Here is a 55607-nt window from a genome sequence, read left to right on the forward strand (position 1 = left end):
TTTGCCTGATGCACTCCAGCCTGGACGGCCGCACGCATCCCAGCCGCTGGCGGCCGAAGGGGGCGGGTACAGACTGGTTCGAGAAGATCCATGACGAACTCGGCGGCGACGCCTGGGTGATCGGCCGCGTCACCGGCTCCGAGTTCGCCAAGGGCAAGCCCTATCCCGAAACGGCGGGCGAGACGTTTCCCCGCCAAAGCTGGTTCGCGCGGCGCGATGCGAAAACCTACGGCGTCGTGCTCGACGCGCAGGGCAAGATCGGCTGGGGCCGGTCGGACATCGGGGGTGACCCGATCGTGGTGGTGCTGACCGAGGGCGTGCCGGATTCGCACCTGGCCGGGCTGCGCGGCGAGGGTGTGTCCTACATCTTCGCCGGCAAATCCGAGATCGACCTGGCGTTGACGCTGGACATCCTCAATCGGGAGTTAGGGGTGAAGCGCCTGCTGGTGGAGGGCGGCGGCGTCGCTAACGGCGCCTTCCTGCGCGCCGGCCTGATCGACGAATTCAACCTGATCCTCAGCCCCGCGATCGATGGCGCCAGGGGCGCACCCTTCGTGTTCGATTCGACGGATGCGGACAGCGACAAGCGCGCGCCGCTCGCCGCGATGACGCTGGAGAGCACGCGCGACCTCGGCGGCGGCGTTCTGCTGCTGCGGTATCTGATCAAGAACGACCCGCAAGCGATGCCCAAGTAAGGCATCGGCATGGGACAATTGGAGCACATCGTCATCGTCGGTGCCGGCGCGGCCGGGCTGATGGCGGCGCGCGAGCTGGCACGTGCGGGCAGGACGGTCACGATCCTGGAGGCGCGCGAGCGCTGCGGCGGGCGTATCGATCCGCTGCCGGCGTCGGAGTTCGGCTACCCCGCCGACGGCGGCGCCGAATTCGTCCATGGCGAGGCGCCGGTCACGCGCAAGCTCGTGTGCGAGGCGGGACTGTCGCTGCAGAAGATCGAAGGCACCCAGTGGAGCTTTGACGGCACGGGGCTCTCGCACGAAGACCGTCACGATCCGCACGAGGCAGAGCTTCACGCGGCGCTGGGGGCGTTGAAGGATGATCTCACGGTTGCCGATTTCCTGCGCCGTCATTTCGCCGAGCCCGAGTATGTGCAGCTGCGCTATTCGATCGAGCGCATGGTCGAGGGCTATGACGCCGCCGACCCCGAGCGCGCCTCGACGCTGGCGCTGCGCGAGGAATGGATGGACGGCGGGCATCACACCCAGGCACGCATCGTCGGCGGCTACGGCGCGCTGATCGATTTTCTGGCGAGCGCGTGCCGCGGGCTTGGCGTGACGTTTCGCTTCGGCTGCGCGGTGTCGGCGATCGAGGAGACGGGCGGCGCGCTGGCCGTCCGCTGTGCCGGCGGCGACGCGCACGGCTGCGATCGCGTGGTCCTCACCGTGCCGCTGCCGTTATTGCGCGAGATCGCGCTTCCGGAGCCCGCACGGGCGAAGGCTGCGGCAGCCGGCGATATCGGCTTCGGCAGCGTGATAAAAATCCTGCTGCGGTTCGCGCGGCCGTGGTGGCGCGAGCGAAGCGAAGACCTCGCGGACATGACCTTCCTGCTGTCGGACCAGTCGATCCCGGTGTGGTGGACGCGGCATCCGGACCAGCATCCCGTGCTCACCGGCTGGTTCGGCGGGCCGCGGACGGCCGAGCTTGCGAAGCTCGATCGGCAAGGGCTGATCGATGCAGGGGTCGATTCGCTTGCGGCCATCTTCGGCGTGTCGCGCGACGACATCGCGCGCGATCTCGTGGCGGCTGCGGCGACCAACTGGCTGCACGATCCCTTCGCCCGAGGCGCCTATTCCTGGGCGACGCCGCGGACGCGCGAGGCCCAGGCGATCCTCGCGCGCGCCGACGGCCCGGTGCTGTTCTCCGGCGAAGCGCTGTATCGCGGCCGCGACATGGGAACGGTCGAGGCGGCGCTGGCGAGCGGGCTGGAGACCGCGGAGATGATTTTGCGGGGATGAAAAAAAGGCCCGCACCAGGCGGGCCTTGTCTCTCACCAGCGGCCGCCGCCGAAGCTGAACGTCACGCCGGGACCTCCGCCGCCATAATAGCCGTACGGTCCGCCGCCGTAATAGCCGTGGTGGCGCGGGTAATAGCCATAGTTCCGGTAGTGCGGACGATAGTAGCCGTGGTGGTGATGGCGCCATTGGTGATGGCGATGGCCGTGGTGGTGGTGGTGCCTGTGCTGCGCGCTGATGTCGGTGGACTGGCCGGCTGGCGCGTTCTGCTTCGCGCTGGCCTTGCCCGCCGCGTTGGCCGTGGATCCGCCGGCGAGCGCCGCTGCACCCACAGCCATCGCGACAAAGAGATACTTCATGTCATCACTCCAGTTGAGAAGTCGCGTGATAACAGATGGCTGCCCGCTGCGTTCCGGCCAGTGCGGGCGTCGAAACGACGCAGACGGAGTTCCGATCGACGTGTGAATGATGTCGCGCGATCTATTGTCGCATCGGTTCGAGCGAAACGATCACGTCGGCGGCGACGACGATGCGCGCGAATTCGCCGTTGAGATTCGACAGCGTCATCGCATGAATCTCTTCAGCCGAATGCTTGTCGCCATCTGGTCCGATCCGGTCGAAGGTCCAGGTCGCATCGCGCACGAGGCTCGCGTCGAAACCGAGATTGCCGGCCATCCGCGTCGTCGTCTCGACGCAATGATTGGTGGTGGCGCCGCAGATCACGAGCGTCGTGATGTTGCCTGCGCGCAGGCGTGTCTCGAGATCGGTGCCGATGAAGGCGCTGTTGACGCGCTTGACGATCACTGCCTCGCCCGGCGCCTCGCGCGCCTCGTCCTTGACCGCGTACCCGGAGTTTTGCGGCAGGAACGACGAGGTCGGCTTGGTGCCCTCGTGGCGGATGTGGAAGATCGGCGCGCCGCGCTTCCTGAATGCCTGGAGCAGATCGGCGATGCGCGCCACCGCGTCCGGATTGTTGCGTCGCTTGCCCGCCGCCTCCCATTCATCGAATGCGCGCTGGACGTCGACGATGACGAGGGCGGGGAGGGAGTAGGACATAGGGGGCGGCTTCCGGACTTGCTTGCTGCGCGAACTATGCGGGGCGATCGACGTGGCAGGCAATGTCGATTTTCCCTCGTTTCGCGACAGCTCTCGTGCCCCGGACGCAGAGAGCTGCGAGTGCTCGGCCCTCACGGATGCGGATCGGGAAACCCGTGACGTTCGGAGAGCGCGGCGAGGATCGCGTCCTTGTCGGCGATGAAGGCGTGGCCGTGGTGACTGCCGGTCTGGTGCGGCGACGTCGTCCCGTCGGCCAGCACGAGCAGCGGCAGCGACTGGCTCTCCTCGCCGACCAGCGCGATCACCGGCAGCCTTGGCCGCGGCCATGCGATGCGCTCAACCTCGATCTTTTCAGCGAGCTGCGGAAACGAGGCGAGCACGCCCTCGATCAGCGCGCAATGCCAGCAATAGAAGCGCTGGTCCGGAAAGGCGGGATCCTCGAAACCAGGGCGCAGCAGAAACAGGTGGTCGCGGGTCATGAATCGCTCCAAAGCATGGCGCGATCATACATGCCGGCAGCAGCGGACGATGCCGTTACTTGAACGGATCCTGGATCGATGGCGATGATTGCCGGATGCGGCGCACGCTCACCGGTTTGCCGTCGGAGACGAACAGCAGTTCGTATCGGCGGCCCTCGCTGTCGGTCGCCGTGCAGGTGACGTCCGTGACCTTCTTTGCGGCGAAATTGCCGGTCTGGCGGCAGACGCCGGTCGAGGTCTGCTCGGCCGGCACCGGCAGGCCGTCGACCTTGGGCCGGTCCTTGGAATTGAGCAGCATGCGGTCGATTCGCAGCTCGTAGGAATTGTCGTCCGCGCGCTGGCCGTTCTCGCCGGAGAACGACACGACATGGTTGGCGTCGGAGGGATCGTCGACGGCGACCGCGAAATTGACCCGGCCCTTGTCGCCATGGGCGTAAGCCACCGTCTTGCAAGCGAAGGTGCGCCCCGCGACCTTCAGCGTCTTGCAGTGGCCCGACATCAGCGCCAGCAGGTCGATGAAGGCGTTTTGCGCCGGCGGGTTGTTGACGGGGATGGGCGCGGAAGACTCGGCAAAACAAGGGCTTGCGAGAGTCGCGAGGGCCGCGGCGAAGACCGGTCGGCGGAGGCGCATCATCAGGCTCGTATGCCAGGGGGCCACGGCGGCGGAAAAGTTCCGCTCAACAACGAGCGAACCACAAATTGGTTGCGATCCCGTTTGTTCAGCTAAGCCCGACTGGAATACCACCGCGCCACCCATCGGCGATTCACCCGATCGCCCCCATCCCGTCCTAGCAGGCACTTGCTGCCAGACCGATGTTTTTTTCGTGGCAGAGCTAGAACCCCGTTCCGATGGAATCGGAACGGAGTTCTAGCTTCCTGATTTGACGCGTTTTCCAGACGCGAACCGGTACCCACTTCGCTCGAAAACGCTTTAGCCCGTCGCCGCCCGCCAGCGCGCGTCGCGAAGCGAGGGCCGGCGGTGCAGGCGGGCGTCGAGCAGCGAGTGGGCGCGGGGCAGCTCGCCGCTGCGCATGAGCGCGACGATGTAGGTATCCTCGATCAGTTCACGCTGCGCATGGCTGCCGCCGATGCGCACGATCTCGCCGAGGACGGGCGCGAGCGTTTGCACGCATGAGGCGTAATCCTCGCGGGCAAAGGCCACGAGCGCACGGCAGATCGCCGGCACCACGGGACCGGCCGGCAGCTTGCCGTCGCCGAGCCGCTGCTCGATCGCCGCAAGGCGCGCGGCGAGCGCCTCCTGGTTCTGCGTCGCCGCAGCGAACAGCGCCATGTGGACGTCGGCAAAGGGCAGGCTCGATTTCGGAAACAGTTTTTGCGCGGTGACATCGGCCTCGAGCCAGAGCGCTTCCGGCACGGTGTGGCCGTAAGCCGACAGACGCCAGAGCAGCGAGGCGCCGTCGGTGACGACGTTGAGCGGGGGCGCCTGGGTGGCGGAGGGTTGAAGCACGTCGGCATAGATCGCAAGCGCGCGCGCCGCATCGCCGTGCTCGAGCGCGCCGAGCGCCTGGTGCCAGCGGATATGGCCGTGCAGGATGCCGATGCGGTCGTAACAGGGGATCCAATCGTCGACGAGACGATCAGCCGCGTCGATCGAGCCGTCCTCGAACATCGCATGCAGCACGGCGTGGGCGGCGTGGGCGTTCTGGCGGCGCAGGTCGAAGCCACGCTCGGTGACGCCGCGGCCGCGCGCGACGTCGCCATTCTCGGTCATGGCCCATCCGGACATGGTGAGAAACCACCAGTCCTCGCCATAATGCCGCGCGACGCGCTCGCACAGCTCGTGCCGGGCGCGGTCGTGATCGGGCATGCCGGAGAACGCGAACAGGCCGAACGCGCCGAGCGGCAGCGACAGCACCACGGCGTCGCGCGGCCATGCGTCGACGTGCTTCAGCGTCGATGCGATGGCCTCGGGCAACCGGCCCTCGATCGCAAGCGCCAGCGTCTCGACATGCGAGCGCTCGCGCTCCGTGCCGCGCTTGGCGACGCGTTCGCGTGCCACAGCCGCCTTCTGCCGGGCAAGGTCGCCCTGCTGATAGAAGGCATGCACGCGGGCGCGGGCGATATGGGGAAGCGCGAAATCCGGATCGGCCGCAATCGCGCGTTCCAGCGCCTCCGCCGTGCCGGTCCAGCCGGCCAGCATGAGATCGACGCCTTCGCGATAGGCGCTTGCTGCCTCGTGCGAAGACGTCGAGAGCGAAAGGCCGTAGCGGTCTTCGTGCGCGGTCATCGTCTTCAGCTCTCAAGCCGTCCGCGCGCGGCGTCCCTCGATCGGATAGGCGGGGTCGTTGTAGCCCGGCGTCGAGGGATGGCCCGGCACGACCAGTTTGTCGATCAGCGCCTCGTCATCCGCCGTGAAGCGGTAGTCGAGCGCGCGGATGTAGCCGTCCCACTGCTCCTCGGTGCGTGGGCCCGCGACGATCGAGCTGACGAAGGCGGAGTTCAGCACCCAGGCGACCGCGAACTGGCCGGCGGTGATGCCTTTCTTCTCGGCGTGGGTCTTGATCTCCTGCGCGAGCTGGAGCGATTCCGGCCGCCATTCCGTCTGCATCATGCGGGTGTCGTTGCGGCCGGCGCGTGTCTCCTTGTCCGGCGCGGTGTCGGGCTTGTACTTGCCGGTGAGCACGCCGCGCGCCAGCGGGCTGTAGGGCACGATGCCGAGGCCGTAGTAGGAACAGGCCGGGAAGTGCTCGACCTCCGGCATGCGGTTCATCGCGTTGTAATAGGGCTGGCTCACCGCGGGCCGGTCGATGCCGAGCCGGTCGCAGATGTTGCAGATCTCGGCGACGCGCCAGGCGCGGTAGTTCGAGACGCCGAAATAGCGCACCTTGCCGGCGCGGATCAGATCGCCCATCGCGCGCACCGTCTCCTCCAGCGGCGTCGCATGGTCTTCCTTGTGTAGATAGTAGATGTCGATGTGATCGGTGCCGAGCCGCTTCAGGCTCTCATCGGCGGCCTGCAACACCCAGCGCCGCGACAGGCCGACACGGTTGGGATCGTCGCGCATACCAGTGTTCATGGGGTTGGCGAGTTTTGTGGCGAGCACCCAGGCGTGCCGGTTGTTGCCGATGGCGCGGCCGACGACCTCCTCGGATGCGCCCTTCGAATAGGCATCCGCCGTGTCGATGAAATTGATCCCGGCCTCATGCGCCTTGGCGATGATCCGATTTGATGCGGCTTCATCGGTAGGCCCGCCGAACATCATGGTGCCCAGACAGATCGGCGAAACTTTCAGGCCGGTGCGGCCGAGCTGGCGGTATTGCATGGGCGGGTCCTCGATATTTTGATGGAGAACACCATAGCTAGCTACCGCCGTCATTGCGAGCGCAGCATCGCCCGCGAAGGCGGGCGATCCAGTATTCCGAGGCGGATGTGATTGAGCCGAGAGGCTGCGGTGTACTGGGTCGCCCGGTCAAGCCGGGCGACGACAGCGGTGGGTATGGCACGTAGCAGCGGCAGGCCGACCGCGCCGCTACGCCGGCCCCTTCAAGATCTTGAACACGCCGTTCGCCATCACGATGCAGCGACCATCCACCGTCACTTCCGTGCTCATGAAGATAAGGCTGCGCGTCGAGCGCACCACGCGCGGGCAGGAGATCAGGATGTCGCCGATCTGGCCGGCCTCGACGAAATGGGTGTCGAGCTGTACCGTCGCCATGAACTCCTTGCCGGAAACGTAGCGGGCGGTCATGCCGCAGGTGCGGTCCGCGAACGTCATCATCACGCCGCCCTGGACCATGCCGCGGCGATTGTGGTGCTTGTCCTCGGTGGCGAGCGCGAATTCGTAATGGCCGTCGACCTTGCGCTCCCACAACGGGCCGATCAGGTGCATGAAGCCCGTGGTCTCCAGGATGCTCCAGCCGTCCGATTTGAGCCTTGCGGCGGCCTTGTTGGTCATGTCGTCGTCCATTGCTGCGCGGGCTTTGCGAGCTCATTTCATCGGGGCCGGACGTGGTGTAGTCAAGCACCATGAGACCGTTCGACGATGCCACACGGCGGAATATCACGGCTGCCTGCGCGGCCTTCACGCGCCTGCCCGAGGACGATGCTCCGGCCGCATTGAAGCGCGCCGCGGTGGCGGTCGCGCTGACCGCGGCGAGCGATGGCGACGACACCGCATTCCTGCTCACGTTGCGCGCGTCACATCTGCGCGCCCATCGCGGCCAATGGGCCTTGCCGGGCGGTCGCTGCGATGCCGGCGAGACGCCGGTCGAGGCGGCGCTGCGCGAGCTGGATGAGGAGCTTGGTCTTCGCCTCACGCACGCGGAGGTGCTCGGCACGCTCGACGATTATCCGACCCGCTCCGGCTATCTGATCACGCCGGTGGTGGTCTGGACGGCCGACAGTGCCGCGATCCGGCCGAACCCGGATGAGGTCGCCTCGGTCCACCGCATCGCGCTCGCCACGATCGAGCGCGAAGACGCGTTCGACTTCATCGCGATTCCCGAAAGCTCCCGGCGCGTGATCCGCTTCCATCACGAAACGAGCCTGATTCACGCGCCGACCGCGGCGCTGATCTACCAGTTCCGTGAGGTGCTGGCGGGACGTCACACCCGCGTCACCGAGCTGGAACAGCCGGTGTTCGCCTGGAAGTGACGATGGTAAACGGCGCGTTAACGTGACGGTTACCGGATGCCTGCTAAGAGGGCAGCATGCTTCATTCGATTCGAAAACATCTCGCGCTGGTTCCATTCGCGCTCGTCCTGCTCGCGCCCACTGCGCGCGGCGGCGAGGCCGACGCGCTGCCGCCGGCCGTCCGCGATGCCAAGGCCCAGTTGCTGTCGCAGTTCTTTGCGCAAGGTGGCGCCTCGCCCGCGGTGCTCGAATATCGGCGCAAGCTGCAGGAATATCAGGCGGCGCGCGCGGCCTTCGACGAGGAGGCGGGTGCCTATTGGAGCCAGATCTCCGAGAAGCGGAAAGGCCGCAATGCCAAGCGGCGCAGCGGACAGCAGGTCACGCTTGACGATTATGTGCTGCTGCATCCGCCGCTCTATAACGGGCCGAAGCGGCCGGTGAATCCGGAGCCGGAGGAAACGCCGGATCGTCCGACCAGAAAGCCGATACCGGTGGTCGCCGATCTCCTGCAGGCGGCGCGGGAGCTCTATCAGTTCACGCCGCAGCGGCCGTCCAGCGAGGTCGAGTTCAAGCGCGCCTATGCGCGCTACGCGCTCGCCTCGGGGCTGACGCGCGAGCAGGCGGTGCGGGTCTATTCGTTCGAGACCGGCGGCACCGGCAGCTACGACGTGCAGGCGGGAATCGAACACGGCGGCCGGCGCGCGATCTCGACCGCGATGGGCTACAACCAGCTCCTGACCACCAACAGCGTCGAGCTGCTGGCCGAGCAGGGCCACGAATTCATCCGTGCGCTCTCCGACAAGGTGGCGCGGACGTCGGGGCCGGCGCGCCAGCCGCTCGAGCACAAGCTTGCGGTGCTGAAGAAGATGGTGGCGCAGGCGAAATCGGTGCCGGACACCTGGTCGGAGCACGAGAAGATCGGCAACACCGCGCAGGGCTGGGCCATGCATGCCATGGTGCTGGACATCGACATCGGCCCGATGCTGCAAACCCACAAGCTTTTGACTTCGGTGCTGTTCGCGCGCGCCAAGGGCTACACGCGGCCGCTCACCGCCGCCGAGCTCGAGATGATGAACCTCACCGGCGACGGCACCGGCCTCGACATGGTGACGATGCCGCAGGCGATGCGCGAGCAGGTGCCGACCTCGAATTTCTTCCAGCGCGGCGGCTACGAGCGCAACCCGGTCGCGATCCGCCACAACACGGTGGCCAAGCTGCTGGCGGTGACGGACACGCGGATGGACAGTAACAGCAACAATGCCGGCGCGCGGGAGCTGGCAGGGGCGTTTTAGATATTCGGTGTCGTCCCGGACAAGCGCGCCTACGGCGCGCGCAGATCCGGGACCCATAACCACAGGAAAAAGTTTGGCGAAGACTCGCGGTTACCGGCTTCGCGCCGCTACTGCTCCCTGGGGGCATGGGTCCCGGGTTCGCGCTTCGCGCGCCCCGGGACGACAAAGAGGGATTACTGATTCGACCCGAACTTGAACTTGCCGTCGCCTTCGAGATACGGGCCGCTGCGCATGTAGAGCTGGCCGTTGTGGCCGATGAAGAACAGCGTGCCTTTCGGCACCTTCTTGGCGCCCTTCAGGAGTTCACCGGCATTGCTGGTGCCCATCTTGTAGGAGAAGGTCTTGCCGTCCTTGTCATAGGCATAGCCCGTGTCGGGCTTGAGCTCCCAGGGCGTTGCCGCGGTCTGCGCCAATGCGGGTGCGCTGAATGCGCCGAGCGTTGCCGTGAGTGCAAGTGCAAATGTCTTCGTTGAAAATGCCATCATCCCATCCTCCCCATCATTGGGGTTGCCATCTTGAACAAATCACGAACGACGTTTACAGGTCAATTTGCGAAAGCGCCGCAGCGCATCACGTCCTGGCCAGCAGTTTGTGATTTTCCCTTCGTCCCCGCGCGACTATGTTCCGCTTTCAGTCTAGAACGCAATTCGACAAAAATATTGGTAGGGGGATGATTCGGATGAACCATGTCGTGAAAGCCTGCTCAGCCGCCGCGTTGTTGGTGACGGCGCTGGCGCCCGCGGCCCGGGCGGATGACTACCAGCTCAGCCACAACCAGCGGATTTCGTGCAGCCGTGGCCTCGCCCCGGGCAAGCTGAATACCGCGACCTGCAAGTCCTACACCTACCTGTTCAATACCAAGACCTCGGAATATTTCCGCTGCCAGGTCTCGCTGGCGCTGACCCGCGACAACAAGGAAGTCATCAACGTCCAGACCGACGGCGGTTGCACCAAGAAGCCGCGTATCTTCGAGACTGACGGCCACTACGATTTTGATGCGACCGAGACCGAACCGCCGAACACCAACTCGTTCTTCGGCCCCGGCGGCTATTCGGTATGGGCCGCCGACGTCACCGCACAGAAGGTGCGCGGCTGCATCATCATCTCCTCCGGCCTCGGCTCCGACATCTCCAAGTGCCTGGACATGACCTTCCAGTAAGGGCTTGCCCGTGACGGTGCGCTCCCTCCCCCGCCTGCGGGGGAGGGTCGGGGAGAGGGTGTCTCCGCAACGGGACACTCCCCTAGAGGAGAAAGCCCTCACCCGGCGCGGAGCGCCGACCTCTCCCGCAAGCGGGAGAGGTGACCGAGCCTGACGCGCGAGTGATCGAACCTCACGTAAGTCCCCCGCTGCGCCACCTCGCCGCACCCGCGGGTTCCCCAAAAATCGAGCCGGGTCAGCCGTTTACCGCAGTCCTGTTGTGACTTTTGGATGGGTTGACCCGCTTCCCCCATCCGGCCAATTTCCCGGCCGGTTTGGGGAGTACAACAACCATGAAACGGACGATTTTCGGCGCGGCCGCGGCTCTTGCCCTGGCGGCGTCGGCACCTTGCGCGCATGCGCAATCCTTCATCAACGTGCTGACCGGCGGCACCTCCGGCGTCTACTATCCGCTCGGGGTCGCGATCGGGAAGATCTACGGCGAAAAGATTCCGAACGTGAAGACGCAGGTGCAGGCCACCAAGGCGTCGGTCGAGAACCTGATCCTGCTCCAGCAGGGCCGCGGTGAAATCGCGTTCACGCTGGGTGACTCGCTCAAGGCCGCCTGGGACGGCGAGGAGGAAGCCGGCTTCAAGACCAAGCTCGACAAGCTCAGGACCATCGGCGCGATCTATCCGAACTACATCCAGATCGTCGCGACCGCCGAGAGCGGCATCAAGACGCTCGCGGACCTCAAGGGCAAGAGCCTGTCGGTGGGCGCACCGAAGTCGGGCACCGAGCTCAACTCGCGCGCCATCCTCGGCGCCGCCGGCATGAGCTACAAGGATCTCGGCAAGGTCGAATATCTGCCGTTCGCCGAATCCGTCGACCTCATGAAGAACCGCCAGCTTGGTGCGACCCTCCAGTCGGCCGGCCTTGGCGTTGCCTCGCTGAAGGATCTCTCGACCTCGAGCCCGATCACGGTGGTGTCGGTGCCGAAGGAGACCGTCGACAAGATCGGCCCGCCCTTCATCTCGGCGATCATTCCGGCCAACACCTACACCGGTCAGGACAAGGACGTTCCGACGGCGGCGGTGGTGAACTATCTCGTGACCAGCTCCGCGGTGTCGGATGATCTCGCCTATCAGATGACCAAGCTGATCTACGAGTCGCTGCCGGAATTGCAGAATGCCCATGCCGCCGGCAAGGAGATCAAGCTCGAGACGGCCGCTACCGGCAGCCCGGTTCCGCTGCACCCCGGCGCGATCCGCTATTACAAGGAAAAAGGGCTGATCAAGTAGTCAGCTTTCGTTGTCGGACGTCATGGCCGGGCAAAAACGCGAAGCGCGTCTTCGCGCAGATGTCCCGGCCATCCACGTTCTAAGGCTGGGCGAGAAAGTCCGTGGATGCCCGGGATAAGCTCGGGCATGACGGTCCGGAGTCGCTGTGCGATGTTAAAAGCGCTGGACGGTTGGGGACATATCGATGTTGCAGGCAGAGGGCTCCGCAGAGCCCATCAAGGTTGAGTTCGACAATTTCGAGCATGGCTTTCCGGAAGGATTCGGCCCGGGCCGGTGGGGCACGCTCGCCTACTGGATCGGCATCGCGTTTGCGACCTTCCAGCTCTATGTCGCCGCCTTCAACTATCTGCCGAGCCAGGTGGTGCGCGGCGTCCATGTCGGCTTCCTCGTTCTCCTCACCTTCGGCCTGATCGCCAACTTCACCGCGAAGAGCGATTTCGGGCGTACGCTCGGCTGGGTGATCGGCGCCGCCGGCTTCTTCTGCGGCCTCTATCAATGGATCTTCTATGCCGACCTGATCGCGCGCGACGGCGATCCGACGCGGCTCGATCTCGCGGTCGGCACGCTGCTCGCGGTGCTGATCTTCGAGGGCACGCGGCGGCTGATGGGCGCGGCGCTGCCGCTGATGTGCGGCGCGTGTCTTCTCTACTGGTTCTTCGGGCAGTACCTTCCGTCGCCGCTCAACCATCGCGGCTACGATTTCGACCAGATCGTCACGCATCTGTCGTTCGGCACCGAAGGCTTTTACGGCGTGCCGATCTACGTCTCGGCGACCTACATCTTCCTGTTCATCCTGTTCGGCTCGTTCCTGGAGCGCGCCGGCATGATCGAGCTGTTCACCGATGTCTCGCTCGGCCTGTTCGGCCGCACCCGCGGCGGACCTGCCAAGGTCGCGGTGTTCGCCTCGGGCATGATGGGCACGATCTCCGGCTCGGGCGTCGCCAACGTCGTCACGGTCGGCCAGTTCACGATTCCGCTGATGATCAAGTTCGGCTATCGCCGCGCGTTTGCGGCAGGCGTCGAGGCGACGGCCTCGATGGGCGGGCAGATCATGCCGCCGGTGATGGGCGCGGTCGCCTTCATCATGGCGGAGACGCTCGGTGTCCAGTACTCGGAAATCGTCAAGGCGGCGGCGATCCCCGCCATCCTCTATTTCGCGTCCGCCTTCTGGATGGTGCATCTGGAAGCCGGCAAGCACGGTCTCGTCGGCATGAAGCGCTCGGAGATCCCGAGCGCGTGGAAGGCGCTGGTGACGCGCTGGTACCTCGTGCTGCCGCTCGCAGCGCTGGTCTACATGCTGTTCGAAGGGTTTACGCCGCTCTATGCCGGCAGCATGGGCCTTGCGCTGACGGTGACGCTGATCCTCGGCACCGCGATCACGACGGGCGCCTCGTCGATGGTGATCCGCACCATCTTCTGGATCGGGCTTGCGCTGGTCGTTGCCGCACTATCGCGCGACGGCCTCCAGATCGTGCCGGTCGCGAGCGTCGTCGTCGGCCTGATCGTGATCACGGCGTTCGTCCGTGGTGGGTTCAAGGCCTTGCGCGAGTGCCGCGATGCGCTCGCCGAAAGCGCCAAATCCGCGATCACCGTCGGCATGGCCTGCGCCATCGTCGGCGTCATCATCGGCATGATGTCGCAGACCGGCGTCGGCACCATTTTTGGCAGCTGGGTGATCGGGCTCGGCGAGAAGAGCCTGTTCCTGGCGCTGATCATGACCATGCTGCTGTCGATCCTGCTCGGCACGGGCATTCCGACCATCCCGACCTACATCATCACCGCCGCGCTCGCCGCACCCGCGCTGGCAAAGCTCGGCGTACCCTTGATCGCGAGCCACATGTTCGCGTTCTACTACGGCATCATGGCCGATCTCTCGCCGCCGGTGGCACTCGCCGCACTGGCGGCGGCGCCGATCGCGAAGGAGAACCCGGACAAGATCGGCTGGGAGGCGATGCGCATCGCGCTCGCCGGCTACGTCATCCCCTTCATCTTCGTCTATTCGCCGGCGCTGATGCTCCAGGCGGGCGATCCCATGGCGGCCAAGCTCGGCTTCTACGGCGCGGTGGCGCTCGCGACCTTGAAAGCGCTGGTGGCGATCGCTCTGTTCGGCATGGTCGCGATCGGCTTCCTGTTCACGCGGCTGACTTTGATCGAGCGCGTGGTCGCGCTCGGCGCCGCGATGTGCCTGCTCGGCGATTTCGCCTTCAGCGACACCGCAGGCTTCGTACTCTCGGCGGCCCTCGTGCTGTGGCAATGGCGGCAGCGTCCGCCGGCCGTCGTCGAAGCGGCGTGAGCCTCTGTTTCGCAACAGCGGCTGGCGTGAAAGCGCTGGCGCTTTCCGCCTTCACGCTGGTGTGGACGCATTCGATCGCGAAGGTCGACTGGCAGGAGGACTGGCGCGTGACGCCTGCCGGCCTCGAGCTGGTGCAGGCCCGCGTCAAAGGCACCGGCCCCGGCATGGAGCCGCCGCCCGAGGCGCGGCTCGTCGACGGCTGGTTTCAGTGGAAGCCGCGGCGCGCACCGATGCCGGAGGTCGTGCTCGGCAATTCGGGTGCGGCCGGGGAGTGGCGGCTGTGCCATGATGGAAGGTGCCGGACGTTGTCGGAGATTGTCGGGCATTCGATCGGTGCTAACGTCACGACGATGAAGATTTGCAGCGATCCGTAGCCCGGATGGAGCGAAGCGTAATCCGGGAACAGTCGCCCCGGATTACGCTGCGCTCCATCCGGCTACAAGAACAGCAAGGGAGACACGCGATGGATCGGCTCAAGGGCAAGGTTGCGATGGTGGTGGGCGCCGGCTCGATCGGGCCCGGCTGGGGCAACGGCAAGGCGACCGCGGTGACCTTTGCGCGCGAGGGCGCGCAGGTGTTTTGCGTCGACCGCAACGGTGCTGCAGCCGAGGAGACCGCGAAGATCATCACGGGTGAGGGCGGCAAAGCGACTGCCTTCACCGCGGACGTCTCGCGCGCGAGCGAGATTGAGTCGATGGTGGAAGCGTGCCTGAAGGCCTATGGCCGCATCGATGTGCTCGACAACAATGTCGGCATCGCCGAGATGGGCAGCGTGGTCGAGGTCGCCGAGGAGAGCTGGGACCGCGTCTTCAACGTCAACCTCAAGAGTGCCTATCTCGCCATGAAGCACGTCGTCCCCGTGATGGTGAAGCAGGGCGGCGGCTCGATCATCAACATCTCTTCGATCGCCTCGATCCGGCATGTCGGGATTTCCTATGTCAGCTACAACGCCAGCAAGGCCGCGATGAACCAGCTGACGCGCTCCACTGCGATCGAGTTCGCGAAGAACCATGTGCGGGTGAATGCAATCCTGCCCGGCCTGATGAAGACGCCGATGGTGGAGCATTCCGCGGGTCTCGCGAATAGCTACGCCAAGGGCGACGTCGAGGCGATGTGGCGCGCCCGCGATGCGCAGGTGCCGATGGGGCACATGGGCGAAGCCTGGGACGTCGCCAATGCCGCGCTGTTCCTGGCGTCGGACGAGTCGAAATATGTGACGGGGATCGAGCTCGTGGTTGACGGCGGGATCACGTGCAAGGCGGGGGCTTAAGCCGCCTCAATCTCCGCTGGCGTCCCGGGGCGCGCGTAGCGCGAACCCGGGACCCATAACCACAGGACAGAGTTGTTTTGCTAAGTTGTAACTCCGAGTCTTCGTAACCACGCCGGCCTGTGGTTATGGGTCCCGGATCTGCGCTGCGCTTGTCCGGGACGACAGCGGTGACTACTGCGCCAGCGCCAAAATCCCGCCGGCGAACGAATGCCACGCCGCACTCTCGCTGATCGGCCAGTTCAGCACCTTCACCGCCAGCAGCGCGAGCGTGCCGTAAATGTAGACGGGATGCACGCGGCCATCGGTGCGCCAGTCGCGCACCATGGCGACGACGAGCAGGAGCGAAGCGACCACGGCCGGGGCGATCGTGACGGGCACCGGCGGCGGGCCGGGCGGCCCGGGAGGCGCGAGGAAGGTAATGAACCAGCGCGCGACCGCGGCGTCGAGGATCGAGACCGCGGCAAGCAGCATCAGGCGCTTGTGAATCTCGGGCTTTCGCGTGTTGACGATCGCGAGCACGAACACCACCGCGAAGAACGCGATGCCGCTCATCGGCACGATCGAGAAGCCGATGCCGGCATCCTTCTGCCCAAGTGCGGCGGCGTGCTGCATCACATGCACCGAGGCAAGGAAGCCGAAGATCGTCATCGCGGTCGCAAGCGACACGCCGGCAATCCCGAGCGCGCGGTGATTGACCACGCGGCCCGACGCCGCGAGCCAGGTCTGGATCACGAAATAGAGAGACCAGGTGAAGAACAACAGCCCGTGAAAATGAATCACCGGGCTCGCGGAAAACGTCCGCTGTGCGAGCGGCACGAAATAGGTCGGTGCGAAGCCCAGAAACGCGGTGGCCGCACAGGCCAGCGCCATATTGGGATAAAAATATCGTGCAGGCGACGCATCACGCGCGCGTACACGACGGTCGTCGATCAAGGTCGTCATCTGGAATGAGTCTGGAGAGGCGGTGTTTGGTTCAACGCAGACCGCCCCTCCAACGTCGTCCCGGATCTGCGCTTCGCTTGTCCGGGACGACAGCGGTGTTTGCGGATCTATCCCCCCGCGCTCAATTCTGCGCGATCGAGCTCTTCCTCGATCCGGTGAAACGCGTCGTCGCCGATCACCTCGGTGGCGCGGAGGTCGAAGATCGACTTGCGCGCGGCCTCGATGGCGCGGCGTCGCAGGGGATCGGCGGGCAACTCGCCGTTGGCGATGCCGCCGTGCGGATCGTCGTCGGCCTGCATCAGGATGGCGCGGTATTCGAGCCGCAGGATTTCCGCTTCCTCCGACGGATCGTCCTCGATCGCATCGAGCGCGGCGCGATAGGCGATTGCGCGGGCGCGCGCGACCTCGATACCGACGGGATCGTCGTCCTTGAGGCCGAAGGCGAGGATCAGCGGCCGCAGCGTCAGGCCCTGGATGACCAGCGAGCCTAACACCACCGCAAAGGCGATGAAGACGATGAAGTCGCGGTAGGGGAAGTTTTCCGGCAAGGCGAAGGCGGTGGCGAGCGTGACGAGACCGCGCATGCCGCACCAGGAGATGATGAGGCCGCGCTTCGGCGAGGCAACCTGCTTGGGATCCTTCGGGTGATAGAGCCCGTGCGCGATCAGGACGCGCAGCGTCGTGCGGTAGAACGTGATCCAGGCGAGCCGCACCAGCACCACCGTGAGCAGGATCCAGGCGGCAGCCACGCAATATTCCCAGCGGACCTCCGCGTCCAACCGCGTCCAGATCGGCCGCATCTGCATGCCGATCAGCATGAAGGCGAGCACGTTGAGCACGAACACCATCGTTTCCCAGACCGCATAGGACGGTACCCGCAACCGCGCCGGCATGCGCGCCCCCGCCGTGCGCGCGACGGTGATGGCGTAGACGACGATGGTGAGGATGCCGGAGAGGCCGAGATGCTCGGCTGCGATCCAGACCATGAAGGTGGTGGCGAACTGCACGATGATCGCGCTCGGCGCTTCCTTCACGCGTTCCAGGAACAGCGGGATGATGCGCCCGGCCAAAAGACCGGCGAGGACGCTGCCGACCAGTCCGAGTGCAATCGTCGGCGCGACCTCGCTCCATTTCAGATGCTCCATGACGACAGCGCCGACCGCGATGCGATAGATCAGAAGCGCGCTGGCGTCGTTGAGCAGGCTCTCGCCTTCCAGGACCTTCACCATGCGATAGGGCAGCTTGACCTGGCTCAGGATTGCAACCGCTGCCGCGGCATCCGGCGGGGCCACGATGGCGCCGAGCGCAATGGCGGCGGCCCAGGGCATGTCAGGCATCAGCCGGTGCGCGACGAAGGCCACGCCGACCGTGGTCAGGCCGACCGCGGCGACCACCAGGGTCGAGACCGGAACCCAGTTGTTGCGGAGATCTCGCAGCGAGGTGTCGAAGGCGGCATCCATCAGCACCGGTGCGACAAAAAGTGCCAAGGCCAGGTCGGGTTCGAGCGTCCAGGAAGGGCTGTTCGGCACGAAGGCGATCAGCGCGCCGCCGATGGCGAGAAAGGTCGGGTAGGGGACCTTGATCCGCCGCGCCAGCGCCGATAATGCAACGGCGCCGAGCAGAAGCACGATGATCCATTCGAATGTCGACACGTTGATCCCCGGAACCGATTTTGGCTGTGCCACAAGCTAGCACCAATCCGGCCGTATGATGGATAGTGCGCCCTCAAGGCAAGGCTCCAGCCAAGACCCAAGCCAAGATCCAGGCCAAGATCCAGGCCAAGATCCAGGCCAAGATTCAAGCCAAGACTTTTCGACTGCAGCAAGCATGCGTTCTCAAAATCTCATTCGATTGTCCGGTGCGGTGGCGCTCTGTGCGCTTTCGCTCGGGGCGGCCCATGCCGCGACCGGCGGCGAGCCCGCCGCCGTCGTGCAGGTCGATGTCGCGCCGTGCCTCGCTGCTGCTGCCGCCGACGACATGGACAAGGCCGGTTCCGCCTGCGCTTCCGTCATCGACAACGAGAAGACGGCCAAGGCGGACCTGGTCAAGGCGCTGATCGCGCGCGGCGCGTTTTATGCGCGGCATGACCAGGTCGACCGTGCGATCGCGGACGACAGCCGCGCGCTTCAGCTCGATCCGACCCTGGCCGATCTCTTCAACGCCCGCGGCGAGCTCTGGCTGAAGAAGGGCGACAAGCCGAAGGCGGTGCAGGATTTCGGCGCCGCGCTGAAGATCGATCCGAACCACGAGAAGGCCAGGGCCAATCACAAGGCGATGGCGCGCGAGCTCGAGCGGATCGGCGCGCAGATGGCGGTCGCCGGCAAGCCCAGCTTCAATTGCAGGAGTGCGGCTCGCGCCGTCGAGAAGGCGATCTGCGCCAACCGCGAACTCGCCGATCTCGACCGGGAGATATTTGCATCGAATGCCCGCGTGATCCGGGAGGCACGCAATCCGGCGGAAGCCAAGGCGCTTCAGCGCGAGCAGGACGAGTTCATCGCGCGCCGCAATGCCGGATTTGGCCGGCCGGGCTATGATCTGAAGAAGGCGATGCAGGAGCGGCTGCAGCGGATCAACGGGGTGGACGGGTATTGAGGTTCTTCGCCTCATGAGAGGTCGTCATGCCCGGGCTTGTCCCGGGCATCCACGTTCTTTGGGCTGTGGCTAAGGCGTGGATGGCCGGGACAAGCCCGGCCATGACGCCGTGGACAGGCCCGAATTGAACCCATTCCTCGCCCGCCGCGACAATGGTGAAAACCTGATGTCACGGAGTCTTCCTGATGTGCGGCACGCGTTCTTCCGCGCAAATGTTCCCGTTTGCCAAAATCCCGCTTCGCGCCTTCCTGCTCGGCGCTGCGATGAGCCTTGTCCTCGCTGCCCCGGCCTCTGCTGCCGTCGATTGCGTGATGGGCAGCAAGATTGCGCCCGCCGAACTGATCACGGCGTGCGGCGCCATCATCGACCAGACCGCGAACTCATCGGCCGACCGCGCCGCCGCGCTGCTGGTTCGCGCCGACGCCAATGCGCGAACCTCAGGCGGCCTCACGCAGGCGTTGCGGGATATCGACCGCGCCATCGCGCTGAACGGCAGGAATGCAAAGGCATGGCGCCTGCGCGGCGACCTGCTGCGCGAGGCCGGCGGCGATCTCAACCGTGCCGCGGCTGATCTCAGCAAGGCCATCGAGCTCGATCCGCAGGACGCGGAAGCCTACGAGCTGCGCGGCGTCGTCTACACCAATCAGCGCCGGCTCGACCGCGCGCTCGCCGATTACGATCAGGCGATCAAGCTGAAGCCGGATGATGCGCAGGCCTGGTCCGACCGCGGCGTAAACTATTATCTCGGCGGCGACAACGAGAAGGCGATCCGCGATCTCAGCGAGGCGCTGCGACTCGATCCGAACCGGCCGCGCGCCTACACCAATCGCGGCGCGGCCTACAAGAAGCTTGGCCAGCTCGACAAGGCAGTCGCCGATGACGGCGAGGCGATCAGGCTCGATCCGAAGGTCCCCGAATATTACGACAATCGTGGCCTGGTGCTGGCCGCGATGGGTGAGTACGACAAGGCGATCGCCGACTACGACCAGGCACTGCGGCTGGCGCCGCGGCCGAACTTCTTCACCAACCGCGGCGATTCCCACCAGCTCAAGGGCGAGCTTGGCGCGGCGCTCAGCGACTACGAGGCCGCGCTGAAGATCGATCCGAATTTCGCGCAGACCTACAACAACCGCGCGGTGCTCTACAAGAAGATGGGCGAGCGCAAGAAGGCGCTGGCCGATTACGAGACGGCGCTGAAGCTCGATCCCGGCAACGAGAATGCGGCCAACGGCCGCCGCAGCATGGTCGCGGAGATCGCGAAGTTCGGCGCCGAGCCGCTGCGTCCGCTCGCGGCGAATTCCGGCAACGGCCCGTCGTTCGATTGCGCCACGGCGAAGCGCGAGGTCGAGAAGGTGATCTGCGCCGATCCGCAACTCGGCGTGCTCGATCGCCAGATCGCCGAGACCTATGAGCGCGTGCTGAAGGCCGCGAAAGGCCGCTCGGCCGGCGACCTGCGCAGGACCCAGCGCGATTTCCTCAACCTCCGGAATGCGAGCTTCGGCCGGCCCGGCTATGATCTGAGGAAGGTCATGCAGGATCGGTTGCAGCGGCTGAATGCGATGGAGAGTTGAGCGCCTCTACGCGCACACTGCGTTCCCTCCCCGCTTGCGGGGGAGGGGTAGGGAGAGGGGTGGCCACAAACTCCAGGCCGAGTTCGTGGCCACCCCTCTCTCCCGCTCTCCCCCGCAAGGGGGGAGAGGGCTCACCTTTGTCGTAGCTCCAGCTTGCCGCGATGGCCTTGCTGCCCTCCCTCCGAAAGGCCCATCCTTTTCAGCTTGAACCGCGGCCCGTTCCCGGGAAAATACCTCTCAAACAACGCCGGCGCTTGATCCCTGTCATGGCGGGACACTCGTCCTGTCGGTCAGGTCAAGGCCAGGCGAAAAGGGAACGGGAGCGCGGGAATGAACGTCAAGGGAACGAGCCTCTATCACGAGGTCCATGCGCGCTCGCTGGCTGATCCCCAGGGCTTCTGGGCCGAGGCGGCCACGGAGATCGACTGGATCGAGCCGCCGAAGACGATCTTCGATGCCTCGCAGGGCGTCTACGGCCGCTGGTTCATGGGCGGCGTCGTCAACACCTGCTTCAACGCGCTCGACCGCCATGTCGAACGCGGCCGCGCCGACCAGGTCGCGCTGATCCATGATTCGCCGCTGACGGGCTCGGTCACCAAATTCACCTATGCCGAGCTATTGGGTGAGGTGCAGGCGCTTGCCGCCATCATGCAGGATTTTGGTGTCGCCAAGGGCGATCGCGTCATCCTCTATATGCCGATGGTGCCGGAGGCCGTCGTCGCGATGCTCGCCTGCGCGCGCATCGGCGCGGTGCACTCGGTGGTGTTCGGCGGCTTTGCCGCCAAGGAGCTCGCCACCCGCATCGACGACGCGCAGCCGAAGCTCATTCTCTCCGCAAGCTGCGGCATCGAGCCCGGCCGGATCGTGCAGTACAAGCCGCTGCTCGACGAGGCGATCAAGCTTGCGGGCACGAAGCCGAAGGCCTGCATCGTGCTGCAACGTTCCCAGCACATCTGCGACCTCACGCCGGGCCGCGACTACGATTGGGCGAGCCTGCGCCGCAAGGCGATGAACGACGGCAAGAAGGCCCCTTGCGTACCTGTCGCCGCCACCGATCCGCTCTACATCCTCTACACCTCAGGCACGACCGGAATCCCCAAGGGTGTCGTGCGCGACAATGGCGGGCACCTGGTCGCGGTGAAATGGTCGATGTTCAATCTCTATGGCGTCAAGCCGGGCGAGGTCTGGTGGTGTGGCTCCGACATCGGCTGGGTGGTCGGCCACAGCTACATCATCTATGGCCCGCTGCTGCATGGTGCGACCTCGATCATGTACGAGGGCAAGCCAATCGGCACGCCCGATGCCGGCGCGTTCTGGCGCGTCATCAGCGAGCACAAGGCGGTCGCCTTCTTCACCGCACCGACGGCGTTCCGCGCGATCCGCAAAGAGGATCCGGAAGGCAAGTTCATCCGGCAGTACGACCTGTCCCAATTCCGCACGCTGTTCCTCGCCGGCGAGCGTGCCGATCCGCCGACGGTGGAATGGGCAGAGCAGCAGCTCAAGGTGCCGGTGATCGACCATTGGTGGCAGACCGAGACGGGCTGGTGCATCGCCGGCAATCCGGTCGGTCTCGGCATGTTGCCGGTGAAGCATGGCTCGCCGACGGTGCCGATGCCGGGCTACCAGGTCGACGTCGTCGACGAAGCCGCAAAGACAGTCGGCGCCAACACCATGGGCTCGATCGTCATCAAGCTGCCGATGCCGCCGGGGTGCCTACCGACGTTGTGGAATCAGGACGCGCGCTTCAAGGACGCCTACCTCACTGAATTCCCCGGCTACTACAAAACCTCGGACGCCGGCTACAAGGATGAGGACGGCTATGTCTTCGTCATGGGCCGCACCGACGACATCATCAATGTCGCCGGCCACAGGCTCTCCACCGGCGGCATGGAGGAGATTCTGGCCTCGCATCCGGACGTCGCCGAATGTGCCGTGCTCGGCGTCAAGGACGCGATCAAGGGCGAGGTGCCCTGCGGCTTCCTGGTGCTCAAGGCCGGCGTGAAGCGCGCGCCTGCGGACATCGAAAAGGAGATCGTCGCGCTGGTGCGCGACAGGCTCGGCCCCGTCGCCGCCTTCAAGCTCGCCATTACCGTCGGCCGCCTGCCGAAGACGCGCTCGGGGAAGATCCTGCGCGGGACCATCAAGAAGATCGCCGATGGTGAAGCCTGGACCATGCCCGCCACGATCGAGGATCCCAAGGTGCTGGACGAGATCGGCGAGGCACTGAAGGGCAGGGTGTGAGGCGATCTCCGCTGTCATCACCCGCGAAAGCGGGTGATCCAGTACGCCGCGGCCGGAGTTGCGTGACCCAATGACCGCCGCGGAGTACTGGATTCCCCGCCTTCGCGGGGAATGACGGTGCGTGTGGAACGGCGTCCAGGGACTTACAATCTCCTCATTCCGCGCTAAACAGGGCCGGCCAACAGGGGACCTCGTATGCCACTCGCCACCGCGCCGCGCCTGCTTGTCGCCGTGCTGCTCGCCGTCGCTGTCTCCGCCTGCTCCGCGCGCTACCAGACGCCGGTGGCGGTCGGCGGCGACGATGACGACGCGGTCTGCCAGAGCCGCGGCTATGCGGCGGGCTCGCCCGAATATGTGGCGTGCCGCAAGGACCGTGACGTCCAGCGCAACGCCGCGACCGCGCGCGCCGACCGCCGCCAGCGCGATCTCGGCGAATACATGCTGAACCATCCCGAGCGGCCCTGAGTCGGCATCGCCTTCGCAGCCCCGCGGATCGTTTCGATCGCGACGTGTCGGCAAAGCAAAAACGCGGCAGGTTTCCCCGCCGCGTTTTGATTTCGTTCGATGACGAATTGAGAGGGGAGCCTTACTCCTCCTCCTCGTCCTGCTTCTTGCCGCCGAGCGTCTTCAGCTTGGCGAACACGGCGTCGACGTTGAGGTCGTCGCTCGATCGCTCCGCCGGCTCGAACTCGTCCTTCTTGGTGGTTTCGGAAGCCGGCAGCAGGGTGGCGCCGCCATAGGCTGCGTCGATCGGCTTCTCCTTCGCCGCCCGCGCCACTTCGAAATCGAGCTCGATCTGCGAGCAAAGGCCAAGTGTCACCGGGTCGATCGGGGTCAGCTGGGAGGTGTTCCAGTGGGTGCGGTCGCGAACGCTGGCGATGGTGCTCTTGGTGGTGCCGACCAGGCGCATGATCTGGGCGTCCTTGAGCTCCGGATGGCTGCGCAGCAGCCAGAGGATGGCGCTCGGGCGCTCGTGGCGGCGGGAGACCGGGGTGTAGCGCGGGCCCTTGCGCTTGGGCTGGGGCGGCAGCACGACCTTGCTCTCCTGAAGGCGGAGCCGGTAGTCCGGGTTCTTCTCGCCCTTCTCGATCTCCTCGCGGGTCAGCTGGCCGTTGGAGAGGGGATCCATGCCCTTGATGCCCTGCGCGGCGTCGCCGTCGGCGATCGCACGCACCTCGAGGGGATGCATCTTGGTGAAATCGGCGACCTGGTCGAAGGTCAGCGCGGTGTTGTCGAGCAGCCAGACGGCGGTCGCCTTGGGCATCAGAGGTGCGTTGCTCATGGCAAATCTCCTTTGTGCTTCGCCCACCCCTCTGGAGGCGAAACCGGTGGTCATCAGCGATGACAGGGAATTCGCGCTATATAAGCCCGGAGGGGCTAGCCACGCAATGGTTCTGCTATAGATAGTGCCTTGACAGCGCCCGAAAGGGGGCCCAATTCCCTTGGAAGCGCCTGTAAAGTCCTAGCAGACCCATTAAACCCCGATTCCATCCATTGACCGCCCCCGCCAGAAGGCGAAACGGGTGATTCGGTCCCGAGATCGCTCAATGTCAGCCAAACCAGACCTCAAGATCGTGCTTTGTTCTCCCCGCGGCTTCTGCGCCGGGGTGGTCCGGGCGATCGACACCGTGGAACGGGCGCTCGATAAATACGGCGCCCCCGTCTATGTTCGCCACGAGATTGTGCACAACAAATACGTCGTCGACGGGTTGAAGAAGAAGGGCGCGATCTTCGTCGAAGAGCTCGCCGAAATTCCGGAGAACACCACCGCGCCGGTTGTGTTCTCGGCCCATGGCGTGCCGAAATCGGTCCCGGCCGACGCCACCTCCCGCAATCTGTTCTCGCTGGATGCGACCTGCCCGCTGGTCACCAAGGTGCACCGCGAGGCCGCGATCCACTTCAAGCGCGGCCGCGAGATCTTCCTGATCGGCCACTCCCACCACCCCGAGGTTGTCGGCACGCTCGGTCAGCTTCCGGTCGGCGCCGTGACCCTGATCGAGACCGCCGAGGATGCCAAGACGATCTCGCCGAAGGACCCGAACAACCTCGCCTTCGTCACCCAGACCACGCTGTCGATCGACGACACCGCGGAGATCGTGGCGCTGCTCAAGGAGCGCTTCCCGAACATCAACGGCCCGCACAAGGAAGACATCTGCTACGCCACCACCAATCGCCAGCTCGCGGTGAAGAAGGTGGCGCCGGTGGTCGACGCGCTGATCGTGGTCGGTGCGCCGAACTCGTCGAACTCGCAGCGCCTGCGCGAGGTCGCCGAGCGCGAAGGCTGCAAGATCGCGGTGCTGGCGCAGCGCGCCGCCGACCTCGACTGGACCAGGTTCGGCAACATCTCGAGCCTCGGCATCACCGCGGGCGCGTCCGCGCCGGAGGTGATCGTCGAGGAGATCATGGACGCCTTCGCCGAGCGCTACACGCTGCATGTGGAGACGGTCTCTGCCGCGGAAGAGAACGAGTTCTTCCCGCTGCCGCGCCAGGTGCGCCCCGAAGCCGCCGCCGAGTAGACCTTTATGGCGGTCTACACCGACGTTGCCGCCGACGAGCTTGCGGATTTCCTGAAGCAATACGATCTCGGCGAATTGCTCTCCTACAAGGGCATCGCCGAGGGCGTCGAAAACACCAACTTCCTGCTGCACACCAGCAAAGGCTCGTTCATCCTCACGCTCTATGAGAAGCGCGTGGCGAAGAACGACCTGCCGTTCTTCCTCGCGCTGATGACGCATCTCGCCGAACACGGCGTCACCTGCCCGCTGCCGGTGAAGGGCGGGGACGGCGAGGCGCTGCGCGAGCTGTCGGGCCGGCCGGCCGCGATCATCACCTTTCTCGAAGGCGTCTGGCCGCGCAAGCCGAACGTGGCCCATTGCGCCGGCGTCGGCGAGGGACTGGCCAGGATGCATCTGGCGGGCGCCAATTTTGCGATCAAGCGTGGCAATGCGCTGTCGGTCTCCGGCTGGCGGCCGCTGTTCGACGCGGCGGCAAGCCGCGCCGATGAGGTGCAGCCGGACCTGCATGCGTTTCTCGCCGCCGAGCTCGACTATCTCTCGGGCGGAGTCTGGCCGACGGATCTGCCTGAAGGCGTGATCCACGCCGATCTCTTCAACGACAACGTCTTCTTCCTCGGTGACAAGCTCTCCGGCATCATCGACTTCACCTTCGCCTGCAACGACATGCTGGCCTATGACGTCGCGATCTGCCTGAATGCCTGGTGTTTCGAGCCGGACCATTCGTTCAACGTCACCAAGGCGCGCGCCTTCCTCAATGCCTATGGCCGTGTGCGAAAACTCTCCGAGGCGGAAGAAGCCGCGCTGCCGCTGCTCGCGCGCGGCGCCGCGATCCGCTTCCTGCTGACGCGGCTGGTCGACTGGCTCAACGTGCCCGCGGGTGCGCTGGTCAAGCCCAAGGATCCGCTGGAGTATTTTCGCAAGCTGCGCTTCCACCAAAGCGTTTCCAGCGCGCGCGACTACGGGCTGATGCCGTCAGGACTGGTCGCGTGAGCGAGCTTCCCATCGTCACGATCTATACCGACGGCGCCTGCTCGGGAAATCCCGGGCCCGGCGGCTGGGGCGCGATCCTGAAGTTCGGCGACAAGGAAAAAGAGCTGAACGGCGGCGAACGCCACACCACCAACAACCAGATGGAGTTGATGGCCGCGATCTCCGCGCTCGAAGCGCTGAAGAAGCCGTGCACCGTCGATCTCTATACCGACAGCCAGTATGTGCGGCAGGGCATCACCGGCTGGATCCACGGCTGGAAGCGCAACGGCTGGCGCACTGCCGACAAGAAGCCGGTGAAGAATGTCGAGCTATGGCAGCGCCTCGATGCGGCGCTGAAGCAGCACGAGGTCCGCTGGCACTGGGTCAAGGGCCACGCCGGCCATCCCGAGAACGAGCGCGCGGATCAACTCGCGCGGGACGGGATCGTGAAGGCGCGGTTGCAGCAGCGGGTGGGGGAGTAGGGCGTCGACGTCTTCGCGGACGCCGCTACATCCCTAGCCGTCATCGTCGCCACATTCCCAACTGTCATCGCCCGGCTTGACCGGGCGATCCAGTATTCCAGAGACGCTTGTGATTGAGCCGAGAAGCTTCGGCGTACTGGATGCCCCCCCGTGCGCAATTGCGCACTAGGCGGGGCATGACAGTGTCATTTGTGGTTGAGGGCGTTGGCCGCCTTACAGCTGCCCCAGCAGCGTATCGCCACCGGAGACCTCGACCTTGCCGGGCATCGCTTCGAGGTTCAGCTTCTTGACCACGCCGTCCTCGACCAGCATCGAATAGCGCTTGGAGCGGATGCCGAGGCCATTGCCGGAGGCGTCCAGCTCCATGCCGATCGCCTTGGCGAAGTCGGCATTGCCGTCGGCGAGGAAGATGGCCTCGTCGCGCTGGTCGGTATCGCGCTTCCAGGCGTTCATGACGAAAGCGTCGTTGACGGAGACGATGGCGATGGTGTCGACGCCCTTGTCCTTCATGGCATAGGCGTTGAGGAAGATGCTCGGCAGATGCATCTTGTGGCAGGTGCCGGTGTAGGCGCCGGGCACTGCGAACAGCGCCACTTTCTTGCCCTTGAAGATGTCGTCGGTGGTCTTCACCTGCGGACCTTCGGCCGTCATCACGCGGAATTTCGCCTCGGGCAGCTTGTCGCCAGTCTGGATCGCCATCGTCAGTCTCCCTGAAAATCGGTCCCGCTTTTTAGACCGTGCGGCGGCGCTGCACAACATGGGCGGCGAGGGGCGCGGTCCTTCACCGTTATGTCATCAGCCGGCAAAACCGCCGCCGTCGAGGAAGGCCTGTTCTTCCTCGGTGGTGGCGCGGTCGAGCAGGCGGTTGCGGTGGGGAAAACGGCCGAACCGCTGGATGATGTCGGCGTGCTCCCGCGCGTATTTCAGGTTCTCGGCATTGTCGGTGTTCTGAAACAGCGCGACGCAATGCAACTGGTCGGGCAGGTGCTCGGAATGCATGAAGGGCAAATAGAGGAATTCGAGCAGGATGGGATCGATCCTGCGATCGACGCCACGATCGATTGCGCGGCGGGCGACGTCGCGCGCCGGCGCGTCGCTGGCAAAGGCTTCCGGCGTGCCGCGAAACATGTTGCGGGGAAACTGGTCGAGCGCGATGACGAGCGCGAGCGCGCCCTCGTCGCTCTCTTCCCAGGAGGCCAGCTCGCCGGCGGTCGCCCGCTTCCATAGCGGAAGAAAGCGGCGCCGGATCTCAGCATCGAAAGCGTCGTCGCGCTTGTACCAGGCATCGCGGCCGGCCTCGCGCCAGAAGGCGAGAATGCCTGATGGCGTCACGTCGCAGGTCTCTGACATCAGCAATGAATGGCCTACGCCGCCTCTGCCTTCTTCTCGTCGCGGAGCTGCCGGCGCAGGATCTTGCCGACATTGGTCTTCGGCAGGTCGGTGCGGAATTCGATGTGCTTCGGCACCTTGTAGCCGGTGAGCTGCTCCTGGCAGAACTTGATCACGGCCTCCGCAGTGAGGTTGGGATCCTTCTTCACCACGAACGCCTTCACCGCCTCGCCCGACTTGGAATCGGGGATGCCGATCACGGCGCATTCGAGCACGCCCGGATTGCTCGCGATCACTTCCTCGATCTCGTTCGGATAGACGTTGAAGCCCGAGACCAGGATCATGTCCTTCTTGCGGTCGACGATCTTGGTGTAGCCCTTCTCGTCCATCACGCCGATGTCGCCGGTGCGGAAATAGCCGTCGGCGGTCATCACCTTGGCGGTCTCTTCCGGCCTGTTCCAGTAGCCCGACATCACCTGCGGGCCCTTGGCGCAGATCTCGCCGGGCTGGCCGAGCGGGACTTCGTTGCCGTCGTCGTCGCGGATCGAGATCCAGGTCGAAGGCACGGGGATGCCGATCGATCCCGAGAACTCGGTCGTGGTCGCGGGATTGCAGGTCAGCGTCGGCGATGTCTCCGACAGGCCGTAGCCTTCGGCGATGAAGCAGCCGGTCACCGCTTTCCACTGCTCGGCGACCGGGCGCTGCACCGCCATGCCGCCGCCGTTCGAGATCTTCAGCTTGGAGAAGTCGAGCTTCTTGAAGTCGGGATGGTGCATCAACCCGTTGTAGAGCGTGTTCACGGCCGGGAAGCTGTTGACCTGGTACTTCGCCAGCTCCTTGACGAAGCCCGCGATGTCGCGCGGATTGGGGATCAGCAGATTGCAGCCGCCGGCGCGCACCGCGAGCAGGTAGCAGGCCGTCAGCGCGAAGATGTGATAGAGCGGCAGCGCGCAGACGATCATGAGCTGATCGACATGCGGCGGCGCGGCGAGTGCCGGCTGGAGCCAGGCGTCGTTCTGCAGGACGTTGGCGACGATGTTGCGGTGGAGCAGGGTAGCACCCTTGGAGACGCCGGTGGTGCCGCCGGTATATTGCAGGAAGGCGACGTCGCCCGGCGACAGCTTCGGCTTGTTGAACGTCAGGCCGCGGCCGGCCGATACCGCGTCGTTGAACGACACCGCGCCCGGCAGCGACCAGGCCGGCACCATCTTCTTGACGCGGCGGACGACGAGGTTGACGATCACGCCCTTGAAGCCGAGCAGGTCGCCCATGCTGCCGACGATGACATGCTTGACTTGCGTCCTCGCGATCACCTGCTCCACCGTGTGGGCGAAATTCTCCAGCACGATGATGGCTTCGGCGCCGGAATCCTTGAGTTGATGCTCGAGCTCGCGCGGCGTGTAGAGCGGGTTGACGTTGACCACCGCGAAACCGGCGCGCAGCACGGCAGCTGTCGCGACCGGATATTGCAGCACGTTCGGCATCATGATCGCGACGCGAGCGCCGCGTTGCAGGCCGCGGCCCTGCAAATAGGCGGCGAGCGCCAGCGACATCTGGTCGAGGTCGCGATAGCTGATCGCCTTGTCCATGCAGATGAATGCCTTGCGGTCGGCGAACTTGACGAAGCTCTCCTCCAGCAGGTCGACCAGCGATGCGTATTGGGTCGGCTCGATATCAGCAGGCACGCCGGGCGGATATTGCTTGAGCCAGATGCGCTCCATGGAAAACTCCCCTCAATTTACCAGAGCCCGTTGTGTCTCGGGCTTGCCTCATTGCGGCCAGTATCGAGCCTGCCGGAACGGGTGGCAAGCCGGTCGAGGCTTAGGACAAAGGTCCGGGAGTGGCTACTGGAATTGTCGCAAGCCACTCTGCCGCAGGTGCGAAGCGCGGGCGCGGCTTGCGAGGGGTGCCGTTAACTGTTGTTGGCCGGCTTGGCGGCGGGCTTGGTCGCGGCCTTGGGCTTGGCGGGCTTGGCCGCCTGATCGCCGCTTGCCGCTGGCTTCTCGGCGGATTTCGCCGCCGCATCGTGCTTGGCCGCGGCATGCTTGGTCCCGGCCGGCTTCGCCGCGGACTTGGTATCGCTCTTGGCGTCAGGCTTGGCGACATCCGGCTTTGCCGCCGCCGTCTTGGCATCCTTCGGCTTGTCGGCTGCTGGCTTGTCGGCTGCGTCAGGCTTCCTGGCGACGCGCGACTTCTTGCCACGCGGCTTTGGCGTGGCCTGCTGGTCGGCATCGGCCGCGACCGCCGCGATCAGGGCGGTGCCGGTGCGGGTCGGGCCGGTATAGACCAGCACGGGCTCGGCCGCAGCGGGGGCGGAGGCCATCAGCTCGGAGGCCTTCATCAGGGGCGGCTGAAGGCCCGCGGTGAAGAAGGTGACCTGGGCTTCGCCGCCGGTCGCAGAGGCCGATCCGGACGTGCCGCCATTGGCGGCGATCAGTGCGTCGTCATCGTCGCTGGCCGGCCGCTTGCGATGACCGCCGCACATGTCCTCGCGCAGGTTCGGCGGCGAGGCGTCGACCGGCACCAGCCTGTCGACGGTGCCGAGCGAGGGGCGGAGCCAGGTGAGATTATCCTGGCTGAAGCCGCGCTCGAGCAGCTGCGCCGCTTTCACTGCACGCGCGGTGCCGGAGTTGGCGCCGAGCACGACGGCGATCAGCCGGCGGCCGTTGCGCGTGGCCGACGCCACGAGATTGTAGCCGGAGGCGCAGATGAAGCCGGTCTTGAAACCGTCGGCGCCGGGGTAGCGGCCGATCAGCTTGTTGAAATTGCCGGTGACGCGCTTGCCGAAGCGGATTGCCGGGATGTGCACGAAGTATTCGTATTCCGGCAGGTCGCGCAGGAACGAGCGCGCGAGAATGCCGAGGTCGCGCGCGGACGTGATCTGGCCGTCGGCGGGCAGGCCGTTCGGATTGACGTAGCTCGTCTGCGTCATGCCGAGCTTCCGCGCGGTATCGTTCATCATCGCCGAGAAGCCGTCGATCGAGCCGCCGACGCCTTCGGCGAGCACCACGGCCATGTCGTTCGCCGACTTCACCATCATCATCTTCAGCGCGTTGTCGACGGTGAGCTGCGTTCCCGGACGGAACCCCATCTTCGACGGCGATTGCGAAGCCGCCGTCGGCGACACCGTGAGCAGCGTGTCGAGCGTGAGCCGGCCGTCCTTCACCGCCTTCAGCGTCACATAGGCGGTCATGATCTTGGTGACGGAGGCCGGATACCAGGGAATGGTCGCGTTCTCCGCCTGCAGCACCTTGCCGCTGTCGGCTTCGATCAGCAGCAGTGCTTCGGCGCCCGCCGCGCGCGGCGCAAGCAGCGCGGCGGATGCGAGGGCCGCGGCGAACAGGTTGAACAGGGACTTGCGAAGCAGCGGGCGAAGGGCGTGCACTATCCGATTCCGGTCCTTGGAGACCCGCCGGTTCCGGTCGGCTCTCGTGATCTGATGGTCGGTTCTGAAGTCCGGCGCCGCCGCTTGCGGCGTCGCAAACCTATACCGGCTCGTGCGTCGAGAATAGGGGTTTCGGCCGGGTATTCCGCGATGAAATAGGCCGAATTTCGACGATGCTATGGGGACTTGACCGCAGTCGCTGCAGCCTCAGCGGCCGTCACGCTGGCCCGTGCATTTTCCTGAACCATGAACTGGGCCCTGGCGAGTTCGGCAAAATGGCCCCCTTTGGCCACGAGTTCATCGAAAGTTCCGCTTTCGATCACGCGGCCGTTCTCGAACACCAGGATCCGCGTGGCATTGCGGATGGTGGAGAGACGGTGGGCGATCACGAACGTGGTGCGTCCCTTCATCACTTCGTCGAGAGCGGCGTTCACCTTGGCCTCGGTGACGGCGTCGAGCGCGCTGGTGGCCTCGTCCAGGATCAGAATCGGCGGATCCTTCAGCAGCGCGCGGGCGATCGACAGCCGCTGCCGCTCGCCGCCGGAGAGCATGCGGCCGCGCTCGCCGGCATTGGTCTCGAAGCCACCGCTGCGCTCGATGAATTCGAGCGCCTGCGCGCGCTCGGCGGCCTTGCGCATCTCGGCTTCGGTCGCATCCGGTTTGCCGACGCGCAGATTGTCCTCGATCGAGCGGTTGAACAGCAGCGCTTCCTGGAACACGACGCCGATGTTTCGCCGCAGCGACGTCAGCGTCACGCCGCGCACGTCCATGCCGTCGATCCTGATGAAACCGGACTGCGGATCGAAGGCGCGATGCAACAGCGCGATCGCGGTCGACTTGCCGGCGCCGGTCGGGCCGACCAGCGCGATGGTCTGGCCGGGCAGCGCGGTGAAGGAGAGGTCCTCGATTGCCGGCCGCTTGCCGTCATAGGAGAAGGTGACGTCGTTGAATTCGACGAGGCCGGAGAGCCGCCCCGCATCGATCGCGTCAGGGCGGTCGTGCACCGCGGGCACCGCGTCGAGCACGTTGAAGAATTCGCGCAGGCGCGGGGCTTCCATGAACACGTTGTTGATGAAGCTCACGACCTGTTCGAGCTTCTGGATCAGCATCGTCGCGAAGCTCACGAACATCACGATCTCGCCGACCGAGGTGAGCCCCTGGTCGTGCAGGGCGATACCGAGCGAGAAGATCGCGAGCACCGTGATGGTGGTGGAGGCGCGGGTGATGACGGTGACGAGCGCCCACCACGACAGCACCGGCATCTGCGCGGCGAGCAGCTCGTCGGCGACGGAGCGCAGTCCCTTCACTTCGGATTCGACACGGACAAAACTCTGCACCAGGGCGACATTGCCGAGCGCGTCGGAGGCTCGCGCGGAGAGCTCGCTATATCGCTCCTCGACCGCCATCTGCATGCCGAAGGTCTTGCGTACGACGAAGGTGGTCAGCACGGTGAAGACGATGCAGAGCACGAACAGCAGGATCGCGAGCCGCCAGTTGAGGTAGAGCGACAGCGGCAGCAGCACCACGACCGACAGGATTGCGGCAAAGTGCTCGCGGAAGAAGCCGAGCCACAACCGCCACAGCGCGTCGGTGCCGTTGAGCATCACCTTCATCAGCCGGCCCGAATGGGTGCCTGAGTGGAAGGTCAGCGGCAGTTGCAGAATATGCTCGAAATAGTCGGTCAGCACCGCCTGGCGCTGGCGGTGCGAGAGCCGGTCGGCCTGCAAGGCCACGAGCGCGCTGCAGCCGATGGTGAACAGCCCGAACGCCACCCAGGCCAGCAGGAACGGCCAGGCCGAGTTCGATCCGGCGACCGTCTTGCCGGAGAGCACGTCGACGATCCGGCCGAACAGCACGGGTTCCGCGAACTGCGAGGCCGCAAGCAGGAGATTGGCAAACGCCAGCAACCAGCCCAGCCGCGCCTCCTTGCCGAGCAGTTCGAGAACGCGGGTGTAGAGGCGGAGGATGGACATGCGGTGGACGAACTCGGGCGGACGAGACGGTGTGAGCCCGCATTCTAATCAGGGATCGCCGGTTAGATACAGCGGAAGCTGCGGGTTTTGCTCAGTTGATCAACCGTCCTGCGACCGGCGGCAGGAACCGGTCGTCGAAGATATCGCCCGCCGCCGGCCGCTTGCGGAATTTGAAATCCTGCGCGATCTGGTCGATCGAGCGGTCCAGGCGCGCCGGGTCGATGCCGCCGAGACCGTTGCGCTTGACCTCGTCGGTCAGGATGTTGTCGATGAGCACGCTGCGCAAGCGTTCCCGCTCGAGGTCGCGGTCGCCGTCGTCGATCCGGCTCGCGGCTTCGTCCGCCGCACGGGCCGGCTCTTTGATGGTCGCGTTGACGCCGGCGATCAATGCGCGGACGAATCCCTTCACGGCGTCGGGCTTCGTGGCGGCGAAAGCGGGGTTGGCCACCACGGCGAAGCCGTAGGCCTCGCAGCCATAGTCGGCATAGCGGAGTACCACGAGATCGCCACCGGGCACGCCGCGGTCGCGCAGGTTCACCGCCGACAGATAGCTGAAGCCGGCGACCGCATCGACCTGGCCCGCGGAAAGGAGCGGCTCGCGGACCGCGGCGCTAATCTTGTGGAATTTCACCTGTGACACGTTGATGCCGTTCTGCTGCGCCAGCGCCGGCCACAGCCGCATCGACAGATCACCGTCGGCGACGCCGACAGTCTTGCCGTCGAGGTCGGACAGCAAGTGAATGCCGCGGCTCCTGCGCGCGACGATCGCGTAAGGCGCGCGATTGAACAACATGAACACGGCTTTGACCGGCGCGGCATCGTCCTTGTCGCGAAAGCGGATCAGCTCGTTGATGTCGACGAGCGCGAGCTCGCTGCCGCCCTTGGCGACGCGCGCAAGCGCCTCCGGCGATCCGGTTGCGCTCTTGAAGGACACGTTGAGACGCTCGGCGCCGAAATTGCCGTCCTTCGCGGCGAGGAAGAACGGCGCCATGCTCGCATCGACGGGACGATCGAATGTGAAGTGGATGGCAGTGGACGGCGCAGCAGTCTCGGCCGCGCTGACGTCGTGTGCAGTCAGCGCGGCAAGCGGGATTGCAATGGCCAGCAGGCCGCGAAGGGCGATCGTCTTGAATGCAAACATCAGTCGCGCCGGTCCGCATTGTTGTGGTTTCGTGACGCTCGCAGCGCCGGCCGGCGACGAGCCTGCGCGCGCCAACATGAACGGCGGATGAGCGGGGGTTGCGTCATGATCACGCAACCCCGTTCAGCTTCTGTTGGGGTTGGGGAACCCAACATGGGCTGCGGTGTTTGAACGGCATGAGCCTGTCGTCAGGCACCATTCGAGGTCCCAAGGAGGGTCCAGGACATGTTTGACCGATTTTCGAGATTTGCCGGCCGCAAGGCCGTCTTTGCCACCGCCGCGGTGCTGGCGCTGACCGCGGTCGCCCCGACCGCCTCATACGCAGGCGGCCGCCACTGGCATGGCGGTGGCGGCGGTGCTGCGGCTGCCGCGGCCTTTGCCGGCATCATCGGCACCGGCCTTGCGATCGCTGCGACCCGTGACGCCTACGCTTATGATTACGGTCCGGGTCCGGGTTATGGCTATTACGGCGGCCCTGCCTATTACAGTGGCCCCGCCTACGGTCCTTACTACGGCCCAGGCCCGAACTACCAATATCAGCGCTATGGCGGCTCGGCTCCGTCGGAGCTCTGTGGCCAGGGCTACATGCAGAACTGCTACTAGCCTTGGCTACCAAGTTCTTGGCTACCAAGTCCCCGGCTACCAAGTCTTGACCACAACGGGCCGTCGCGCTTGCCGCGGCGGCCCGTTTTTCGCTTTTAACCCTGCGCGTTAACGCGCTCGCCATTGGTTTAGGGTAGTTTTGAGGACCATGAGTGATTCGCTTGAGCGGCTATATCTGGCTGTGCTCGCGGCCAAGGATCTTGATCCGGCAACATCGCGTACCGCCCGGCTGTTTCAGCGTGGGCCGTCCAAAATGGCGAAGAAACTGGCCGAAGAAGCCATTGAGGTCGTCATCGACGCGGTCAATGGCGATAGCGAGGCCGTGATCCGGGAAAGCGCCGACCTGCTCTACAATCTCACGGTGCTCTGGGCCTCGGCCGGCGTGCGCCCGGAGGACGTCTGGCGCGAGATGGCGCGGCGGGAAGACATGCTCGGCATTGCCGAGAAGCTGCCGAAGTCACCGGTGAAGCTGCCCAAAGTGGCGTCACCGCGCGTTGCCGCCAGGCGGCCAATTGTCGCGCTGGAAGGGCGCGTCTCGCGCAAGCGCCACTAAAACGCGGTGAAACCGGCGCAAAGCGTCATCGCGCTTTAGGTTGTTGTTTGCGCGTGATCTTTCGGAAAACCGCGACACACTGTTCCGGATCAGGCCCAATCGTCACAAAACTCGCGATGGACAAATCCGTCCCATGGTGCTTCATCGCGGCGCCATGCTGAAACGTATCTACGACTGGTGCATCGACGCCGCCCACAAGCCCTACGCGCTCTGGATCATGGGAGCCGTGGCTTTCGCAGAAAGCTCCTTCTTTCCGGTCCCGCCGGATGTGATGCTGGTCCCGATGTCGCTGGCGCGCCCGCAGCGCGCCTGGGTCTATGCCGCGATCTGCACCGTCACCTCGGTGCTCGGCGGCCTGCTCGGCTACGCCATCGGCGCGCTGCTGTTCGACTCGGTCGGCCACTGGCTGATTCAGGTCTATGGCCTCGGCGACAAGGTCGATGCCTTCCGCGCCTCCTATGCCGAGTGGGGCGCGGTGATCATCCTGCTCAAGGGCCTGACGCCGATCCCCTACAAGCTCGTCACTATCACCTCGGGCTTTGCCGGCTACAATATCGTCCTGTTCATCCTGTGCTCGATCATCGCGCGCGGCGGCCGTTTCTTCATCGTCGCGATCCTGCTCAACCGCTATGGCGACTGGATCCGCGTCAGGATCGAGAAGCATCTCGGGCTCTGGGTGACGATCGGCGCCATAGTGCTGGTGCTCGGCTTCGTCGTCGCGGTCAAGCTGATCTAGAGAATGATCCGGATCCGAAGGGCCGCGTCAGCGCGACGTGTGAAGCGGTTCTCCGCAAAGATCATGTTCGCTCGATAACCCCGCGCTTTGCCGCTGCGCCGGGTTCAGCTACGGTTGCCGTCATGATGGTTCGATCCGGCAATCCGGTCCTCCGACCGGGGACGCTGATATTTGCAGTGCTTTCGCTCCTGCTCGGTGCCGGCGGCACCGGCTGGCCGCAATCCGCGCCGCCGGCGCTCGGCTTGCAGGAGCAGGGACCGCAGACCGCGCCGCTGCCCTCGACATCAGCACCTTCATCGCCGCCGGCGCGCGAGGAAAATCCTGGGCTGATCAACGAAATGGGCAAGCTGTTCGACAAGCTGCCCTCGATCCTGCCGCCGATCAAAAGCCCGAGCGAGACCATGAACGATCTGTCGCGGCTGGCGACGCCGTCGGCGATGGTGTCGGGGCGCATGGCTTGCCCCGCCTCGTCGAATGGCGCGCCCGACTGCAAGCAAGCCGCCGACCAGCTCTGCCAGAGCAAGGGCTACAAGGAAGGCAAGAGCCTGAACGCCGATTCCGCGGAAAAATGCTCGGCCAAGGTTCTGATCCCGGGCCGGCAACGCAAACCGGATGACTGCCGCACCGATACCTTCGTCACCAGCGCGCTGTGCCAGAACTGAGGACGTAGCGCCAGCAAAGGAGCGCCCATGAGCCGTACGGAGCAGGACTTCCTCGGACAGCGGGAGATCGCCGACGACATCTATTACGGTGTCCAGACCATCCGCGGGAAGGAGAACTTCCACATCACCGGCATTCCGATGAACCAGGAGCCTTACTTCGTGAAGGCGCTCGGTTACGTCAAGAAGGCTGCCGCGATGGCCAACCGCGACCTCGGCGCGGTCGATGCGAAAGTTGCGGATGCGATCATCCAGGGCTGCGACCGCGTCATCGCCGGCGACATGATGGATCAGTTCGTTACCGACTTCATCCAGGGCGGCGCCGGCACCTCCACCAACATGAACGCCAACGAGGTGATCGCCAATCTCGCGCTGGAATCGCTCGGCTTCAGCAAGGGCGACTACCAGCATGTCAGCCCGAACGACCATGTCAATTACGGCCAGTCGACCAACGACACCTATCCGACCGCGTTCCGGCTGGCGCTGATCCTGCGGCTCGAGAGCTACATGACGGCGCTGCGCCAGCTCCAGGAGGCCTTCTTCACCAAGGGCCGCGAGTTCGAGCGCGTGCTGAAGATGGGGCGCACGCATCTTCAGGACGCCGTGCCGATGTCGCTTGGCGCCGAATTCCGCGGCTGGGGCACCACGATCGGCGAGGAGGTCGACCGCATCTCCGAGGCGCGCGCGCTGCTGCGCGAGATCAATCTCGGCGCCACCGCGATCGGCACCTCCGTCACCGCGGCTGTAGGCTATCCAAAACTTGCGGTCCGGCATCTGAGTGCGCTGACCGGCGTCGACTTCATCCTCGCCGGCGATCTCGTCGAGGCGACCTCGGACACCGGCGCCTATGTGCAGCTCTCCGGGGTGCTCAAGCGCACGGCGAGCAAGCTGACGAAAATCTGCAACGACATCCGCCTGCTGGCCTCGGGCCCGCGCGCCGGCTTCAACGAGATCAACCTGCCGCAGCTCCAGCCGGGCTCGTCGATCATGCCGGGCAAGGTCAATCCTGTCATCCCCGAGGTCGTCAACCAGACCAGCTTCCTCGTCATCGGCCTCGACACCACGGTGACGCTCGCCGCTTCCGCAGGCCAGCTTCAGCTCAACGTGATGGAGCCGGTGATCTCGTTCGCGCTGTTCTTCTCGATCCGTACCATGGAGCGCGCGGTCAACAGCCTGCGTGAGAACTGCGTCGTCGGCATCACCGCCAACGAGGAGCACACCCGCAACATGGTGCTGAACTCGCTCGGCATCGTCACGGTGCTGAAGCCGCTGCTCGGCTACAAGCAATGCGCCGAGATCGCGCGCGAGGGTTACAAGAGCGGCAAGTCGCTGCACCAGATCGTGGTGGTCGAGCGCAAGCTGCTGACGCAGGAGAAATGGGACGAGATGTTCTCGTTCGAGCGGCTGATCAATCCGGATCTGATTGGGTAGCTGTTTGCTATCCGCAGCTCTCGCCTCGTCATTGCGAGGAGCGCTTGCGACGAAGCAATCCAGATTGGTTCCGCGGAGACCGTCTGGATTGCTTCGCTGCGCTCGCAATGACGGAGAAGACGGAAAGGTAGGAATTCCGCATGTTGGAATTGCGGTAACGGCATCCGCCACGGCGTCAAAACGCAATACTTGACAGTGGAAAGATTGCCTTGTTGGTATGGCCTCCAGCTTTCGGTTTGCTCGCCACCAAAGGATCGTTTCGCCTATGTCCATGCCCGCCTTGTTCAAGGGACGCCTGTCGATCCCCGTGATCGGTTCGCCGCTCTTCATCATCTCGGTGCCCGATCTCGTGATCGCGCAGTGCAAGGCCGGTGTGGTCGGCTCGTTTCCGTCGCTGAACGCGCGGCCGCCGGAGCTGCTCGACGAATGGTTGGCGCGGATCACCGAAGAGCTCGCGGCCTATGACCGCGCCCATCCCGACAAGCCGTCGGCGCCGTTCGCGGTGAACCAGATCGTGCACAAGTCGAACAACCGGCTCGATCACGACATGCAGCTCTGCGCCAAGTACAAGGTGCCGATGATCATCTCGTCGCTTGGCGCGCGCGAGGAGCTCAATCAAGCGGTCCACGGCTGGGGCGGCATCGTCTTCCACGACGTGATCAACCAGAAGTTCGCCCACAAGGCGATCGAGAAGGGCGCCGATGGCCTGATCCTGGTTGCGGCGGGCGCCGGCGGCCATGCCGGAACGATCTCGCCGCTGGCCTTCGTTGCAGAAACGCGAAAATGGTTCGACGGCCCGATCGCGCTGTCGGGCGCGATCGGCAACGGCAAGGCGATCCGCGCCGCGCGCATCCTCGGCGCAGACTTCGCCTATATCGGCTCGGCGTTCATTGCGACCAAGGAAGCCAACGCGGTCGAGAAATACAAGGAAATGATCGCGGGCTCGACGGCCGACGACATCGTCTACTCCAACCTCTTCACCGGCGTGCACGGCAACTATCTGAAGCCTTCGATCCTCGCGGCCGGCATGGATCCGGAAAACCTCCCGACGTCCGATCCGTCCAAGATGAACTTCGGCACGGATGCCTCCGGCGAGCGCGCCAAGCCGAAGGCCTGGAAGGAGATCTGGGGTTCGGGCCAAGGCATCGGCAGCGTCGACGGCATCATCCCCGCTGCCGATCTGATCGCGCGCTTCAAGAAGGAATATGACGAAGCGATCGATCCGCCGCTCTAACCGCTAGTCCCGGACGCGCTGCAGCGTGCCAAAAGCGCGTTCACGCGCGTCTTCGACGCGCTATGGCTGCCGCGCAGAGCCGGGACCCATCGCTGCAGCACATCGACCCCGGCTCTGCACCGCTTACGCGCTGCGCTGCGTCCGGGGAACGCCAGCCGAGATATCGTGCAAACATGACCGCCATCTTTCGCGTCGACTGCAACAACGTCGACACCAGCCCCAATGCCGCGGGCCCGTGGGACCGGCGCATGCAGCACGGCTCGGCGCCGTCTGCGCTGGTGACGTGGGCGGCCGAACGCATTCCGACGCCGGTGCCGATGAATGTTGCGCGCGTCACCATCGACTTGATGCGCCCGGTGCCGGTGGCGCCGCTCACGATCGAGAGCGAGGTTTTGCGCGAGGGGCGCAAGATCCAGCTCTGCGAGATCAAGTTGTTCGCCGACGGTGTTCAGGTCGTCGGTGCCACCGTGCTCAAGATCAAGCGGCAATCGCAGCCGTTGCCGGACGACGTCAAGGAGTTGCCGGTCACGCTGCCGTCGCCCGAGGACTCGCTGGTCGAGGACGGCCATGGCGCGACCAGTCCGTTCGCAGGCATGGTCTCGATGCGCGCCGCGCGCGGCCGCTTCGGCCAGGCCGTGGCCGGCGCGATCTGGTTTCGCCTCGACCATCCGCTGGTCGAAGGCGAAGCGGTCTCGCAGGCGATGCGCGCCGTGGTCGCCGCCGACTTTTCCAACGGCACCGCCTCGACGCTCGACTTCCGCGCCTGGACCTACATCAATGCCGACCTCACCGTGAACCTGTCGCGCCAGCCGGTCGGCGAGTGGATCTTGCTCGACGGTGAATCCTGGATCGGCCCCGACGGCGCCGGCCTCGCGATGTCGCGGCTCGCGGATCGTCACGGCTATTTCGGCCGCGCGGTGCAGAGTCTGGTGATCGAAAAGCGGTAAGCGTGACGGCAAGCGCCGTGAGCGCTCCTTTGAGCCGATGGAACGGCAGACTTCCGCCGCCGCGGAAGGGATGCCCTGGTCGCGAACCTCTTCTTGTCCGGAGGTCTCTGTTCGACGCCAGCGTCCTGCCAGTTCAGCTGCCGTAGACGATCTTGATCTCCCACAGCAGGACGATGATAGCCGTGATCAAGGTGATCGCGGCCAACGCACTTTCCAAGGAAGCGACTCTCATTTGATACTCCGCTTCCCAGCCCCGTCAGCGGTCTAGTTGATTCGTTGATTCGCCTGCAATTGCGCGGAGGGCGTGCCTGAAAAGTCCCTTCCGAGCTGTTGTTCGCGGGTCACAGCGCCCCGTAGAACCCCGGGGTCCGGCCGCGGGAATCCGTGCGGTGCTGCCTGCCACAAGTTGCAGATCGGGATGACTACCCCACCATCCGGTCCCGTCCGCTCCAGAAGCCTGCGCGCAGCACCTTCTTGTCGACCTTGCCGACGCCGGTCATCGGCAGCTGCTTGACGAACCGGATCTGCTTCGGTGCATGTGCCGAGCCTTTTCGCGTCTTCACCAGATTGATCAGCTCGTCCGGATCAGGCTTTGCCCCCTCGCGCGGCACGACGATGGCGGTGACGGCTTCGCCCCATTTCTCGTCGGGAATGCCCACAACCGCGACCATCGCAACATCCGCATGCTGCGACAGCACGTCCTCGACCTCGCGCGGAAAAATGTTGAAGCCGCCGGAGACGATCATGTCCTTCTTGCGGTCGAGGATGAACATGTAGCCGCGCTCGTCCTTGCGCGCGACGTCGCCGGTGTGGACCCAGCCATTCTTCAGCGTCTCGGCGGTGATGTCGGGCCGCTTCCAGTATTCGGCCATGACATGCGGCGCGCGCACGCAGATCTCGCCGGCTTCGCCCGTCTTCACTTCCTGGTCGTTGTCGTCGAGGATCCCGACCTCGCAGGTCGAGATCGGGAAGCCGCAGGACAGGAACAGCTCCGGCGTCCTGGGATCATGATCCGCCTTTCGCAGCACCGAAATCGGATAGCATTCGGTCTGCCCGTAAAGCTGCGAGAACACCGGCCCAATGCGGTCGATGCCCTCGACCAGCCGGCTCGGTGACATCGCGGAAGCGCCGTAGAGCACGAGCTCCAGTGAGGACAGATCGGTCCTGCTCAAGGCGGGATGATCGAGCAGCACATAGATCATGGTCGGCACGAACAGCGTGAAATTGATGCGCTCGCGCGAGATCGTCGCCAGCACCGCCTCGGGATCGAAGCCTTTCAGCATATGCACGGTGCCCCCGCGCATCAGGGTCGGCACCACTTTCGTGCCGGCGACATGGCTGATCGGGGCGACCGCGAGATAGTGCGGGATGTCCGGGATCTCGAAGTCGGCGAGGATCGCGGCAGCACCACCGGCGTTCTCGCGGTGATAGCGCAGCGCGCCCTTGGATTTGCCGGTCGTGCCGCCGGTGTAATTCAGCGTGGCGAGATCGTCGGGGCCGGCGAAGCAATGCGCGCTGGCGTGGCCTTCGATCTCGATCGCCTGCAACAGGTCGACGCCATAGTCGGCGGCTCCCATGGTGAAGACAGCCTTGAGCCGGCTCGCACTCGCGGCAAGCTCGCCGCCGCGATCGCGGAAGGTGGCGGCATCGACCACCAGCATCTCGGCCTCGGAATCCTCGAGCTGGAAGAGCTGGTCTGCCCGCGATCCCAGCGGATGCAGCCAGGTGACGCAGAGCCTGGATAGTTGCGCGGCGACGCCGGCGCACCAGGTGTCGGCACGGTTCGCAGTGAGGAAGGCGACGCGCGCGCCGGGCTGCAAGCCAAGCCGCATGAACACCGCCTGGATGCGTCCGATCAGGTCGATGGTGCCCTGATAGCTCAGCGATCCACCGGGCCAGGCGAAAGCGGTGCGGCCGGGATAGCGCGACAGTGCCCGCAGCGTCTGCGCGCAAGTCGGGGACGATGCGTGGAGCGGATCGGACATATGTTTCCCCGTTGCTTTGTCATCGGCTTTTGACGTGCCAATGTTTGCGCGCAACGCTAGCACAGGGAAGGCGGGATGGAACGACAAAGCCCGCGCAAGGAGGCGTGAGTGGCATCCGATCGACTGCAACACTTCCGTGATCGTCTCGCTTTGCCTCTGATTGCAGCGCCGATGTTTCTGGTGTCGGGCTTCGAGCTCATGGTCGCGGCCTGTCGCAATGGCGTGATCGGCAGCTTCCCCACCGTGAATTGCCGCAGCACGGAACAGCTCGAGGCGTGGTTCGCAGAGATCGAAGCGCGACTGCGGCAACACGAAGATCACACAGGTCGCAAGGCCGCGCCGCTTTGCCCGAACCTGATCGTGCATCGCTCCAACGCGCGGCTGGAGCAGGATCTCGCCGTGCTGCTGCGACACAAGCCGGAGATCGTCATCACCTCTGTTGGGTCGCCCGCGCCGGTGTTGAAGCCGCTGCACGATGCCGGCGCGCTGGTGTTGGTAGACGTGGCCTCGATCCGCCACGCCCAGCGCGCGGCGGAAGCCGGCGCCGACGGGCTCGTGCTGCTCACCGCGGGCGCAGGCGGGCAGACCGGCTGGCTCAATCCGTTCGCGTTCGTCCGCGCGGTGCGCGCGTTCTTTGACGGCGTCATCGTGCTCGCCGGAGGCATCAGCGACGGCCGCGCGCTCCATGCGGCTGGAGTCCTCGGCTGCGATCTCGGCTATATGGGCACGAAATTCATCGCGACGCGCGAGAGCATGGCGGACGAGCGCCACAAGGAGATGCTGGTCGACAGCAACGCCGACGACATCCTGCTTACCACCGCGTTCACGGGGTTGCAGACCAGCATGCTGAAGCCGTCGATCGTGGCTGCGGGCCTTGAACCCGACGATCTGCCGGCGCGTGGCGCGATTGACATCGGCAAGGACATTGACGTCGACGCGCGCGAAAACCGCCCGAAACGCTGGCGCGATATCTGGAGCGGAGGACACGCGACATCGGGCGTGACCGACGTGATGGCGGTCGACGATCTCGTGGCGCGGACCCTCGCCGAATATCGCGATGCGGGCGGGCGGTAGGCGGCATCCTTCCCCTCGCGCGTTTGCGGGAGAGGGAGGGGCCGTCGCTTCCGATCACAGTTAATCGAGCGCGCCTCCGCGGCCCCGTACTTAACGGCAGATTAACCAACGCCCGCCAAGAATCCCCTCACGGCCGCCAATCAGGACCGAGAGGGACAGGCGATGGACTTCGATTTTCTCAATAGCAAGACAGCCGCGACGCTGGACGAGATCCGGGTCCGCGTGGCCCATGCCCTGGCCCGTCATCCGCTGTGCCGCAACGTGCGCTTCGACATCGTCAGCGTCCCCCGCACCCGCCGGGGCGGCAACTGGACGGTGACCCTGCAATCGGTCGAGCCGCGCGCGGTCTGGGAGGCTTCCGAGATCGTCGCCGACATCCAGGATGCCTACGACCTCGCGCTAGCTGCCTGATTTCCCTGAAATTTCAGGGCATGTCGCTGTAGTCCGCGCGATTGCCGTTACGATGGCACCGTTCGGCCTTAATTACCGCCCAGTTTCCGGGCACTGATCACGTGGACTTGACGCCGGGCGCGGAGAGACGTTTGTCGAAAGCCATCACCATCGTCGTGCTGACCTGTTTCCTCGTCCTCGGCGCGGCAACCACTGCCATCCTCGGCCGTGACAGCGTGCCCAGCGTCAGCGCCGAGATGATCACGCAGGCCCCGCCGAAGCCGCTCGCGACCAACCGCGCCGCCAAGGCCGACCGTCTGGTTCCGACGCTGGCGCTGGCTTCGGCCGCGATCGAGCCGGTGCAGGTGCCCGCCGACAGGCTTTCGCAGACCCCGGCGCTGACCGAGCCGCTGCGCCAGGCCTTCGCCGCCGCCACGCCGTCCGACTTCCCGATGCCCAAGGCAAGCGCGCATGATGCGCCGGCCGCCGCAGAGCTTCCTGCCGTCGAAGTCCCGGCCAAGCCGAAGGTCGTCGCCAAGCCGCCGCCGCAGAAATCCTATTCGCTGCTGTCCGAGGCCCAGATCGCGGGCATCAGGGATCGCCTGAAGCTGTCGTCGTCGCAGGAATATTACTGGCCATCGGTCGAGACCGCGTTGCGCAACGTCGTCCGCAAGATCTCGGCAAACAAGCTCTCCAATCCGAACGCGCCGGGCGTGCCGATCGATCCGAATTGCGACGAGGTCCAGCAATTGAAATCGGCCGCAATGCCGCTGCTGTTCCAACTGCGCGACGACCAGAAAGAAGAAGTGCGCAAGCTCGCCCGCATCATCGGGCTGGAGAAGGTCGCGCAGCAGATCTGACGCGCAAGTTCCTCCGGGAACTGCGCCCCGTATCGGGAACATCCGGCAATCGACAAACGTTGCCCGCTCCAAAGAGGGAGTGGATCAATGCGCGCCTCGACAGCCTATTTCGTCGGTGCCGGAACGATTGTCGCGGCCATCGCCACTGGTCTTGGCGGCGGCATCGTCGCCGGCAATATCATGAATCCGGTTTCGTCCAAGCAGGGCCCGGACACGAGCAAGATGGCGCAGCGCGCTGAAGCCGCCAAACCCGCGACGACGAACGCGCCATCCGAGCGTTTGCAATATCTCACCGGCTCGCAAGCCTTCGGCGCCATGATCGCCGCGCCGGCACAGGCCGAAGCCAAATCCGAACCCGCAAGGTCCGACACGCAGGCAAGTCAGGCGAACGCCGAGCCGCCAGCGCCGCAGCCTTCCCAGGCGGCCGCGGCCGAGCCGCCCAAGCCGGCACCAGACGGCGCAAGGCCTGCCGAGCAGCAGGCATCGACAGAGCCGCCATCCTCACCCGACAACGCCTATGCCAAGGCCAGGGATTCCGATGTGAAGCGCGCCGCGTCCGAACGGCGCCGCATGGAGCGCCGCGAGCGCTGGGCCGAGCGCCGGCACTATGACCCCCGCGAGCCGCGTGGCATGCGCGACCGCACCGATTGGGATGACGTCGCGCGCAACATCCGCGAAGATTCCGATGCGCGCGATGTCGCGAGCCCGCCGCGCGGCGGCTTGCCGCAGATCAGGCTGTTCGGGCCCGACGATGATTAGCGCGCATCTCCGCCGTCGCGCACGCGATCGTGAGCGACGGTTCGTTCTGCGGACGCGCTTGCCTCGAATTTCAACTTCCAGACGATCTCCGTTCAATGCATGATTGGCGTGGCTAGCCAAAGGCCGCGTCATGGGCGTAGCGCTGTTAGCTTCGGGTCGCTCCTTCGCGCCGTACGGCGAAGGCGTCACCGCGCCGACGCCGGTTGATAGAGCCGGCATTGCCTGGCTGCTCCATTTTCTCGCGCGACACGCGCGGAATCGCGGCTTCACCGCGCTGCAATTGCCCTCGAAGGCGGACGGCGGGGCGGCCTTCTCGATTGACCTCACTTATCTCGCATTGCAAACCTTTTAGAGGTTTCCATGTCGATACATCTGTTGTGGACGTCCGCGGACAGTCTCATCGTTGCCTTTGCACTCGCATTCATCGTTCCGCAACGGCATGTGCTGCCGCTCATTCTGATGTTCGGCGCTTGCGATGCGCTGGGTTCCGCGCTCGGCGTCACGATGCAGGTCGCGGGCGGGCTCGCAGCGATCCTGTTGATCGCGTGCGGCGCATCGCTGGTGGTACGCTACCCCATCGCGCAACGTCTTCTGAATGCGCCGGGCTGGTTCTATGTGCTGCCACCGCTGCTGGCGATCGACAATCTCGTGTCGCCTACGCCTGATGCGCCGGCCGTTGCCGCACTGTCGAGCGCGATCATGGCCGGGCTCGGCTTTGCCTGCGGATCCGTCGTGTCGCGCGGGTGGCGCGCAGGCTTGCGCGACGTACGACCGCTTGCAGCGGCTTGCCTGATTGCGGCCGGAAGCCTCCTCGCCTACGGAGCCTGACATGGTCGCCTCCGTCACGACCCGCAGCTACGACCGTGCCCGTACCGGTACGAACAATTCCGAGACGGTGCTGACGGCGACCGCCGTCCGCACCAGGGGCATCGTCAAACTCTTCAGCCTTCCGATTCCCGACGATCCCAGGCTCGAGGCGCAGCCGCTGGCGGTCGGCGGCGTGCACACAGCCGACGGCAAGACCCGCGACCTGATCTTCCAGGCCAGCATGGGCAATTGGGTCTATGCATTCGACGCTGTGAGCGGCGAGAAGATCTGGGCGACCAACCTCGGACGTCCCATCGTCGGAACGAGGGCGATCGACGGCCACATGACCAACGTCCATTGGGGCATTCTCTCGACCCCGGTGATCGACGAGGGGGCGGGCATTCTCTATGCCTGCGCCTGGATCAGCGACGACGGCAGCGTCGCCAAGGGGCAGCATTTCCTCGCGGCGCTGCGGATCCGCGACGGCTCGAAGGTGCACGGGCTGCTGAACCTGGAGGGCGCGGTCTACACGCCGCCGAACGGCCTACCGGTGCAGAAATTCATCTCGGCCCAGCGCAAGCAGCGCAGCGCCCTGACGCTGACGCGGAACCACGTGCTGATTCCCTTCGGCACGATCGCCGAGACCTCGAAGACGGCGCGCGGCTGGCTGCTCGCGGTCGATGTCCATGCCTGGCGGCTCGCGACGTCGTGGTGCTCCACCGTCACCGGCTCCGGCGGCGGGCTGTGGCAGAGCGGGGCCGGCCCGGCCCTCGCTCCCGACGGTTCAATCTACGTCATCACCGGCAACGGGGCATTCTCGCCGCAGCATGGCGATTTCGGCGAGAGCATCGTGCGGCTCGCCTTGCACACCGGAAGCCATGCGCATTTCGAAGTCATGTCGTGGTGGGCGCCATGGACCGACGCCAACCGGGTCGGCGCGGCCGCAGACGCAGACGCAGCAACCGCCGACGATGACGACAATGACGAACTGGCGTTGCCGTCGAACGTTTCCCTGCCCTCCGTGATCGCGCATGCAAGGCGCATGGGAATGCCACTGAAGCCGCGGTATGCGCGCGAGATGCCGCATGTCGAGGTCACCTCCGGTCGCAGTGCAACCGATGCGCAGATCGCGCCGGTCGTGGCGCATCACATGGAGGCGATGAACGAGTCGATGTGGGGCGATCAGGATTTCGGTTCCGGCGGTCCGGTCTATGTCGCCTCCGCCCATGCCATTCTGGCCGCGGGCAAGGACGGCATCCTCTATACCGGCAATGCCAATGCGCTCGGCAAGACGCAGCCGGGCGAACTTGTGGCCGGGCATTTCGCGGCGAACTACAACAGGCTTCGCATGCCACCGATCCTGTACACGTATTTCGATCCCGCCGTGCCGCCGGCGCCGGCGTCACCGATGGAGCTGAATCTGTTTCCCGGCGGCGCCACGCGGCATCTGCATGGCACGCCGCTGCTGTTCCAGTCCGCCACCCACGGCACCATGCATTTCGTCGGCGGCGAGAACAGCGCCTTGCGGGCCTGGTCGATTACGGCCGACGGGAGAACGACCTATCTCGCCGGGGGCAACGAGATCGCCTCGCCGCAATCGCCGCGTCCGCCGGGCGGCATGCCCGGCTGGAGCATCACGCTTGCCGCCAACAACGGCACCGATGGCATCATCGTGGCGATGGTGCCCTATCAGGACAGCAACATGATTCTCAGTCCGGGCCGCTTCCTGGTCTACGACGCGCAGAATTTCGCCACCAATCCGGATGGCTCCAAACGGCTCCAGGTGATCTGGGACAGCGAGGACTGGGGGCCGGAGCACGCCTTCATGCATCCCAAGTTCAACCGTCCGATCGTCTGGAAAGGCCGCATCTATCGCCCGACTTATGACGGCCGCATCGACGTCTATGGCCTGACGACCTAGCTGCTGTCCCTCTCCCTTCTTTCCCGGGGAGAGGGTGGCTCGCGGCAGAGAGTCTCTGCTCCGGCTGCGTCGAGGCAGCTCTCATCCGCCTTGCCATTGGCAAGGCACCTTCTCCCACAGAGGGGACGAAGATCACCCGCCGTGCGATTCCACCACCTTGCGGCAGGCGTCCGAGAGCTTTGTCTTGTTCTCGCGCAGGCAGGCATTCATCTGTGGCGGCTTGCCGATATGTTCGGCGCAGAATTTGCCGGCGTCGCCGCGGCAGGCCATCTGCTCCTGCGGCGTCGGACCGGATTGCGCAGCGGCGGGCAGGATGGCGGCAGCGAGCAGCAGCGCGGCAAGGACTGAAGTCTTCATGAAACACCTCTTTGGGATTGTGGCGGGTCCCGCTGGGATCGGGTGAGCCGGACCATCTCGCGGAGGGCCGTTGCCGGTCCATGCCATGTTCATGGCATCGGCTCGCCCGCCGCACCCCCATCTTCATGGCATGTATCCGCGCGCCGTCTTTTGCCATTCAGGCTGCACGTCGGCTGCGAGACCCGGTGATTGCATCGGGCGCCGAACGGGAAGCAGGAGAGCAAGATGTCGAAAAACGTGGGAGCGCTGAGCGCCGGGCTGACGGTCATGATGCTCGCGGGCGCGGCGATGGTGTCGCTGGGCACGAGCCCGGCGCAGGCGGTGGTCTATTGCAAGACGGTCGGCGTGCCCAAGGGCTGCGTGGTGCGGCCGACCGGGGCGGTCGTGGTCGCGCCGGCCGCCGCGGTCGCGGTGGCGACGCCCGGCGTCGGCGCGCCCGGTGTCGGCGTTCGTGCGGGGACGCCGATGAATCGCGGAGGCCCGGTCAATCGCGTCGGCGTGCGCTGACGATCTCGTTTGATTGAGTTGATTGCATCGCTTCGGGCGAAAGGATGATTTGCGGACGAACCCCCCGTCCTCCGCATCACGATAATCCGGCCCGTTCCCTCTCTCCGTGCGTCCCACACGTTCGGGGAGGGGGGCTTTTCAGCCGGTGGCGGCGGCGTCGCTATCCGGAAAGGTTTTCGGCAGTTGCAGCCGTACGCGCGTACCCGAGGAATCCGAGGCCAGATCCAGCACCGCGCCGCAGCGCGCGGCGCGGCTTCGCATGTTGCGCAGCCCCCGCGCAGTCTGGCCAGCACTGCCAGCTTCGCCGTTGCCGGACAGGGCAAAGCCCTTGCCGTCGTCCGCGACGCTGATCATGCCCCGCGGTCCTTGGCCGTTCTCTCGGCCGTTCTCTTGGCCATCTCCTTGGCCATCGTCGAGCGTCTCGATGGTAACAACGATATGGCGCGCCTGCGCGTGCTTGACCGCGTTGGTCACGGCCTCGTCGAGGATGCGCACGATCTGGATGACGTGCCATGGCCGCAGCTCAGGATGCAGCGGCAGGCCCTGCGGCGTCGCCACGTGCCATCCGAGGGCGACGTCGTGCGGCCGCAACTGTGCCGCCGCGCGCTCGCGCCAGGAGCCGAGCGCAAGCATCAGGTCGCCGCCGATGTCGTCCATGGAATCGATGACGAGGCGCAGATCCTTCAGCGCGGCGCGCGCGGCGTCCGTGATGCCTGAGCTCTCGTGTCCACGCTCGGAGAGCGCGACGATGCTGACGAGCTGGCCGCCGAGGCCGTCATGCAGGTCGCGCATCAGCCGCGTGCGCTCGTTGGCGAGTGCAGCCGCCCGCGCACGTTCCTCCTCGCGCGCAAAGCTCGCCTTCAGCCGCTCCTCCGCCTCGCGCACGCGCGTCACGAGCTGGCTGGCAAAACTGTCGACCTGGTTCAGGGCGCGGGCGAAGCGCCAGGTCAGCCCGGCGCCGATCGCGACCAGCATCGCCGAATAGGACAGGCGCGAGACGAAGATGCGCTCGTTGGTCATGATCTCGAACACCGACAGCATGTCGTGGACCCAGCAGGTCAGCACGATGGTCACTGCGCAGCCGAGCGTGAAGCTCGCGGCGTCCTGCCTCCGCACCACCTGTGCCGCCGTGATGCTGGCCATCAGCAGCAGACAGACGCCGACCATGGGAATGCCGAGGACCAGGAAGAGAATGCGCGGTAGCGGCGGGCCGCCCACCAGTCCGACCGCGAACACCACGATGCCCGGCACGAACAGCAGGGCGCCATAGCGCGGCCAGCGCCAACCGAAGAACAGCAGGGCGAAGACGACGATCAGCGCGCTCTCGGTCGGCGCCGATGCCAGCAGCACCGCGGCAAGCCGCGATGTCGTGGCCGGCGGCACCGGCGGCGGCACGAACGCCTGCACCACGCCGAGCACCATCGCCACCGCCAGCACGCCATAGACCGGCTCGCGCCGCCGCATCAGCCACATGATGGCGAGGATGACGGCGAGGATCGATTGCCAGGCGGAGAACACCACGGGCAGCGTGACGAACAGCAATGTGCGTGTCTCGTAGGACGGACGCAGGGCAGCATCCGGCCCGACATAGACGGTGTCGAGAAAGCCCTTCAGCGGCCCCCAAACGAACAGCCGCACCGCGATCTCGTTGTCGCCGTCATGCAGCAGCGAGGCGGGGATGAGCGCGATCTGTGGCGTGTTGCGGTCCGGCCGGTTGGCGTTGGCATCGCGGCGGGAGTCGAGCACGACGACGCCGTTGACGGCGACCTCCACCGCGTTGCTGAAGCGCGGCAGGAATACGGACCATCCGGCATCGTCGTCTCTGAAAGTGAAGGTGCCGGTGTAGAGCGGAGGATCTGACAGCGAATAGCGCGACGACGTGAAATGCGGCAGCGTCACGGGACGGGTGGCGCCGTCCTCCCGCAGCGAAAATCCGCTGACTGCAAAATCGTCGGGGTCGCTGGGCTGGAGCAGCCGCAGCCCCAGGATGGTGACGATCACGATCAGCGCTTGGAGCAGCAGATAAGGCACGAGGCGCGCCACGATCAGCCGGCGCCGCGGTCGCGCAGGTGCCTTCGCCGCAATCTCGCTCACAGCTTGATCAGGCCCTGCTGCACCGCCTCGAACACCGCTTCGCTACGCGTGTGCACTTCGAGCTTGCGATAGATGTTCTTGATGTGGCCCGGCACGGTCTGCCTGGACAGGCCGAGATGGCTCGCGATCTCGGCGTAGCTGAAACCCTTGGCGATCCCCCAGAGGATGTCGATCTCGCGCGGGGTGAGCCGTGCGGTGTTGAGCACGGGACCCCGCGGCGGCTCGGCCGAACTCGGCGCGGCGCCTTGCGTTCTGCGCACGATGAAACGGGCGATCGAGGCCGAGATCGGCGAATGGCCGGCGACCAGATCGCGCACGGTGGTGGCGATGTCGGTCGGGAAGGCGTCCTTCAGGAGATAGCCGGTGGCGCCGACCGTGATCGCCGAGATCACGCTCTCCTCGTCGCCGAGCGCCGAGATCACCATGATCTCGGTGTCGGGAAAGCGCTGCCGGGTCTCGCGGATCAGCTCGATGCCATGGCCGTCGGGCAGCCGCAGATCGGTCAGCAGCACCCGCGGCGCGCCGCCGTTCAGGGCCTGGCGCGCCTCGCCGAGCGTGGCTGCGCTGCGCACCTTGTAGCCGGCCTTGACCAGCGCATCCTGGAGCCGCCAGCAGGTCGGCGCGTCGTCCTCGACGAGGAGGATGGTGATGGCCTCACCCGTCTCGCCCTGTTCGCTCATGTTCATCGTCCCGCACCGCGTGTCCCCCGCGGCGCGAGGCCAAGTTTAGCCGCGGCGCGAACGCCGCGACACCCATAATCATGGGGGCGTTGTCACTCTTCCGCTTCGTTGTGGCCGGCGCCTACTGCCTTGCCGCAGCCGATGGCGTCGGCAGCGCGGGCAGACGCTGTACCGTGATCCGCGCCGTGCCGCTGTTGTTCTTGTAGTATTGTTCGTCGGGCCCGAAATAGTCGGCGTAATTTGCTGGGGCCAGCCATCGCAGGAAGCCCGGGACGATCTGCACGGCGTCGTTGACGTAGAAGAACAGCTCGCCGGAATCAGGTGCGGTGAATTCAGCCACCATCCGGTCTGCAAGTTTCTGCGTGTCCCAGACCTTGCGTGCCGACTCGTCTGGCGGAAGCGCATCGAATGTACCCATCTTCACGATATCAGCCTTGAGTTTCGTCAGCTTCGCCGCATCGTCCGCGCTCGATTCCTCAGCTTTTTCGATGCGGACGGGATATCTGTTTTTTGGCTCATCCTGAGCATTGTCCTCGGGGAGGGTCGGGTCAATGCGGCGCGGCAGTTCATCTGCCGACATCACGTTCATGGCCTGCAGCGGCTGATCGTTCAGGCCCTTCTCGCCGACGCGTACGACCGGCTGGAACCAGTCCGCGCCGAACAGTCGCCGGGTCGGGAGAGCGAGGTAGTGGTGGTTTTCGTAGGTCTGGAATCCGTTGACGCCGGTCATGATCGTGCGGTCGAACCAGCGTTGGTCGATATCGATCCAGACCCGGTATTTGCGGCCCTTCTCCACGGCGAGCCTGCTGGCCCAGCAGAACTGGTTGACGTTGAAAAGCTCGGTCGCAGCAAGCGCGTTGTCGCCCACCGGCTTGGCTGGCGGAATGTCTAACGCGACGTTCGCTCCATTTTTCTTCGCCTCCGCGGCTCTTGTTTCCGGGGTTTCGCAAACCTGTCCGGTCGCGACGCGCCAGGTGAAGAAGCTGCTCGAGGCGATCAGCAAGGCCGCGGCGTAGATGACGACGATGGAGACGATGGGAAAGATGATCTTGGTGAACGGAAAGCTCATCCACCACGCACTTCGCTGCATCAAACCGCCGAACCTGAACAACAAACTCATCCGGCTGAGGTTTTTTGCGCTCGCCTTCCGTTCCGGCCGGTACCAGGCGAGCCGCGCGCGCTCCTGGATGCCATCACGCAGCGAGGCGTTGATGCTCCAAACCCACCACGTGACCAGCACGACGAGTGAGGTCGCGACGGGATAATAGAGTGCGATATTGAGCCATGGCCCCGCATAGGAGGGCAACATGTTCTTGAGCAGGTTCGCGATGGAGCCGAGCACGGCGCTGAAACCCCAGTCGATGTTGCTGACAAAATCGCGCAGGCTCTTGCCGGATGTATCTATGATCTTGCGGGCGATCCACGGCCAGGCGACAATGATGGCCGTCATGATCAGGAGCGAGAAATAGGCCACGCGTCGCCACCACACGGCGCCGCGCGCCAGATTCGCCATGTCCGCGTCTGGCGCTTTCATTCCAGTGAAGGCGTCGGATTCCTCCTTGCTTATCGGGCGCCTCGCTTTCTTCACGTAGGCGTCATGCATGGCTTGGTGCGCGCCGTCATTGGTGAGCTCCCTGATGCTTCCGTCGGGCATCAGCACCCGCGCGTTCGCCGGCAGCATGATCGGCGCATAATCGTCGCATCCGAACAGCATTCGTTCGACCACGGCGAAGTGAACGACCGGTTTGCCGCCGTTCACATCGCCTTCGAGGACCGGCCGCGGACCGTAGCGGTAAAGCACGGCGGCGCCGCTGCGTGAATCGTGCTTTGGCCCGATCGCCGATTGATACTCGCGGAAACGCTCGATCGTGCCCTTCTGGAAGCGCAATTGGCCACCGAGCTGTTCGGCCATCCAGACCAGCGGAACGAAGGAGAGGGTGGAATCCGGGTAACCGCCGCCAATGTCGGAATGGACGCCCGCGAACCACACCTCCTTGACAGTCTGGTCATTCGCCAGACGGCTCTGGTCGATCCGCAGCGGATGAAAGGTGGTGCGCTCGTCGTCAAGCGCGAGCGCGTGACAGATGTGCTTCGCCTTGCGCGAAGGCCGGTGATTGCGGAACGAAATCGGCCAAATTGCCCAGTCGATCGCGACGCGCAGCTCCTCGATCGGTACGCCGAAAGCCTCGACCGTGTCGAACAGCCCGAGGAATTCGATCTCGACGTTCTTGCGGCCGGCCATGGCCTTGCGGACCGTGCAATAGGAGCGGTGCCTGCAGACGAAATGGTAGATGATGAGCAGCAGGTCGCGAATCCAGCGCGCAATCCAGATCGTCGGCAGGCTGCGATAGCCCACCGATTCCTTGCGGTATTCCCGCCATGCGGACATGGCGTTGCGCTCCATCTCGGCATGCGAGACCGGCTCGCCCTCGATCTCCGCCGGCACCAATCCCTGGCTCGCGATCAGCGCCGCCAGCGTTCGCGCGGTGAAGGCGCCGCGGCTGAAGCCGAAGATGTAGATCTCGTCGTCCTCGCGCCAGTTCCAGCACAGGAAGCGGTAGAGCTTGCGGACGTTGGAGGGAACGCCGATACCGGTGGCGCCGTCGATGGCTGCGAGCGGCGCCCAGCCGGCGGTGCCGACGCCCTTGATGTAGTGGGCGATCTGGTCCGGCTGGGTGTGGTCGAGCGCTTCATAGAGCCGCCAGACGCTGGATTCCTGGGCGGTGAACGCGTTGCCCGTGCCGTCGGCGAACAGCACCAGCTTGCGCTTCGACAGGGTGGTGGCTGTCGTCTCGCCGGCGCTTGCATCGTCATGCGTGTGCTTGGGTCTGGCAGAATTACCATTCTGCGCGCCATCATGCTGGGTCATGGGGCCCCTCTGGCAATCGACGGTGAAGCACTTCAGGCTGAAGCCGTTCAGCACTCCACGATTTCAATCAATGGTTGCGTCATGAAAAGCAGGTGCATTCTGTGCATAGTCCCGTTGAGGTAGCAAGCGGGATCGCGCCGCCGCGCCACCAGGATTCGCGCAACCGCGGGGCTACGGGATTTCCACCTTCGGCGGCGGATAGCGGCGCGCCAGCGCCGACAGCGGCAGGTGCCGTTCGCCTTCCGGCAGCTCCAGAAAGGCCAGCACTTGCGGCCGCTTCCAGTCACCGATGCCGAAATCCATCGCCGTCCATTTCTGCGGCTCGGGGCCTTCGAGGCCCCGGACCCAGACGAAATAGCGGGGGAGGTCGTCGGCATCCGCTTCCGTCGTGCGTCTCCTGGCCATCAAAGCTGCTCACTGCATCACCATTTCGTTGCGATAGGATATAGGTATCGGCTCGCTGAAGTCGAACTCCCGGCTGCGGGTCCTGTGAGGCTGGACCGGTTGGTTAATGTGCAGGTCTGAAGATATGAACGAAGCGACGAGCGATGGCTGGGGTGCCGCCACGGACGTCACGAAAAAGCTGACCGGCTCGTGGTCCTTCAACC

At 65.2% G+C, this 55607-nt stretch carries 55 protein-coding genes (2 of these 55 only partly in view); 31 read left to right on the plus strand and 24 right to left on the minus strand.

Translation table 11 applies throughout. From position 1 onward, the window contains the following. Positions 1 to 695, plus strand: partial view of a RibD family protein gene (locus BJ6T_RS06515; protein ID WP_014491508.1) — the 3' portion only. The gene continues 16 nt to the left of window position 1, outside the view; 695 of the gene's 711 nt are visible here — the last part of the coding sequence; the start codon falls outside the window, past its left edge; its stop codon occupies positions 693 to 695. A gap of 9 nt (positions 696 to 704) precedes the next feature. Next, on the plus strand, positions 705 to 1973 hold the full coding sequence (locus tag BJ6T_RS06520; protein WP_014491509.1) for a flavin monoamine oxidase family protein: 1269 nt from the start codon (positions 705 to 707) through the stop codon (positions 1971 to 1973). 32 nt (positions 1974 to 2005) lie between these two features. On the opposite strand, the gene BJ6T_RS06525 is transcribed toward BJ6T_RS06520, so the two are convergent. The 7 genes from BJ6T_RS06525 to BJ6T_RS06555 form a co-directional block, all read right to left on the minus strand. After that, a complete protein-coding gene (locus tag BJ6T_RS06525) occupies positions 2006 to 2329 on the minus strand; it encodes a hypothetical protein (protein WP_014491510.1) in 324 nt (107 codons plus the stop codon). A gap of 121 nt (positions 2330 to 2450) precedes the next feature. Then, positions 2451 to 3026, minus strand: coding sequence for a cysteine hydrolase family protein (locus BJ6T_RS06530; protein ID WP_014491511.1), 576 nt, complete (start codon positions 3024 to 3026; stop codon positions 2451 to 2453). Between the two features lie 131 nt (positions 3027 to 3157). Continuing rightward, positions 3158 to 3505, minus strand: a complete 348-nt coding sequence (locus BJ6T_RS06535; protein WP_014491512.1) for a DUF3088 domain-containing protein — start codon at positions 3503 to 3505, stop codon at positions 3158 to 3160. A 55-nt stretch (positions 3506 to 3560) separates the two neighbouring features. Further along, the gene (locus BJ6T_RS06540) at positions 3561 to 4136 is read right to left on the minus strand and encodes a hypothetical protein (protein ID WP_014491513.1); all 576 of its coding nucleotides are present in this window, start codon (positions 4134 to 4136) and stop codon (positions 3561 to 3563) included. A gap of 300 nt (positions 4137 to 4436) precedes the next feature. After that, positions 4437 to 5753 carry a tetratricopeptide repeat protein gene (locus BJ6T_RS06545; RefSeq protein ID WP_014491514.1) on the minus strand — a complete coding sequence of 439 codons (1317 nt, stop codon included), beginning with the start codon at positions 5751 to 5753 and terminating at the stop codon, positions 4437 to 4439. A gap of 12 nt (positions 5754 to 5765) precedes the next feature. Beyond that, the gene (locus tag BJ6T_RS06550; RefSeq protein WP_014491515.1) at positions 5766 to 6788 is read right to left on the minus strand and encodes an aldo/keto reductase; all 1023 of its coding nucleotides are present in this window, start codon (positions 6786 to 6788) and stop codon (positions 5766 to 5768) included. 207 nt (positions 6789 to 6995) lie between these two features. Continuing rightward, on the minus strand, positions 6996 to 7421 hold the full coding sequence (locus BJ6T_RS06555; RefSeq protein WP_028170131.1) for a PaaI family thioesterase: 426 nt from the start codon (positions 7419 to 7421) through the stop codon (positions 6996 to 6998). A 71-nt stretch (positions 7422 to 7492) separates the two neighbouring features. Between BJ6T_RS06555 and BJ6T_RS06560 the strand changes: the two genes are divergently transcribed. Both BJ6T_RS06560 and BJ6T_RS06565 read left to right on the plus strand, forming a co-directional pair. Beyond that, positions 7493 to 8119 (plus strand): NUDIX hydrolase, encoded by a 627-nt coding sequence (locus BJ6T_RS06560; RefSeq protein ID WP_014491517.1) that lies wholly within the window; start codon positions 7493 to 7495, stop codon positions 8117 to 8119. 56 nt (positions 8120 to 8175) lie between these two features. Next, positions 8176 to 9390, plus strand: a complete 1215-nt coding sequence (locus BJ6T_RS06565) for a hypothetical protein (protein WP_014491518.1) — start codon at positions 8176 to 8178, stop codon at positions 9388 to 9390. A 173-nt stretch (positions 9391 to 9563) separates the two neighbouring features. Here the strand turns inward: BJ6T_RS06565 and BJ6T_RS06570 are convergent, their stop codons facing one another. Continuing rightward, on the minus strand, positions 9564 to 9872 hold the full coding sequence (locus BJ6T_RS06570) for a hypothetical protein (RefSeq protein WP_028170130.1): 309 nt from the start codon (positions 9870 to 9872) through the stop codon (positions 9564 to 9566). Positions 9873 to 10069: 197 nt separating this feature from the next. Here BJ6T_RS06570 and BJ6T_RS06575 point away from each other — a divergent pair, with 197 nt between their 5' ends. The 5 genes from BJ6T_RS06575 (at position 10070) to BJ6T_RS06600 (ending at position 15392) form a co-directional block, all read left to right on the plus strand. After that, a complete protein-coding gene (locus BJ6T_RS06575) occupies positions 10070 to 10549 on the plus strand; it encodes a hypothetical protein (protein WP_014491520.1) in 480 nt (159 codons plus the stop codon). A 332-nt stretch (positions 10550 to 10881) separates the two neighbouring features. Further along, positions 10882 to 11829 carry a TAXI family TRAP transporter solute-binding subunit gene (locus BJ6T_RS06585; RefSeq protein WP_014491521.1) on the plus strand — a complete coding sequence of 316 codons (948 nt, stop codon included), beginning with the start codon at positions 10882 to 10884 and terminating at the stop codon, positions 11827 to 11829. Positions 11830 to 12013: 184 nt separating this feature from the next. After that, on the plus strand, positions 12014 to 14122 hold the full coding sequence (locus BJ6T_RS06590; protein ID WP_014491522.1) for a TRAP transporter permease: 2109 nt from the start codon (positions 12014 to 12016) through the stop codon (positions 14120 to 14122). Continuing rightward, positions 14083 to 14496 (plus strand): DUF1850 domain-containing protein, encoded by a 414-nt coding sequence (locus BJ6T_RS06595; protein WP_039227431.1) that lies wholly within the window; start codon positions 14083 to 14085, stop codon positions 14494 to 14496. The genes BJ6T_RS06590 and BJ6T_RS06595 overlap by 40 nt, the downstream gene beginning before the upstream one ends. 89 nt (positions 14497 to 14585) lie before the next feature. Next, the gene (locus tag BJ6T_RS06600) at positions 14586 to 15392 is read left to right on the plus strand and encodes an SDR family NAD(P)-dependent oxidoreductase (protein ID WP_014491524.1); all 807 of its coding nucleotides are present in this window, start codon (positions 14586 to 14588) and stop codon (positions 15390 to 15392) included. Between the two features lie 171 nt (positions 15393 to 15563). Here the strand turns inward: BJ6T_RS06600 and BJ6T_RS06605 are convergent, their stop codons facing one another. Continuing rightward, on the minus strand, positions 15564 to 16334 hold the full coding sequence (locus BJ6T_RS06605) for a hypothetical protein (RefSeq protein ID WP_028170129.1): 771 nt from the start codon (positions 16332 to 16334) through the stop codon (positions 15564 to 15566). Positions 16335 to 16441: 107 nt separating this feature from the next. Further along, the gene (locus BJ6T_RS06610; protein ID WP_014491526.1) at positions 16442 to 18019 is read right to left on the minus strand and encodes a cation:proton antiporter; all 1578 of its coding nucleotides are present in this window, start codon (positions 18017 to 18019) and stop codon (positions 16442 to 16444) included. A 142-nt stretch (positions 18020 to 18161) separates the two neighbouring features. On the opposite strand from BJ6T_RS06610, the gene BJ6T_RS06615 reads away from it, so the two are divergent. The 4 genes from BJ6T_RS06615 (at position 18162) to BJ6T_RS06630 (ending at position 23203) form a co-directional block, all read left to right on the plus strand. Continuing rightward, complete coding sequence (locus BJ6T_RS06615; RefSeq protein ID WP_039227438.1) at positions 18162 to 18926, plus strand: tetratricopeptide repeat protein; 765 nt, start codon at positions 18162 to 18164, stop codon at positions 18924 to 18926. A 185-nt stretch (positions 18927 to 19111) separates the two neighbouring features. Further along, on the plus strand, positions 19112 to 20497 hold the full coding sequence (locus tag BJ6T_RS06620) for a tetratricopeptide repeat protein (protein ID WP_014491528.1): 1386 nt from the start codon (positions 19112 to 19114) through the stop codon (positions 20495 to 20497). 330 nt (positions 20498 to 20827) lie between these two features. After that, positions 20828 to 22738, plus strand: a complete 1911-nt coding sequence (locus tag BJ6T_RS06625) for a propionyl-CoA synthetase (protein WP_014491529.1) — start codon at positions 20828 to 20830, stop codon at positions 22736 to 22738. 195 nt (positions 22739 to 22933) lie between these two features. Continuing rightward, positions 22934 to 23203 (plus strand): hypothetical protein, encoded by a 270-nt coding sequence (locus BJ6T_RS06630; RefSeq protein WP_014491530.1) that lies wholly within the window; start codon positions 22934 to 22936, stop codon positions 23201 to 23203. A 121-nt stretch (positions 23204 to 23324) separates the two neighbouring features. Here BJ6T_RS06630 and BJ6T_RS06635 read toward each other — a convergent pair whose 3' ends face one another. Continuing rightward, the gene (locus tag BJ6T_RS06635; RefSeq protein ID WP_014491531.1) at positions 23325 to 24020 is read right to left on the minus strand and encodes a DUF1013 domain-containing protein; all 696 of its coding nucleotides are present in this window, start codon (positions 24018 to 24020) and stop codon (positions 23325 to 23327) included. A gap of 265 nt (positions 24021 to 24285) precedes the next feature. On the opposite strand from BJ6T_RS06635, the gene ispH reads away from it, so the two are divergent. The 3 genes from ispH to rnhA are packed head-to-tail and all read left to right on the plus strand — an operon-like array spanning position 24286 to position 26705. Next, positions 24286 to 25254 (plus strand): 4-hydroxy-3-methylbut-2-enyl diphosphate reductase, encoded by a 969-nt coding sequence (gene ispH, locus BJ6T_RS06640; protein WP_014491532.1) that lies wholly within the window; start codon positions 24286 to 24288, stop codon positions 25252 to 25254. A gap of 6 nt (positions 25255 to 25260) precedes the next feature. Further along, the gene (locus BJ6T_RS06645) at positions 25261 to 26244 is read left to right on the plus strand and encodes a homoserine kinase (protein WP_014491533.1); all 984 of its coding nucleotides are present in this window, start codon (positions 25261 to 25263) and stop codon (positions 26242 to 26244) included. Then, positions 26241 to 26705 carry a ribonuclease HI gene (rnhA, locus tag BJ6T_RS06650; protein WP_014491534.1) on the plus strand — a complete coding sequence of 155 codons (465 nt, stop codon included), beginning with the start codon at positions 26241 to 26243 and terminating at the stop codon, positions 26703 to 26705. The genes BJ6T_RS06645 and rnhA overlap by 4 nt, the downstream gene beginning before the upstream one ends. A 213-nt stretch (positions 26706 to 26918) precedes the next feature. Here the strand turns inward: rnhA and BJ6T_RS06655 are convergent, their stop codons facing one another. The 6 genes from BJ6T_RS06655 to BJ6T_RS06680 form a co-directional block, all read right to left on the minus strand. Then, a complete protein-coding gene (locus BJ6T_RS06655; RefSeq protein WP_007597501.1) occupies positions 26919 to 27404 on the minus strand; it encodes a peroxiredoxin in 486 nt (161 codons plus the stop codon). 96 nt (positions 27405 to 27500) lie between these two features. Then, positions 27501 to 28055: a DUF924 family protein gene (locus BJ6T_RS06660; RefSeq protein WP_028170127.1), complete on the minus strand. Its 555-nt coding sequence runs from the start codon at positions 28053 to 28055 to the stop codon at positions 27501 to 27503. A 14-nt stretch (positions 28056 to 28069) separates the two neighbouring features. Then, complete coding sequence (locus BJ6T_RS06665; protein ID WP_014491536.1) at positions 28070 to 29755, minus strand: long-chain fatty acid--CoA ligase; 1686 nt, start codon at positions 29753 to 29755, stop codon at positions 28070 to 28072. Positions 29756 to 29946: 191 nt separating this feature from the next. Then, on the minus strand, positions 29947 to 31419 hold the full coding sequence (locus BJ6T_RS06670; RefSeq protein WP_014491537.1) for a D-alanyl-D-alanine carboxypeptidase family protein: 1473 nt from the start codon (positions 31417 to 31419) through the stop codon (positions 29947 to 29949). A 176-nt stretch (positions 31420 to 31595) separates the two neighbouring features. Continuing rightward, complete coding sequence (locus BJ6T_RS06675) at positions 31596 to 33392, minus strand: glucan ABC transporter ATP-binding protein/ permease (RefSeq protein ID WP_014491538.1); 1797 nt, start codon at positions 33390 to 33392, stop codon at positions 31596 to 31598. Between the two features lie 91 nt (positions 33393 to 33483). Continuing rightward, a complete protein-coding gene (locus BJ6T_RS06680; RefSeq protein WP_014491539.1) occupies positions 33484 to 34533 on the minus strand; it encodes an ABC transporter substrate-binding protein in 1050 nt (349 codons plus the stop codon). 225 nt (positions 34534 to 34758) lie between these two features. Between BJ6T_RS06680 and BJ6T_RS06685 the strand changes: the two genes are divergently transcribed. From BJ6T_RS06685 to BJ6T_RS06715, 7 genes are all read left to right on the plus strand, one after another. Then, positions 34759 to 35136 (plus strand): hypothetical protein, encoded by a 378-nt coding sequence (locus BJ6T_RS06685; protein ID WP_014491540.1) that lies wholly within the window; start codon positions 34759 to 34761, stop codon positions 35134 to 35136. A 148-nt stretch (positions 35137 to 35284) separates the two neighbouring features. After that, a complete protein-coding gene (gene hisE / locus BJ6T_RS06690; RefSeq protein ID WP_014491541.1) occupies positions 35285 to 35689 on the plus strand; it encodes a phosphoribosyl-ATP diphosphatase in 405 nt (134 codons plus the stop codon). A 133-nt stretch (positions 35690 to 35822) separates the two neighbouring features. Next, on the plus strand, positions 35823 to 36425 hold the full coding sequence (locus BJ6T_RS06695) for a YqaA family protein (RefSeq protein ID WP_014491542.1): 603 nt from the start codon (positions 35823 to 35825) through the stop codon (positions 36423 to 36425). A gap of 122 nt (positions 36426 to 36547) precedes the next feature. Beyond that, positions 36548 to 37087, plus strand: coding sequence for a hypothetical protein (locus tag BJ6T_RS06700; protein WP_028170125.1), 540 nt, complete (start codon positions 36548 to 36550; stop codon positions 37085 to 37087). A 27-nt stretch (positions 37088 to 37114) separates the two neighbouring features. After that, positions 37115 to 38515, plus strand: coding sequence for an aspartate ammonia-lyase (locus tag BJ6T_RS06705; RefSeq protein ID WP_014491544.1), 1401 nt, complete (start codon positions 37115 to 37117; stop codon positions 38513 to 38515). 265 nt (positions 38516 to 38780) lie between these two features. Then, complete coding sequence (locus tag BJ6T_RS06710; protein ID WP_014491545.1) at positions 38781 to 39749, plus strand: NAD(P)H-dependent flavin oxidoreductase; 969 nt, start codon at positions 38781 to 38783, stop codon at positions 39747 to 39749. 173 nt (positions 39750 to 39922) lie between these two features. Beyond that, positions 39923 to 40696 carry a thioesterase family protein gene (locus tag BJ6T_RS06715; RefSeq protein ID WP_014491546.1) on the plus strand — a complete coding sequence of 258 codons (774 nt, stop codon included), beginning with the start codon at positions 39923 to 39925 and terminating at the stop codon, positions 40694 to 40696. Between the two features lie 422 nt (positions 40697 to 41118). Here the strand turns inward: BJ6T_RS06715 and BJ6T_RS06720 are convergent, their stop codons facing one another. Further along, positions 41119 to 42681: an AMP-binding protein gene (locus BJ6T_RS06720; RefSeq protein ID WP_014491547.1), complete on the minus strand. Its 1563-nt coding sequence runs from the start codon at positions 42679 to 42681 to the stop codon at positions 41119 to 41121. A gap of 108 nt (positions 42682 to 42789) precedes the next feature. On the opposite strand from BJ6T_RS06720, the gene BJ6T_RS06725 reads away from it, so the two are divergent. From BJ6T_RS06725 to BJ6T_RS06755, 7 genes are all read left to right on the plus strand, one after another. Beyond that, entirely contained in the window at positions 42790 to 43755 is a 966-nt protein-coding gene (locus tag BJ6T_RS06725; RefSeq protein WP_014491548.1) for an NAD(P)H-dependent flavin oxidoreductase, read from the plus strand. Positions 43756 to 43917: 162 nt separating this feature from the next. Next, complete coding sequence (locus tag BJ6T_RS06730; RefSeq protein WP_014491549.1) at positions 43918 to 44166, plus strand: hypothetical protein; 249 nt, start codon at positions 43918 to 43920, stop codon at positions 44164 to 44166. A gap of 131 nt (positions 44167 to 44297) precedes the next feature. Continuing rightward, positions 44298 to 45005, plus strand: coding sequence for a hypothetical protein (locus BJ6T_RS06735; protein WP_014491550.1), 708 nt, complete (start codon positions 44298 to 44300; stop codon positions 45003 to 45005). Between the two features lie 87 nt (positions 45006 to 45092). Next, positions 45093 to 45764: a hypothetical protein gene (locus tag BJ6T_RS06740; protein ID WP_014491551.1), complete on the plus strand. Its 672-nt coding sequence runs from the start codon at positions 45093 to 45095 to the stop codon at positions 45762 to 45764. Between the two features lie 130 nt (positions 45765 to 45894). Beyond that, positions 45895 to 46116: a hypothetical protein gene (locus tag BJ6T_RS06745; RefSeq protein WP_014491552.1), complete on the plus strand. Its 222-nt coding sequence runs from the start codon at positions 45895 to 45897 to the stop codon at positions 46114 to 46116. A gap of 8 nt (positions 46117 to 46124) precedes the next feature. Next, positions 46125 to 46592 (plus strand): hypothetical protein, encoded by a 468-nt coding sequence (locus BJ6T_RS06750; protein WP_014491553.1) that lies wholly within the window; start codon positions 46125 to 46127, stop codon positions 46590 to 46592. Position 46593: 1 nt separating this feature from the next. Next, entirely contained in the window at positions 46594 to 48492 is a 1899-nt protein-coding gene (locus BJ6T_RS06755; RefSeq protein ID WP_014491554.1) for a hypothetical protein, read from the plus strand. A 132-nt stretch (positions 48493 to 48624) separates the two neighbouring features. Here the strand turns inward: BJ6T_RS06755 and BJ6T_RS06760 are convergent, their stop codons facing one another. Next, entirely contained in the window at positions 48625 to 48849 is a 225-nt protein-coding gene (locus BJ6T_RS06760) for a hypothetical protein (protein ID WP_014491555.1), read from the minus strand. A gap of 225 nt (positions 48850 to 49074) precedes the next feature. Between BJ6T_RS06760 and BJ6T_RS06765 the strand changes: the two genes are divergently transcribed. Beyond that, positions 49075 to 49356 carry a hypothetical protein gene (locus BJ6T_RS06765; RefSeq protein WP_014491556.1) on the plus strand — a complete coding sequence of 94 codons (282 nt, stop codon included), beginning with the start codon at positions 49075 to 49077 and terminating at the stop codon, positions 49354 to 49356. A gap of 138 nt (positions 49357 to 49494) precedes the next feature. Here BJ6T_RS06765 and BJ6T_RS06770 read toward each other — a convergent pair whose 3' ends face one another. The 5 genes from BJ6T_RS06770 to BJ6T_RS46965 all read right to left on the minus strand — a co-directional run. Next, positions 49495 to 51450: a sensor histidine kinase gene (locus BJ6T_RS06770; RefSeq protein ID WP_014491557.1), complete on the minus strand. Its 1956-nt coding sequence runs from the start codon at positions 51448 to 51450 to the stop codon at positions 49495 to 49497. Continuing rightward, complete coding sequence (locus BJ6T_RS06775; protein ID WP_028170124.1) at positions 51447 to 52130, minus strand: response regulator; 684 nt, start codon at positions 52128 to 52130, stop codon at positions 51447 to 51449. The genes BJ6T_RS06770 and BJ6T_RS06775 overlap by 4 nt, the downstream gene beginning before the upstream one ends. Positions 52131 to 52251: 121 nt before the next feature. Continuing rightward, on the minus strand, positions 52252 to 54999 hold the full coding sequence (locus tag BJ6T_RS06780) for a T6SS phospholipase effector Tle1-like catalytic domain-containing protein (protein ID WP_028170123.1): 2748 nt from the start codon (positions 54997 to 54999) through the stop codon (positions 52252 to 52254). 171 nt (positions 55000 to 55170) lie between these two features. Continuing rightward, a complete protein-coding gene (locus BJ6T_RS06785; protein WP_014491560.1) occupies positions 55171 to 55404 on the minus strand; it encodes a hypothetical protein in 234 nt (77 codons plus the stop codon). Positions 55405 to 55413: 9 nt separating this feature from the next. Then, on the minus strand, positions 55414 to 55607 hold the final stretch of the coding sequence (locus tag BJ6T_RS46965; RefSeq protein WP_167541692.1) for a hypothetical protein. 199 nt of this gene lie beyond the right edge of the window; 194 of the gene's 393 nt are visible here — the last part of the coding sequence; the start codon falls outside the window, past its right edge — the gene reads right to left on this strand; its stop codon occupies positions 55414 to 55416.

This window comes from Bradyrhizobium japonicum USDA 6 (assembly GCF_000284375.1).
In the GTDB taxonomy this organism is placed as follows: Bacteria; Pseudomonadota; Alphaproteobacteria; order Rhizobiales; family Xanthobacteraceae; genus Bradyrhizobium; species Bradyrhizobium japonicum.

Coding starts and splice junctions, on each gene's coding strand:
- BJ6T_RS06520 (WP_014491509.1), top strand. CDS start 705: ATGGGACAATTGGAGCACATCGTCATCGTCGGTGCCGGCGCGGCCGGG.
- BJ6T_RS06525 (WP_014491510.1), bottom strand. CDS start 2,329: ATGAAGTATCTCTTTGTCGCGATGGCTGTGGGTGCAGCGGCGCTCGCC.
- BJ6T_RS06530 (WP_014491511.1), bottom strand. CDS start 3,026: ATGTCCTACTCCCTCCCCGCCCTCGTCATCGTCGACGTCCAGCGCGCA.
- BJ6T_RS06535 (WP_014491512.1), bottom strand. CDS start 3,505: ATGACCCGCGACCACCTGTTTCTGCTGCGCCCTGGTTTCGAGGATCCC.
- BJ6T_RS06540 (WP_014491513.1), bottom strand. CDS start 4,136: ATGCGCCTCCGCCGACCGGTCTTCGCCGCGGCCCTCGCGACTCTCGCA.
- BJ6T_RS06545 (WP_014491514.1), bottom strand. CDS start 5,753: ATGACCGCGCACGAAGACCGCTACGGCCTTTCGCTCTCGACGTCTTCG.
- BJ6T_RS06550 (WP_014491515.1), bottom strand. CDS start 6,788: ATGCAATACCGCCAGCTCGGCCGCACCGGCCTGAAAGTTTCGCCGATC.
- BJ6T_RS06555 (WP_028170131.1), bottom strand. CDS start 7,421: ATGACCAACAAGGCCGCCGCAAGGCTCAAATCGGACGGCTGGAGCATC.
- BJ6T_RS06560 (WP_014491517.1), top strand. CDS start 7,493: ATGAGACCGTTCGACGATGCCACACGGCGGAATATCACGGCTGCCTGC.
- BJ6T_RS06565 (WP_014491518.1), top strand. CDS start 8,176: ATGCTTCATTCGATTCGAAAACATCTCGCGCTGGTTCCATTCGCGCTC.
- BJ6T_RS06570 (WP_028170130.1), bottom strand. CDS start 9,872: ATGGCATTTTCAACGAAGACATTTGCACTTGCACTCACGGCAACGCTC.
- BJ6T_RS06575 (WP_014491520.1), top strand. CDS start 10,070: ATGAACCATGTCGTGAAAGCCTGCTCAGCCGCCGCGTTGTTGGTGACG.
- BJ6T_RS06585 (WP_014491521.1), top strand. CDS start 10,882: ATGAAACGGACGATTTTCGGCGCGGCCGCGGCTCTTGCCCTGGCGGCG.
- BJ6T_RS06590 (WP_014491522.1), top strand. CDS start 12,014: ATGTTGCAGGCAGAGGGCTCCGCAGAGCCCATCAAGGTTGAGTTCGAC.
- BJ6T_RS06595 (WP_039227431.1), top strand. CDS start 14,083: ATGGCGGCAGCGTCCGCCGGCCGTCGTCGAAGCGGCGTGAGCCTCTGT.
- BJ6T_RS06600 (WP_014491524.1), top strand. CDS start 14,586: ATGGATCGGCTCAAGGGCAAGGTTGCGATGGTGGTGGGCGCCGGCTCG.
- BJ6T_RS06605 (WP_028170129.1), bottom strand. CDS start 16,334: ATGACGACCTTGATCGACGACCGTCGTGTACGCGCGCGTGATGCGTCG.
- BJ6T_RS06615 (WP_039227438.1), top strand. CDS start 18,162: ATGCGTTCTCAAAATCTCATTCGATTGTCCGGTGCGGTGGCGCTCTGT.
- BJ6T_RS06620 (WP_014491528.1), top strand. CDS start 19,112: ATGTGCGGCACGCGTTCTTCCGCGCAAATGTTCCCGTTTGCCAAAATC.
- BJ6T_RS06625 (WP_014491529.1), top strand. CDS start 20,828: ATGAACGTCAAGGGAACGAGCCTCTATCACGAGGTCCATGCGCGCTCG.
- BJ6T_RS06630 (WP_014491530.1), top strand. CDS start 22,934: ATGCCACTCGCCACCGCGCCGCGCCTGCTTGTCGCCGTGCTGCTCGCC.
- BJ6T_RS06635 (WP_014491531.1), bottom strand. CDS start 24,020: ATGAGCAACGCACCTCTGATGCCCAAGGCGACCGCCGTCTGGCTGCTC.
- ispH (WP_014491532.1), top strand. CDS start 24,286: ATGTCAGCCAAACCAGACCTCAAGATCGTGCTTTGTTCTCCCCGCGGC.
- BJ6T_RS06645 (WP_014491533.1), top strand. CDS start 25,261: ATGGCGGTCTACACCGACGTTGCCGCCGACGAGCTTGCGGATTTCCTG.
- BJ6T_RS06655 (WP_007597501.1), bottom strand. CDS start 27,404: ATGGCGATCCAGACTGGCGACAAGCTGCCCGAGGCGAAATTCCGCGTG.
- BJ6T_RS06660 (WP_028170127.1), bottom strand. CDS start 28,055: ATGTCAGAGACCTGCGACGTGACGCCATCAGGCATTCTCGCCTTCTGG.
- BJ6T_RS06665 (WP_014491536.1), bottom strand. CDS start 29,755: ATGGAGCGCATCTGGCTCAAGCAATATCCGCCCGGCGTGCCTGCTGAT.
- BJ6T_RS06675 (WP_014491538.1), bottom strand. CDS start 33,392: ATGTCCATCCTCCGCCTCTACACCCGCGTTCTCGAACTGCTCGGCAAG.
- BJ6T_RS06680 (WP_014491539.1), bottom strand. CDS start 34,533: ATGTTTGCATTCAAGACGATCGCCCTTCGCGGCCTGCTGGCCATTGCA.
- BJ6T_RS06685 (WP_014491540.1), top strand. CDS start 34,759: ATGTTTGACCGATTTTCGAGATTTGCCGGCCGCAAGGCCGTCTTTGCC.
- hisE (WP_014491541.1), top strand. CDS start 35,285: ATGAGTGATTCGCTTGAGCGGCTATATCTGGCTGTGCTCGCGGCCAAG.
- BJ6T_RS06695 (WP_014491542.1), top strand. CDS start 35,823: ATGGTGCTTCATCGCGGCGCCATGCTGAAACGTATCTACGACTGGTGC.
- BJ6T_RS06700 (WP_028170125.1), top strand. CDS start 36,548: ATGATGGTTCGATCCGGCAATCCGGTCCTCCGACCGGGGACGCTGATA.
- BJ6T_RS06705 (WP_014491544.1), top strand. CDS start 37,115: ATGAGCCGTACGGAGCAGGACTTCCTCGGACAGCGGGAGATCGCCGAC.
- BJ6T_RS06710 (WP_014491545.1), top strand. CDS start 38,781: ATGTCCATGCCCGCCTTGTTCAAGGGACGCCTGTCGATCCCCGTGATC.
- BJ6T_RS06715 (WP_014491546.1), top strand. CDS start 39,923: ATGACCGCCATCTTTCGCGTCGACTGCAACAACGTCGACACCAGCCCC.
- BJ6T_RS06720 (WP_014491547.1), bottom strand. CDS start 42,681: ATGTCCGATCCGCTCCACGCATCGTCCCCGACTTGCGCGCAGACGCTG.
- BJ6T_RS06730 (WP_014491549.1), top strand. CDS start 43,918: ATGGACTTCGATTTTCTCAATAGCAAGACAGCCGCGACGCTGGACGAG.
- BJ6T_RS06740 (WP_014491551.1), top strand. CDS start 45,093: ATGCGCGCCTCGACAGCCTATTTCGTCGGTGCCGGAACGATTGTCGCG.
- BJ6T_RS06745 (WP_014491552.1), top strand. CDS start 45,895: ATGGGCGTAGCGCTGTTAGCTTCGGGTCGCTCCTTCGCGCCGTACGGC.
- BJ6T_RS06750 (WP_014491553.1), top strand. CDS start 46,125: ATGTCGATACATCTGTTGTGGACGTCCGCGGACAGTCTCATCGTTGCC.
- BJ6T_RS06755 (WP_014491554.1), top strand. CDS start 46,594: ATGGTCGCCTCCGTCACGACCCGCAGCTACGACCGTGCCCGTACCGGT.
- BJ6T_RS06760 (WP_014491555.1), bottom strand. CDS start 48,849: ATGAAGACTTCAGTCCTTGCCGCGCTGCTGCTCGCTGCCGCCATCCTG.
- BJ6T_RS06765 (WP_014491556.1), top strand. CDS start 49,075: ATGTCGAAAAACGTGGGAGCGCTGAGCGCCGGGCTGACGGTCATGATG.
- BJ6T_RS06775 (WP_028170124.1), bottom strand. CDS start 52,130: ATGAGCGAACAGGGCGAGACGGGTGAGGCCATCACCATCCTCCTCGTC.
- BJ6T_RS06780 (WP_028170123.1), bottom strand. CDS start 54,999: ATGACCCAGCATGATGGCGCGCAGAATGGTAATTCTGCCAGACCCAAG.
- BJ6T_RS06785 (WP_014491560.1), bottom strand. CDS start 55,404: ATGGCCAGGAGACGCACGACGGAAGCGGATGCCGACGACCTCCCCCGC.